This is a genomic window from Streptomyces sp. NPDC001822 (assembly GCF_042892135.1).
GTDB lineage: Bacteria > Actinomycetota > Actinomycetes > Streptomycetales > Streptomycetaceae > Streptomyces.
The window spans coordinates 283948-340613 of sequence record NZ_JBIATW010000003.1; the positions used below are offsets into that span (position 1 = coordinate 283948).

The window sequence follows — 56666 nt, forward strand, 5'->3', positions numbered from 1 at the left end:
GGCAGTACCGGCTTGCTGCTGCTCGTCTTCGGTGCCGCGTCGCTGGCGAGCATCTGGATCGTCGGCGCGCAGATCAACCGCAGGCTGCGTGGGCTCACCGTCGGCGGTGCCCTGCTGGTGGCGCTCGCCGCCGCCCTCCTGGCCCTGCTCTCGGACACCACCGCGCTCGTCTACGTCGCCGCGGTGCTGTGGGGTCTGGGCTGGGGCGGCGTGCCCACGTTGCTCCAGACCGCCGCCGGTGACGCGGGGGGCGAGTCCGCCGACTCGGCACAGGCGATGCTCGTCACGCTCTGGAACGTCGCCATGGCAGGGGGCGGCATCGTGGGTGGCGTCCTGCTCGACGTGGTCGGCAGCACCTCCTTCCCCTGGACGGTCCTCCTGCTCCTGCTCCCGGTGCTGGCGGTCGTCCTGTACGCCCGCAGGGCGGGCTTCCCGTCGCGGCGGCCGGTTACGGGGACCGAGGTCGTGGACCCGGTGGCCTGAGGTGCCCCACGCGTGACGGAGACCGCCGCGGATGACCACCCGTCACCCGGCGGTCCCCGTCCCCGCGCCACCGCTCGCCTCCGGGCGGGCGGACGGCTCGGTACCGTGGCGTACGTGGTCATGTTCATGATTTGTTAATATTCCTCCTGAGATGTCCGCGCGGTTGCTCCGGTACAGGTGGAGCCGGGTCCTCCTCCTGCCGATCCCGACCGGGCGGGTCCCGTCGAGGGCCGTTTGCGCAGGTCATCCCGTGAACGTGCAAAGTAGACGGGCTGCCCGGGCAAACGGCGTCCAGGGCGGTACTTTCACCTCGTACGTATGTGCCATGCATCCGCTCGGATGCCGGCGGTGACGGGTGTCGAGGGGGAGTGGCGTCAGATGTCGTCAGGTGGGGTACGCGCGGGGGTGCCGGGCGATGGCGCACGCATGCAGACCTTCGTCGACGAGGTCTTCGGCGTCTTCAAGCGGCCCGAGCAGCGCCGTTGGGCTCAGGTGTACCTCTGGGCGCTGATCCACGTGTCCGGAAAGAAGACGCCGCGTCGCGTCGCGCTGGCGAACCCTCTGCCCCCTGCCGCGGCACGGGGTCTGCACCGCTTCATCAACGCCAGTCCGTGGAACTGGGTCCCGGTTCGCCGGCGGCTCGCCGGGCTGGTGGCCGCGCGCACCGCCCCGCGCGCCTGGACCGTCGCCGAACTCATCATCCCCAAACGCGGTGAGCACTCGGCGGGCGTGCACCTGCGCACCGACGCGGCGACCGGACGCACCGTCAACTGCCAGCGCGCACTGGGGCTCTTCCTCTCCTCCGGTGCGGAGAGCTACCCGGTCGACTGGGGCCTGGTGCTCGGGGGAGTGTGGGACTCGGACCGGGAGCGCAGGCGTCGTGCGCGCATCCCCGGTGCGGAGGCCGGGCACACCGCCGCCGACCACGTCCTCCGGTACGCCGCCGAAGTGGCGGCGCAGCCCCACCTCCCGCGTCTTCCCTGGGTGCTCGACCTCACCCGGTGCGACGACGTCGCCGGAGTCCTCGCAGGTCTGGCCCGGTTGCGGGCCGACGTCGTGTGCGAGGTCGCCCCGGACCAACAGGTGCTCACGGGAGGCCACCCGGCCGTCGTGACCACGGTCGGCGCCCTCATGCGGGGGCCGCGATCCCGCCAGACGCACGTGCTTCTCCGGCAGGACCCCGACGGCGGCATCAGGGCAGTCCCGGTCCACACGCATACCGGGACGGTGGAGCTGTCGCGCCCCGGCGGCGACGACGCGGGCGTGCGCCCCTACCGCACCGTGGAGCGGCCCGATCCCGACGGCCGGCAGTCCGCGCGGTACTGGCTCACGACACTCGCCGACCACCGGGCGGAGGAGATCCTCCAGCTCGCCCGCGGCCACGCCGCGGCGCTCTCGGCGGTGAGCGTGCTCGGCCGGCGGTTCGGGGTCCTCGACTTCGAGGGCCGCTCCTTCCCCGGCTGGCACCACCACATGACGATGGCCTCGGCTGCCTACGTCTACCAACTCCTGTTCGGCGACCGCGTCGAACCCGCACCACCACCACCACCACCGGTCCCCCTTCCTGCCGAGGCGCTGACCGGTGCCCGGAACTGACGTGAGGCCGAGGAGTGAGGACGGGGCAGTGAGACAAGTACTCGTCGTGGAGCAGAACACCGAAGCCGCCGCCGCCAGGGTGAGCGACCTCCGGCGGCAGGGATTCACCGCTCGCAGCGTCGGCACGGGGCGGTGGGCCCTGCGGGAGCACACCGAGGCAGATCTGGTGCTCTTCTCCCTGGAACTCCCGGATATCGACGGCCTGGAACTCTGCCGGTCCCTGCGGAAAAGCGGCGACACGGCCCTGATGGCCGTCACCGACGCCGACGACGAACTCGGCCGGGTCCTCGCACTGAATGCCGGTGCCGACGACTGTGTCGTGAAAACCTGGGGATTCAGAGAGGTCGGGGCCCGCATAGAAGCGGTACTGCGTCGTGCGCAGCCCCGGCAGATGCTTCCGGCCGCTATTTCCCTGCGCCACCTCCACATCGATCCACGCCTTCGGGACGTACGTCTTCACGACCGGCTGGTCGGCGTCACGTCGAAGGAATTCGAATTGCTCTACACCCTGGCCGCCACCCCGGAAACGGTCGTGACGCGAAAGGAACTGATGGCCCGGGTCTGGGGCAGCGACTGGGGACACACCAGCCGCACCATTGACACGCATGTCAGCAGCCTGAGGGCCAAGCTCGGCAACAGCGGCTGGATCATCACGGTCCGCGGAGTCGGCTACCGCATGGGGTACGCCTGGCGCATGCCCGAGTCGTCGGCCGGCTGAGCGCATCCCGGGCGGGGCTCCGGAAGAGAGGAGGGGACGACGCGCCCCCGTGCCCCGCCCGAGAGACACGCCCACCGTGGCCGCAGGCCGCCCCCGGACCGGCCGCCCAGCGGCGCCCGCACCCCGTCACACGGGAGCGCGCTCCAGCCGTCGCAGCAGCGGGTGGCGCGCCCCACCGGTGACTCCCGCCATCCGTCGGGCCCACCACGCCGACGCCAGGTTCGACGTCAGCAGCGTGCGGCGCGGCTCCCGCCGGGCCAGTTCCGCGAGGGCGGCGAGCGTGCCCATGCCCGTACCCGTGAACAGGAGAGCGGTGTCGGGGGGCAGCTCCCGCTCCCGTATGCGCCGCAGGATCGTCGTGGTCGTCACCGCGTACGGATCGTAGAGCGGGCCGCCGTCCGCGTCCGTGCCCGCGTCCACCGGTACGAGCACCACGCCGTCGACCGTCAGGCCGGCCTGCTCCCAGAACGCGTGGGAGGCGTCCGTGAGCCACGGCTGGTACGGAGAGACGAGAGTCAGGCGGGACACCCCCAGCGCCGCGCAGGCCGCGAGGATCGCCTGCGTGGAGGACCGCACGGGGGAGCCCGCGTGTGCGGACAGTTCGTCGCAGAAGGCCCGGTCGCCGTCCGGGCCCAGCAGATAGTGCGACGCGCTGCACGCCACCACCGTCGCGTCCAGGCGCAGGGCCCCGAAACTGCCGAGCAGCTCCGGCAGCACCTCGTTGTACGTCTCCAGCATCGCTCTGAGCCCGGCACCCGGAGTCACCGGGAACCGGGAGGTGTACACGTTCATCGCGTCGCCGAGCAAGTGGTGGAACTCGGGTTCCGCCGTGGGATTCTCCGGGGGAACGACGACCCCCAGCCGGGGCAGTGGGAAAAGGTCCATGTCCGCACCGTAGGGCGCGGGTCGCGGAGACTATTCCCGTTCGGCCGACAATTTGCGCCCCCGCACACCCGTCTGGCATTCCCTTTCCTTCTTGACATTCCTTGACACTCCATCACAGAAATCTGACCCGGCGGCCGTTGCTCTTTCGGGGCGGGGGGGCGAAGGATGTTGATCGGCGGTCAGCGCCGCTGGAGCACCCCGGATTCCGGCCCCACAGACCTTTCGGGAACGCAGGCCCTTTCGGGAACGCGGACCCTTTCGGAAACAAGGAGAGAACGAGATGGCAGCAGCACAAGGCCCCGGGACACCGGAGGGGCTGCCCCGCATATCCGACGCGACACTGCGCGACTCCGCACACATGGCAGGAGTGGAGTTCGGCCCCGAGGACGCCGCCGCCATCGCGGACCTGCTGGTGGCCACGGGCGTCGAGCTGGTCGAGGTGGGCATGGTCTCCGGCCCCGGCTCCAAGGACGCCGACCTGGTCCTCGCCACCCACGAGGCCGTCGGTCCCGAGCGCAGCATGACCCTCCTCGTCGTACGCGACCGCCGACAGGTCGCGCGAGCCCTCGACGAGGCCGAGCGCCTGGGCGTGCGCCACATCATGTACTCCATCCCCACCTCCGAGCAGCACGCGCGGCTGAAGCTCGACTCGGACAGCCCCAAGTTCCTCCAGGCACTGGCCCGTTCGGCGATATCCCAGGCCAAGGAGCGCGGCTTCCACGTCACGTTCAGCGGTGAGGACGGCGCCCGCACCCCCAAGGAGCGGCTGGTCCCCTACGTCGAGGCGGGTTTCGCGGCGGGGGCCGACCGGTTCAGGCTCGCGGAGACCGTCGCGTTCCTCTCTCCCTGGCGGATGCAGGAGGTGATCGAGGACATCGTCGCCATCGACGGTTCCGAGATCGAGATCCACTCGCACAACATGCTGGGCATGGCCGTCGCCAACTCCCTCGCCGCCGTGCGCGCCGGCGCCCGGTGGATCTCGGCGACCGTCGGCGGGATCGGTGAGCGAGGTGGCAACGCCCCGCTGGCCGAGCTGCTCACCTCGCTCCGCGTCATCCACGGTGACACCCGCTTCGACCTGACCCACCTCACCGAACTGTCGAGGATCGCCCTGAGGGGCGCGGGTCTCGGAGACGCCTTCCAGTCCGGACCGACCACCCCGCACGCCTTCGCGTACGAGCTCCCCGGCCAGTTGAGCCATCCGGAGGCGTACGAGACGCTGCCGGCCGAGCTCGTCGGCAACAGCCGGGAGCTGCGGGTCCGCGGCCGCCTGACGACGCCTCTGGTCGCCTGGGCCCTCGCCGGCTCGGACCTGCGGGTCGACGTCGAGGCCTTCACCGCCTGGCTGATGGAACGTCAGGAGGAGGAGGGCCGCCCGCTGCTGGACCGGGACGCGATCCGCAAGGCCGCCATCGACTTCCGTCCCGCGCACGCCTGAAGCCCGGAACCACGATCCCCGCACACCCAAACGGAGTTGAACCATGTCCACCGCCACCCTGACCGGCGTATGCCCCGAGTGCGAGACCGACCTGACCGTGCCCCCGGTCACCGAGGGCGAGACCCTCTCGTGCCCCGAGTGCATCCTGACCCTCCGCGTCGAGGCCGTCGAGGACGGCCGGCTGACGCTGGAGATGGTCGAGGTGCAACTCCGCGACTGGGGGCAGTGACATGGGCCGACTCCGCGCCGTCGCCCTCGTCGCCGACCGGGTCGCCTGGGAGGAACGCCTCCTGATCGAGGCGGCCCCGGCCTTCGGCCTCCGTATCGACTGGATCAACGACGAGTCCCTCTCCCTCGGCCACCCCGACGCCCCGTCCGTCAAGGGGTACGACACCCTGCTGATCCGCAGCCGCAGCTACACCCGCGGCGGGCTCATCGCCACGCTGGCCGAGGCGGCCGGCATCCCCACGCTGAACACCGCCCGGGCCATCCACGCCTGCGAGAACAAGGCCGCTCTGCGCGCCCTCCTGCACTCCGCCGGTGTGCCGGTGCCCGACCACCGGCTCGTGCTGTCCCGCAAGGACTTCGACAAGGCGCTCGCCGACCTGCCACTGCCCCTCGTCCTCAAGCCCGTCTTCGGCGGCATGGGCAAGCGGGTCACACTGATCCGGCACGCCGACACCGCGCACTCCGTGTACGACTACATCGAGGACCTGGCCCACGCCTTCGAGCAGGCCAGCGTCGTGGAGCCTTACCTGGGCGGCAGCTCGGTGCGGTGCCTCGTCGTCGGCCGCGAGCTGATCGGGGCTGCGGAGTTCGAGAGCGGCGGGAGCGACTGGCGCAACAACGCCGCGCTCGGCAACACGAACCGCCCGGTCGCCCACGACCCCGACGTACTCAAGATCGTCGACGCCGTGGTGGACGTGCTCGGGCCCGGGATCTACGGCATCGACCTCTTCGGCACCCCCGACGGCTACGTCGTCAACGAGGTCAACCACGCCCCCGGCTTCCGGGCCGTGGCCACCGCCACCGGAGCCGACATCCCCTCGGCCATCGGCCGCCACGTGCAGGAGCTGCTCGTATGATCCGCGCAGGAATCGTCGGTGCCTCCGGGCTCGCCGGCGGCGAACTCATCCGGCTCATCACCCAGCACCCCGGCCTGGAGCTGACGTTCCTGGGCGGCTCGTCCAGCATCGGCAGGCGCCCCTCCGAGCTCCACCCCGGCCTGCGCATCCATCAGAACCTGACCGTGCGACCGGTCACCGAGCACGTCGCGGACGAGGTCGACGTCCTCTTCCTGGCCACTCCCGCGGCGGTCTCGGCCGAACTGGCCTCGCTGTTCGCCGACCGGATTCCGGCCGTCGTCGACCTCAGCGGCGCCTTCCGCATCCGTACCCCGCACCTGCACGACCGCTGGTACCCCAAGGTCGAGCGGCGCACCGACCTGGCGGACCGCTTCGTCTACGGCGTGCCCGAACTGGTCGGCGACCAGCTCAGGGACGCCTCGCTCATCTCGCTGCCCGGCTGCTACGCCACCGCGATCACCCTGGGCCTTGCCCCGCTCACGCTCGGCCTCGGGCTCGAACTGAAGACGGTGGTGGTGGACGGCAAGAGCGGGTCCAGCGGCGGCGGGCTCCAGTTGCGCACCTCCGACCTGCACCCGTTCAGATCCGGTGCCATCGCCCCGTACTCCCCGACCGGGCACCGGCACGCCGCCGAGGTCGCCGACTTCCTGGAGCGGAGCAAGCCCGGAACGGTCGGCAACCTGTCGATGTCTGCGTACGGCGTCTCCCACGTGCGCGGGCTGCTGACCTCCTCGTACGTCTTCACCGACGAGAAGGTGGACCAGCGCGAGCTGTCACGGGCCTATCTGCGCTTCTACAAGGGGCACCCGTTCGTGCGGGTGCGACGGCACGACGAGACGCTCGTCCCGGTGCCCGACCCGCAGGTCGTGCTCGGCTCCAACTTCGCCGACGTGACGGTCCTGCACGACGAGGAGGGTGGCCGGATCGTCGTGCTCGCCGCGCTCGACAACCTCGTCAAGGGCGCCGCCGGCCAGGCCGTGCAAGCCGTGAACCTGCGGTTCGGCCTGCCTGAGGAGACCGGACTGACGCAGCAGCCGGTGATGCCGGCATGAGCGCACAGCACCCCGCGCCCACGGTGGTGAAGCTCGGCGGGAGCTGCCTGGACGAGCTCGACGGCGACTGGTGGGACGACCTCGCCCGCCACGCCAGGGACCGCTCCCTGGTGCTGGTCCACGGCTGGTCCAAGCCGCTCAGGAGACTCAGCGCCCGGTACGGCGAACCGTCGGCGATCCTCCGCGACCGCTACGGCAACCAGAGCCGGTGGACGACCCCCGAGGTCATCGACGACATCAAGGCCGTCAGCGCCGAACTGGCCGAGGTGGTCCTGGGGCGGCTGGAGGCCCGCGGCGTCACCACCGAGCGGCTGCTCGGCAGCGACGGCCTCGTGAGCGCCGGCGAGGGCGAGCGCTGGTGGTGGCGGGAGAAGCGACTCGTCGAACTGGACAACCTCGTCGGCCCGATCACCGGGGTGGACGTCTCACCCCTGAAGCACATCCGGCCCGGCCACGCCTGCCTCCTCACCCCGCTGGCGCGGAACGCGGCCGGCCAGGAGGTCAACACCGACGCCGACCGGGCCGCGGCCGCGATCGCCGGAGCCACCGGCGCGACCGACCTCGTCCTCGTCACCGACGTCGCCCACCTCCTGATCGACGGGGAGCCGGTCCGCCGGATCGGCCGCCGGGAAGCGGCCGCCTTCCGCGACATGGGCGCGAAGGGCGGCATGCGCAAGAAGCTGCGGGCCGCGGGGGAGGCCCTGGACCAGGGCGTGGAACGGGTCGTCATCGGCAGCGCAGCGGTCACGGAACTGCTGGCCGGACGCACCGGCACGGTCATCACCGACGCGCAGGCACCCACCCACACCTCAGGAGCGAGCGCATGACGCGACCCCGCGTACTGGTCGTCAACAACGGAACGCTGTCCCTCCGGCAGCTCCAGTCCCGCTTCGAGGCGCTGGGGTCACGGACCGAGGCGACCGACGCCCGGTCGGTGCCCGCACGGGTGGACGGCCGCTACCAGGCGATCGTGCTGAGCGGCACGAAGGTACGCGCCTACGACCGCGAGTACTACAAGCCGCTCATCGACCTCGTCACCCGTGCGGACGTCCCGGTGTTCGGCATTTGCGGCGGTCTGCAGATCCTCGGTGTCGCCGCCGGCGGACACCTCGAAGAGGGGCCGCAGCGGGTCGGCGGATACGAGGCACAGGTCGACACGGAGGAGCCGCTCTTCACCTATGTGAAGCCGACGGTCACCGTCTTCCACCGGCACACCCTCTACCTCCGCGAGGCCCCGGCCGGCTACCGCACCATCGGCCGCTCCGCACACGCGCCGGTCGAGTTCCTCCGCTCCGACGACGGCCGGATCTTCGGCTCGCAGGCCCATCTGGAGTTCCGCAAGGACGGCCTGGAGATCCTGCGGGGCTTCGCCCAGCTCTACCGGTGATCCGAACCCCCGCCACCCGACCCCGTACACACCAGACGCAAGGAATCAGCCATGAGCGCTCCGGAAGAGCGGCAGGACCCCGCACTGACCGTCCACCTCAACGGCAGTCGCGGTGACATCAAGGGCTGGGTGGTCGTCGACACGCTCGTCGACGGCCTGGCCATGGGCGGCACCCGGATGACCGCCGGGGTGACCGAGGAGGAGGTCGCGGGCCTCGCCCGCGACATGACCGAGAAGTTCACCCTGGCGGGGCTGCGCATCGGCGGCGCCAAGGCCGGGATCGTCTCCGACGGCACGGACCGCGAGGAGACCTTCCGCACCTTCGGCCGCACGGTGAAGCCACTCCTCCACGGCGGCATCCACCTCGGCATCGACATGGGCGTCACCCCCGCCGACCGCGCCGTCTTCTTCGCCGAGGCCGGCTACGACCCCCGCTACCGCCTCGGCGCCCCCGACATGCCGATCGACTGGCGTACGTACTACGAGCCCCTCATCGACGCCACCGGTCATGGAGTCGGGGTCGCCGCGATCACCGCCCTGGAAGCGAGCGGGCGCACCGGACCGGCCCGGGTCGTGGTGCAGGGCTTCGGCGCCGTGGGCCGGGCCGTGGCGCGGTTCCTGGAGGACCGGGGGCACGTCGTCGTGGCCGTCGCCGACGTCCAGGGCACCATCAGCGCGGAGCGGCTGCCGGTGGCCGGACTGGTGGCCGTCACGGACGAGTACGGGCGGATCGACCGCAGCCGCCTGCCTGGTGACGTCACACTCTCCGCCGAGCCGGACGCCTGGCTGGACGTCGACGCGGACCTCCTGGTCCTCGCGGCGCAGAAGCACGCGCTCACCGCCGAGAACACCCACCGCCTGAGGGCCGGACTGGTCGTCGAAGGCGCCAACCTCGCCTCCAGCGCGGTGGCGAAGGAGAAGATCGCCGCTTCGGGGGCCTCCCTGGTTCCCGGCGTGATCGCCAACATCGGTGGCGCCGCCTCGGCGGCCCTGGCCGTCACCCGGGTCGTCCCCTTCGACCTGCCCGCCCGCGCACGCAAGGAATGGGTCTTCGACTGGGTCGGTGACCGGGTGCGGCACAACACCCGGGACCTGCTGGAGATCGCGGCCGCCCGGGCGGGGAACCCGCTGCCCGAACTGCTCGCGGCCCGCCGGAAGGACCGCTGATGAGCACGGCGGCCACCCGGGTGGACACCGCTGCCGGGACGGCACCCGCGGCGCTGACCGACCCCGAACAGCGCGCCGCCGCGTACCGCCGGCACGGCTGGTGGCGGGACGAGACCTTCCTCGACGACCTGCGCAGGCAGGCCCGTCTGCACCCGCGCCGCCTGGCCGTCGCGGGACGGCGCGTCACCGAGTCCCGCACCGACACCCTCGACTACGCCGAACTGGCCCGACTGACGGACCGGTTCGCACTGGCCCTGCTCGACCTCGGCGTACGGCCGGGCGACTTCGTCGCCGTACAGCTCCCCAACCGGTGGCAGATGGTGCCGCTGATCTTCGCCTCCATCCGCGTCGGTGCCGTCGTCATCCCCGTCTCGCCCGTCTGCACGGAAGCGGAACTGCGCCACCGCCTCGGCCTCACCGGAGCGCGGGTGTGCGTCACGCTCCCGGAGTGGTCGGGGACACCGCTGGCCGAAATCGTCACGCGGCTCAAGGACGAACTGCCCTCCCTGGAACACGTGCCGGTGGTGGACGGCCCAGCCCCCGAAGGCGCGCTGTCCTTCCACCGGCACTTCGTGGCCGAGGCGCGGGAGGAACGGGAAGGAGCCGCCGCCCGTCTGGACGGGTTGGCGCTCGGAGCGGACGACCCGTTCGTGGTGCTGTTCACCTCCGGCACCACCGGCCCCTCCAAGGGCGTCCTCCACAGCCAGAACACGGTCCACTCCGCGATATGCGGGTACGCCGACGCCTTCGGGGGCGGCGACCACTGGGTGACGGCCGTCTCGACGCCTCTCGTCCACCACTCGGGGTTCGCGCAGGGCGTCCTCGCCGGCGTCATGCTGGGCGGCACCACCACCTTCCAGGACGAACGCCGCAACGAGGCACTGCTCGACCTGGTCGAGCGGTACGGCGCCACCCTCCTGTACGGCCCGCCCGCCACCCTCGCCGATGTGACGGCGTCACAGCGGGCCCAGCGCCGCGACACGAGCACGCTGCGGCATGTGGTGATCGGCTCGGCACCGGTCCTCCAGGAGCTGGCCGACGCGGTCCACGAGACGCTGGGCTCCCGCGCCCACTCGCTCTGGGGCATGTCCGAGAACGGACCGGTGACCACCACCCGGCCCGAGGACCCCGCGGGATGGGCGGCGCGGAGCAACGGCACCCCCATCGACGCCATGGAGACGCGCATCGAGCCGTTCGGGGCGAACGGCACTCCGGAAGCGACGGGCCCGGTGGGACGGCTCAAGGTGCGCGGTGCGTCCCTCGCGCTCGGCTACCACAGGCGCCCGGAGGCGTTCGCGGCCGAACTCGGGCCGGACGGCTGGTTCGACACCGGCGACCTCGCCCGTGACGACGGCCGGGGCGGCGTCCGCATCATCGGCCGGGCGCGGGACGCGATCGTGCGGGACGGGCAGGTGGCGCCGATGACCGAACTGGAGGCGGTGATCGGCAGTCACCCGCGGGCGGTCGAGGCGGCTCTGGTCGGCCTGGAGGTGCCGGCGGGCCGTGCGGAGGCGGGAGGGCCCGGGAACGAGATCGTCGCCGTCGTGGTCGGACGCGGCGGGCGGGGCCCGACGCTCGACGAGGTCCGGGCCCGGGTCACCGGGGCGGGCCACGACGCCCGGTTCCTGCCCGATCGCCTGGAACTGGTCGGGGCCCTGCCGAAGACGCTGACCGGCAAGGTGCGCAAGGCGGAGCTGCGTGAGCGGTACGCCGAGACGACACCCGTTCCCTGAGCCACGTCCGCCCCGTGTCCGCCGCCCACCCCGATGGCTGGAGCTGTCATGCCCGAACCCGCACCGGTCTCCATGTCGGCGACGCTCGCCGCCGACGAGGCCCTGGCCCGACGGCGCCGGGCCGGAGAACGCGTCCTGCCGATGGCCAGTGGGGAGATAGGCCTGCCCGTCCTTCCCGCGCTCCGGGAACGGCTCGCGGCGGCAGCCGCCGAGAACGCCTACGGCTCCGTCGCGGGAAGCCACGCCCTGCGCACCGCCGTCGCCGGGTACTGGGAGCGGCGCGGCCTCGGCATCGACCCGGGACTGGTCGTGGCCGGCCCGGGCAGCAAGGCGCTGCTGTTCGCGCTGCTCCTCGCCATCGGCGGCGACGTGATCGTGCCCGTCCCCAGCTGGGTCAGCTACGCGGCCCAGGCGCGCCTCGTCGGGGCCCGGCCCCTGCCCGTGCCGATCCTGCCGGGGCAGGGCGGGGTGCCCGACCCGGAGAGGCTGCGCGAGGCCGTCGCCGGTGCGCGCGCCGCCGGACGCGACCCGCGGGCCGTGGTCGTCACCGTGCCGGACAACCCGACCGGCACGGTCGCCCCGGCCGCCACCGTGCGACGGCTGGCCGAGGCGGCCCGGGAGCTCGACCTCGTCGTCGTCTCCGACGAGATCTACCGCGATCTCGTGTACGACACGTCCGCACCGGTCTCCTCCCCGGCCCTCTACGCGCCCGAGCGCACCGTCGTCACCACCGGTCTCACCAAGAGCCTGGCCCTGGGCGGCTGGCGCACAGGCGTGGCCCGGCTGCCCGACAGCGATGCCGGGCGGACCCTGCACACCCGGCTCGTCGCCGTCGCGAGCCAGATCTGGTCCAGTCCGCCGGCGCCGGTGCAGACGGCGGCCGCGTACGCCTTCGGAGAGCCACCCGAGGTCACCGAGCACATCGCGGCGAGCCGCCGGCTGCACGAGAAGGTCGTACGCGCGGTCGCCGCCCGCTTCACCGCCGCGGGCGCGGAGCCGTTCCCCGTCGCCGCGGCCTGCTACCTCTACCCGGACTTCGAGCCCCTGCGCGAACCCCTCGCCCGGAAGCACGGGGTACACGACGGAGACGCCCTCGCCCTGCTGCTGTCCGAGCGGCACGGAGTCGGTGTGCTGCCCGCGAGTGCCTTCGGGGAGCCGGGACGGCCGTTGCGCTTCCGCGCGGCGACCAGCCGCCTCTACGGCGACACCGACGAGCGCCGCACGGCCGCGCTGGCGTCGGACGACCCCGTCGCACTGCCCTGGATACGGCAGGCGGTCGACCGGATCGGTGAGGTCCTGGCCGACCTCACGGGCGCGGAGGCCCGCGCCCTCGTACCCCATTCCTGAACCCGCAACTCACCTACGCGACCGAGGAGTCAGACATGTCCCACCCCCGCCAACCCGTCCTCTTCGAGGCTCTGTACGACGGCGTACGCCATGTCGGCTTCGGCCGCCCCGAAGAGGGCGCCCCGCAGACGCTGCACCGGGTGGAGGACGGACAGGTGGCCGCCGCCTTCATCGCCACGGACGGCTCGGAGGCGGCTCTGCGGGACGCCCTGACCGAAGGCGCGGCGACGACCGTCGTCGTCACCGCCGGGGACCCTGAGCTGCGACTCCTGCCCCCATTGCTTCCGGCTGCCACGGGCGCTGCCCTGCTGAGCGGCTTCATGGGTACGCACAAGAAGAAGTGGGGAGGTGAAACCGCCCCCGAGGGAGCCGAGTTCACCCCGCCCAAGTGGTTCTTCAAGGGATTCGGCGACTGGGTGCGGCTGCCCGGGGAGGTGCTGAACGTCCCCGCGCGGCCGGTGGCCCTCATCGAGGAGCCCGAGGTCGCCCTCGTCTACGTCAACGACGCCGACGGCACACCCCACTACGCCGGCTACACCTTCGGCAACGACCTGTGCGACATCGGTCTGCACCGTCAGGACCCGGGCTACAACCCGTACTGCAAACTGTGCGACACCGCGCTCACCCCCTGGCTCTTCCTCGGCCCCCCGCCGCGCACGGTGACCGGCAGGGTCACCATCGTCAGGGACGGCGCGACCGCCTGGGAGGGGCCCTTCGACTGCGGTGACGACGCGCTCTACCACCGGGTGCGGGACATGGCGGACCACCTGTTCACCTATCCGGCGGTGCGCAGGCCCGGCCTGGTCAACTACATCCTCCTGGGCGCCGACGAGGCCAGCTTCCACGACGGGTTCCGGATCGCCGACGGCGACCGCATCGCCATCGACGTGAAGAGCCACGGGGTCACCTTCGAGAACCAGGTGCGGTACGTCTCCCCGCCCCCTGCCACCACCCCGGCGGCAGCACCGGCACCCGTCGCCACGGAAGCACCGGAGCATGTCGCAACGGCATGAACACCTCGTGAAACGAGCCCGGTTGCACTGTGCAGACACCGACCGGCGCGTGCACGCTCGGAGAACCACCGGACCGCCGGGCCACCGGACCACCAACCACCGGATCACCGAACCGCCCCACCGGGCCGCCCCACTCCGCCCGAACGCCCCGAAGCCCGACTTCGCAGGAGGAGACCGCACCGTGCCCGCCAACCGTAGGAAACAGGTGCACCTCGCGGCGCAGCTGCCCGGCATCCACAACGTCACCGTCTGGTCGGACCCGCGCTCCGGGAGCCAGATATCCCCCGACTCCTTCATCCGGCTCGCGCAGACGGTAGAACGCGGCAAGTTCGACTTCTTCTTCCTCGCCGAAGGGCTGCGGCTGCGCGAGCACAAGGGGCAGGTCTACGACCTGGACATCGCGGGACGCCCGGAGAACCTGACCGTGCTGAGCGCCCTGGCCGCCGTCACGACACACCTGGGCCTCGCCGCGACGGTCAACGCCACCTTCAACGAACCCTACGAGGTGGCCCGCAGGTTCGCGACCCTGGACCGGCTCAGCGGCGGGCGGGCGGCCTGGAACGTGGTCACCAGTTACGACGCCTTCACCGGCGAGAACTTCCGCCGGGGAGGTTTCCTGCCGGAGGCCGACCGTTACACCAGGGCCGCCGAATTCCTCAGTACGGCACGGGAACTGTGGGACAGCTGGGCCGAGGGTGATCTGCGGGCCGACGCGGCGACGGGGGAGTTCGTGCGGGCCGGGGCCGGCCGCTTCGCCCACAGCGGCCGGCACTTCGACATAGCGGGCCGGTTCACCACTCCGCCCGGCCCGCAGGGTCACCCGGTGATCATCCAGTCCGGCGAGTCCGACGCCGGCCGCGAGTTCGCCGCGTCCGACGCCGAGGTCATCTTCAGCAAGCACAACCGCATCGACGTGGCGCGCGCCTTCTACCGGGACGTCAAGCAGCGCCTCGCCCGCTACGGCCGCAGTCCCGACGACCTGCTGATCCTCCCCACCGCCAACGCGGTCGTCGCGGACACCGACGAGGAGGCCGCGGCCTACGCCAGGGAGATCAGCCGCGAACTGGTCAGCCCGCAGACCGCGATCGCCCACCTGGAAGCGGTCTGGGGCTGCGACCTGTCGGCCTACGACCCGGACGGGCCGTTGCCGGAGACCGAGCCCGAGGACGAGGCCCACCTCCTGAAGGGGCACTCCGTGTTCCGCAAGGGACGGGCGGAGACCGCGCGGAAGTGGCGCAAGCTCGCCGAGGAGCGGAATCTGTCGATCCGGGAACTGGTCATCGAAGTGGGCGGCCGCCAGACGTTCGTCGGAAGCCCGCACACGGTGGCCGACGCCATCGATCACTTCGTCCAGACCGAGGGCGCCGACGGATTCGTCCTCGTCCCCCATCTGACCCCCGGCGGCCTCGACGACTTCGTGGACCGGGTGGTGCCGCTGCTCCAGGAGAAGGGCGTTCACCGCGACGACTACACCGGCACGACACTCCGCGGCCACCTGGGCCTGTCCGACGTGCCCCGCCCGACCGGGTGGGGCGGCCCGGGCGTGCGAGACGAGCGTCGCGACGAGAAGGAGATCCCCGCATGACCGGCACCCCCGGACCGAATGGCACCCCCGGCACCGCACTGCACCTCGCCGTCGCGCTCGACGGCGCCGGCTGGCACCCCGCGGCCTGGCGCGAGAAGGATGCCCGGCCGGGTGAACTGCTCACGGCCGATTACTGGGCGGCCCTGGTGGCGGAAGCGGAACGGGGCCTGCTCGACTTCGTCACCTTCGAGGACGCCCTCGGTCTCCAGTCCGCCGACTTCCACCGGCCCGACGACCGTACGGACCAGGTCAGGGGCAGCCTGGACGCGGTGCTGCTCGCAGCCCACATCGCCCCGCTCACCACCCGCATCGGTCTGGTCCCGACGACGAACGTGACCCACACCGAACCGTTCCACCTGGCCATCGGACTCGCCACGCTCGACCACGCCGGCAGGGGCCGCGCCGGCTGGCGCCCCCAGATATCGTCGCGCGCCGCCGACGCCGCCCACTTCGGCCGGCGCACCACGCCGTTGCTCACCGAGGAGGACGTGACCGACCCGGAGCTCATCGCCAAGCGGCTGCGCGAACTCTTCGCGGAGGGCGCGGAGGTGGTGGAGGCCGTACGTCGACTCTGGGACAGCTGGGACGACGACGCGGAGATCCGGGACGCGTCGACCGGACGCTTCATCGACCGTGACAAGGTCCATCACGTCGACTTCCACGGCACCGGCTTCAGCGTCAAGGGCCCGTCGATCACCCCGCGTTCCCCCCAAGGGCAGCCGCCGGTAGTGAGCCTCGCCCACGCGTCCACGCCCTACGAATTCGCGGCCCTCGGCTCCGACGTCGTCCACATCACGCCGCACGACCGGGCGGGAACACTCGCGATCGTCGCCCAGGTCGCCGAGGCGGTCGAGCGCACCGGCAGGGACGTCGAGGCCAGGCCGTTGCGGATCTTCGCAGACCTCCTCGTCCTCCTGGACGACGAGCCGGGCGCCGCCGCCGAGCGCCTGGCCCGCCTGGACGAGGTGGCCGGCGCCGAACTCACCTCGGACGCGCAGGTCTTCGCCGGAACGCCTGCGGAGCTGGCCGATCTGCTGATCGACCGCCGCTCCGCCGGCCTGGACGGGTTCCGCCTGAGGCCGGGCGCCCTGCCGCACGATCTGACGGCGATCACCCGAGGTCTGGTACCTGAGCTGCAGCGCCGGGGGGTGTTCCGCACGGAGTACGAATCCACCACCCTGCGCGGCCACTTGGGCCTGTCGCGCCCTGCCGGCCGCTACGAGACGGCGGACTGACGAGTCCCGCCGGCCTCTCGCCCGGGGCGCCTGCTCGTCGGGTCCGGGTCCGTGGAACGCACGCCCGGGCCAAGCGGCACCGCCGTGGAATCCGGGCCGCTACGAGCGGCACCGCCGGGCACAGCCCGCGGCGCCGCTCGTAGCGGTCACGGTCACCCGGTGGTCAGCCGCACTTGAGCATGCCGGCCTTCTGCTTCGCGGCGAGAACGCGATGGACGCTCTTGTCCACCTTGGCGCGGAAGGCCGCGTCCGTGCCCATCCGGGTCTGGACGGCCTTGGCCATGGCCGGCACCGTGTTCGGCTCGACGGTCAGTACCTGGTCGCCGCCGGCGGCCAGGAACTTCACGGCACGGTCGGCCGGCGGCACGGACTTGACCGCCACCGCGTTGCCGAGATCGTCCGAGATCACGACTCCCGTGAAGCCGAGTGACTTGCGCAGCATCTCCTGAATCACCGTCGGGGAGAACACCGCCCTGTGCTTCGGGTCGATCTTGCTGTACGTGGCCAGCGAGATCATGACGAACGGGGCGTTCGCCTTGATCCCCGCCCGGAACGGGGCGATGCTCGCGCTGGTCCTGGTGGTCACCGAGTCCACGACCTTCGCCGTGGTGTCGGTGTTGCCGCGGACGTACCCCAGTCCAGGGAAGTGCTTGAGCGTGGCCAGCACGCCGGCCTGAGCGAAGCCCTCGGCGAAGGCGGTGCTGTGGGGGGCGACGGTCGCGGCGGTGTGACCGTACTCCCGGTTGTACCGGCCGATCGGAGCGTTGTTCTTGCCCAGGCTCGACGGCACCACGTCGGCGACGGGCGCGAGGTTCAGGTTCACGCCGGCGGCCTTGAGCTGCTTCGCCCACGTGGCGGCCGAACTCCGGAGCTTCGTGGTGGACCAGGTTCCCTGGGTGAGGCCGCTCGGTATGGTCGAGAACCCCGGGCCGGACAGCACCTGGACCTGACCGCCCTCCTGGTCGGTGGAGACCAGCAGGCCCACCCGATGCCCGGCCACGGTGTCCGCCTTCGCCTGGAGACTGTCGGCGAGCGACTTGGTCGCCTTCGTGCCGGACGCGCTCCGGCCCGCCAGGAACACCGACCCGACGTGGTACTTGCGCAGCACCTCGATCCGCTTCTGGTCCGGCTTCGAGGCGTTCACGCCGCCCATGAAGAGCTGCCCGACACGTTGAGGCCCGGTCATCCCGGCGAAGACCGTGTCGACGCACGAAGCGGCCCGTGGCGCCCGGTGTGCCGACGCGGAATCCGCCGGCACGGCGTGGGAGGTGGCGGCTACGCCCAGGCCCGCTGCCACCAGCGAGAACGTCAGCAGGGGGACGGGCCAGACGGCCTGCTTGCCCTTCGAACCACGAGACGATGCCGGACGCACAGCCATACGGAACCCCTTCCGGTACCGACCCCGGGCCGGGCACTGCTTGCTCGGCCGTCGATGACGGTCACCTCCCCATTTAACCCGCATCCCCCGGAAGCCGCTCGCCCCGCATGGGGCAGCGGGCATTCCCGCTGGTGGGGACCCCGTTCGGCCGCCCTCGCGGCCCGGCCGCCGCCCGGTGAGGCGCACCGTGTCCCCGCCTGCGGAGCCGCAGGGCTCGCCTTCGTGGAAATCACCTGTTCAGGCGCCCGAGAAGCGAACGCTCCCCGACGTGGCCGTTTTCGGGGTGTGACGGGACTCACGGTTGCACGGACGGTCACGGCCCTGCCGAGCCGAACAGATGGCAAATCGGGCAACGTCTTCGCAAACGCAGGGTAGTAGATGCGTCTTCAACAGTTTGTGACGCATCGTTAGGGAGGGATAGGTCTAGACCGCTTGCCCGTGAAGAACCCAAGTGGTTAACGTCACCCCGCCTTCACTCCAAGCCTGGAGGGAGGCGCAGCGATCACTCAGGGGGAGAATCATGCGTTCTGTTCGTTTCCAGCTGGTGCGTGCGTGTGTGGCTGTGACGGCGATGGCCGCCATCGGTGTTTCCGCGCCCGCCGCCACCGCGGCCGAGGCCGCCCCGACCGTCTCGGCCGAGGCGGGCGCGCCCGCCCGTGCCTTCGCCGCCGCCAATGAGGCATCCGTCCTCGCGTCGGCGACCGTCTGCGGTGACGGTTACGAGTTCGTGGACGCCAAGGCGCTCCCGAACGCCGACAAGCGCTACGGCACGCTGTTCTTCTACATGAAGGGCAACAGCGCCTGCGCGATCCTCGACAACAACACTCCCGGCGGCGCCAACTTCATGGACCTGCGGATGTACCCCGGAGACACCCCGAGCGCGGGCGGGCACGACAGCGGGAACTTCTCCTCGTACGCGGGTCCCGTGCGCAGCAGCACCCAGGCCGCGGGCGGCCGGTGCGTCACCATCACCGCGCTCATGAAGAACGAGGCCGGCACCTCGAACCTCATCAACTGGAAGGGTGGTTACGTCTTCGCGGTGGACACGCCCTCCTCTCCTTGCGCCTGATCATCACGTCAGCGCGCGATTGCCACCCGCCTGTCCCGCCGTGTGACATGAGCTGACGGCATGCCTCTTCGCGTGCGAGCCGCAGTCCTGTCGGGCGCGTGGGCGAAGAGGTTCCGCGGCCGGACGCCGTGGGTCAAGCCCGACGCAGCGTCGCCGGCCGCGGGTCGGTAGGCCCCTTCCGGGCGCCGTCCACGTGGTGGGAGTCCTGCGGACGGTCCTCGATGTCGAACCGGCAGAACACCCAGTCCATGCGTCCCTTCGGTGACTTCATCAAGGAACGACGTCTGATGGAGGACGACGACTACTGGGTCGGCCTCGACGGATTCACTCCGCCGGCACTGTAGGCCCGCGGTGAGAAGTGCTCCCCGATCCGATCGGGGAGCACTTCTCACATCCAGACGAGTCGCCCGGCGGACACCGAGCAGACCGGATGGTCGCCGGCGGCGATCGTCTTCAGCGTGTGCGCCACGGAGTCGAAGAAGTCGGCCAGTGACTCGTGTTCGCCCGTGGAGGTGATCTCACCCACGCGCCAACTGCCGACCCGTCCGTCTCGTACGTCGACGGAGTTCCCCGACCGACGGTGCGCTCGCGCTCTTCCCGTCGCCGGGATCAGAAGAGTGTCTTCTCCGCCTCGGGTGTGAAGGGAAGGAAGCCGTCGACCCGGCTGTCCAGGACCTTGCGCGCCCACTCGTGGTCGACCAGGAGTGCCCGGCCGACTGCCACGAGGTCGAACTCGTCCCGCTCCAGCCCTTCGACCAGCGCGTCCAGCGTGTCGGTCCCCGCGCCGCCCTGCAGGAAGTCGGCGTTGAGGCCGACCGAACCGACCGTGATGGCCGACCGCCCGGTGAGCTTCTTCGCCCAGGCCGCGAGGTTCAGGTGAGAACCCTCGAACGCCGGTTCCCAGTACCGTCGTGTGGAGGCGTGGAAAGCCGTGACTCCGGCATCCACCAAGGGAGCGAGCACCGCCTGCAACTGGTCGGGGGTGTCGGCGAGGCGGGCATCGAAGTCACTGGCCTTCCACTGGGAGAAGCGGAAGATGACCGGGAAGTCCTCGGCGACTCCCTCGCGTATCGCCTGCACGACTTCGGCGGCGAACCGCGTCCGCTGGACGGCGTCGCCTCCGTACTTGTCCGTGCGCCGGTTGGTGAGGGACCAGAGGAACTGATCGATGAGGTATCCGTGCGCGCCGTGGATCTCGATCCCGTCGAAACCGATCCGCTCGGCGTCCCGGGCGGCCTGGGCGTAGGCGCCGATGACGTCGTCGATGTCCGTGCTCGTCATGGCACGACCGCCGCGCTCCACGCCGGTGAGGGTGAGGCCGGACGGTCCGATCGGAGGCGAGTCGGGAAAGGGGGACTGACCCGGTTCCCGCACCATGCCGATGTGCCAGAGCTGCGGGACGATGCGCCCGCCCGCGGCGTGCACGGCATCGACCACCCCGGTCCAGCCCGCGAGTTGCTCCTCTCCGAAGAGGTGGGGAACAGCGTCGTCGTCACCGGCCGACGGGTGGTCGATGTATGTCCCCTCCGTGATGATCAGTCCCACTCCAGCCGCTGCGCGGCGGGCGTAGTAGGCGGCTACGTCGGCGCCCGGGACCCCGCCGGGCGAGAACGAGCGGGTCATAGGGGACATGACGATCCGGTTCGGGACGGTCACTCCCCCCAGGGTGAACGGACGGGACAGAACCCGTGCTGCGGGAAGCGTCACTGGGGTACTCCTCTGAAGTCGATCGGTGATACGCGGGCTGAATCGCGGACGGTGTCCAGGACACTCGCGCAGGGGCCGCGGGGATCCGGCGGAGCCGCCTCGCACACCGGCGGCCGTGCCGGCCGCCGGTGGCGTCATCTCCCTCGCGTCTCCGCGCGCACGTCACAGCCTGGTGGTTCTGCTTGTCGCCCGGCCGGGTGCCGCTCCGACCACCCCGGCTCCGGGGGGCCATGGCGGTTGGGCGTCGAGGCGGTGGGGTGCCACGGCCTCGACGGACGAGCGGCATCCGGGGTTCAGCGGGTGTCTCCCCGGGCGTCGCGCACTCGCACACCCGCCCTGAAGACCGCCTCGACGTCGAGCAGAGCCGCGGTGTCCTCGGCCGGATTTCCGCGCACCACGAGCAGGTCCGCATCGGCCCCGGCCGCGATGCTGCCCTTCCGGCCCTCCACGCGGCACAACCGCGCGGCCAGACTCGTCACGGACTTCAGCGCTTCGAGGGGCGTGACGTCCAGGCGGGTCAGAGCGGCGACGCCGTGCGGGAGGACGTCGTGCGGCTTGAACGGCGCGATGCCCGCGTCCGAACCGATGACGACCCTGGCCCCACGACGGTAGAGCTTCCGGTTCGTGACACTCATCTTGCCCACGACCGCGGCCATGGCCTTGGGCGGGGTGACGGCCACACGGGGGTCCACGCCGAGCGACAGACTGACGAACGTGTCGCTCGCCGCCACGGCGTCGACGATCTCCTCGACCGGGTCCACACCGTCCGCGCTCAGGAAGGTGACGTGCTCCAGACTGTCGACGCCGGCTTCGAGAGCGTCCTTGATCGCTTGCCCGCCATGGGCGTGGGCGGCCACCGGCAGGCCGAGGCGGTGTGCCTCGTCGACCACCGCCCGCAGGTCCTCCAGGGTGTACTGCGAAGCGTGCGGCGGTACGGAGTCGGGGGTCATGGTGCCGCCGCTGGCCATGATCTTGATGACGGCGCAGCCGCGGGCGTGCCGTTCGCGTACGGCCGCCCGAAGGGCATCGGCGCCCTCGGTCTCGCCGCCGAGGAAGTGGCAGTGTCCGCCGTGCGTGGTCAGCGGCGGACCCGCGGCCAGGATCTCCGGGCCCGACTCCGGTTGGACGGCGTACTCCTGGACCAGATCCAGGGAGAGGTAGTTCCGGTCGCCGAGGTCGCGGACGGTGGTCACCCCGGCCTGCAGCGCGGTCCACGCCGTCGTCCGCATCTGCTTCAGCAGGTCCTCGTCGCCGATCTCGGTCACCGAGGTCACGGGGTCTGCTCCGGCGTCGAACGCCAGGTGGATGTGACTGTCGATCAGACCAGGCAGCAGACATGCCTCCTGGCCGAGGTCGATGACCTCACTGCCGTCGGCCGGTACCTCTCCGGAACGGTCGACCCGCACGATGCGGTCACCTCGGACATGCACGGTCGTGGGTCCCGACATCGTGAATCCGTCGAACATCATGCCCGCGTGCAGAGCAAAGGAATGCAATGTAGTTCTCACTGTTCGCTATGTGTCTCGGTGCTGTGGCCGGCCGACGCACGCCGTGTGCCGTCCAGGGGACGAACGGCGCACCGGGGCCTGTGCGGCGGCGCAGGGCGCATCGTGCGGGCGCGTTTCCCCGGGTGGCCGCCGATGCCGTGTTACGCCGTGTCGGCGATGTCCTGCACGTGGCCGAGGGGTCTCGTGACCGGCACGCTCGCTTCCGCGACGTCGAATTCACTCCTTGGACGGGTCGCGCAGCGGAACACCGATCCGTAGGATGAATACGTCCGGAGCGCCGCTCCGGATAAAACCCTAACGGAGCGGTGCTCCGCTAGTCAATGGAGTGCCGCTCCGCTTCATGTGAGGTGTCTTTTGCCGTCGCTCATGCGCGCCGACGCGCTCAGGAACCGCGCTCTGCTCCTGGCCGCCGCAGGTGAGGTCATCGCCGAACGAGGCACCGACGCGTCCCTGCGGGACATCGCACGCCGCGCGGGTGTGGGCATCGGCACGCTGTACCGCCACTTCGCGGATCGCGAAAGGCTTCTCGAAGCGCTGCTCGACGCCAACTTCGACGCGCTGCGCAAGCGCGCCGACAGCCTGCTCGCGGCGCCGGATCCCGAGGCGGCTCTCCTGGCGTGGCTGAGAGAGCTGGCGGCGGGTTCGGCCACGTATCGGGGGCTGCCGGAGTCGATCATGGAAGCCCTGGCCGACGAGCAGTCGGGGCTGCACGATGCCTGCGAACAGACGAAGTCGGCCGGCGGCCGACTCCTTGAGCGTGCGCGCGAGGCGGGCCGCATCCGCCCGGGCCTGACGATCCACGCGGCCATATCGGTCGCTCTCGGCCTCTCCTGGGCGGCTCAGCACTCATGCGATCTCGCGGGTCAGGTGGACCACCTGCTCTCCGCGGCGATCGGGGTGAACGATGCGAATCGCTGACGCCCGCCGCTGGCACGTCGTCCGGCCGACGCCCGGAAACGGGCCGCAGTCCGATGCACGGCTGACGCGGCCGCTGTGTGCGAGGAATGCCCAGGCGCCTCGGACGGCACCGGGCCCGAAGCGTCGGGCCCTGAGGAGTTGATCTGTATCCGCCGTATGCGCCGTATCCGACAGGGCACATCAAGGGGGCGGCAGGCGGCGTGCGCGAACTCGTCTTCGAGCCCGACGCGTTCGCCCCGGGCCCTGGGTGTCCGCTTCGCCCCGCCCCGGCGGGGGCAGGGACTCGGGGTGGTGCCCATAGGGCCGGGCTGTCAGCTCGCTCTTCCTGCTGGTGACGCGGGTCGTTGCCGGACGGCCGCTCCTGGGTGCGGTGCTCTGCGCGCGCCCGCGTCAACGCGCTTTGCCGTGCGGCGGCGGACGCTCGTCCGCCGCCGCACGGCGGTCAGTTCCTGTGGCTCGTCGACGACGACGTGCCCGGGGATGTCGCTACGCGGCGGACCGGTTGGCCCAGGCCTGCTTCAGCGCCTTCGTGTAGGCATCGGCCGACTGGACGCCGCCGACACTGTAGCGCCGGTCGAGCACGACGAACGGTACGCCCTGGGCGCCGACCTCCACGGCCTCCCGCTCATCGCTCCGGACCTCGTCGGCAAAGGCCTTCGGGTCGTCGAGGACCGCCACGACCTCGGCCTCGTCCAGTCCCGCCGCGACGGCCACGTCGATCTGGGTCTGCCGGTCGTAGACGGAGCGCTCCTCGCCGAAGTTCGCCCGGAACACGAGGTCCGCCAGCTCGTCCTGCAGGCCGCGGGTCTTCGCGAAGTGGATCAGGCGGTGGAGGTCGAAGGTGTTGCCGAATCGGCGACCGCCGACGATGAAGTCGAGGCCCAGCCCCCTCGCCAGATCGGCGGCCTGCTCCTCGCGGGCCACCTGCTGAGCGTTGGTGCGCCCGTACTGCTTGGCGACCACGTCGACGTATGACGAGTTGCCGTTCTTCGCGTCGGGGTTGAGTTCGAACGACCGCTGCACGACCTCAACCTCGTCACGGTGCTCGAAGGCGGCGAGTCCCTTGGCGAAGGCGGCGCGGCCCGAGTAGCACCACGGGCAGGCGATGTCCGTCCAGATTTCGACGCGCATGACTGGTATCTCCCTGCTTGCGATACCGCGGGCCCGAGACACGCGCCGCGCGGTGCTGGGGGCGCCCCGTGAATCCCGCATTGCGGTGACGCCCGTACACAGTCGCCCGGCCGGGCGACCCTCCTCATAGTAGACGACCGGACGTCTACGATTCTTCCCGCCTGATGGCCATCACGCCTGATGGCCATCACGCCGGGTGGAGGGCAGGCCGGGCGGGAGCGGCACCCGGCCAGGAAGTGCATCAGTCGCCGGTTCGATCCCGTGGGCCGTCTCCGTCGCTCTCCCGTCCGTGCGGCCCGTCACTGTCCGCGAGGGTGTTGCGGGGCCGCCTCCGGGCCTGAGCATTCCTGCCGCTCCCGCCGGTCGACTCTCTCGTTGATTCGCTCGCTGATCTTCTCGGCGATGACGCCCAGGGTGTCCAGTTCGGCGGGGTCGAGAACGTCGTAGACGAGGTCGCGTACCAGGGCGACGTGCCCCGGCGCGGCCTCGACGAGATGGGCGTGGCCCGCTTCGGTCAGGATCGCCTGGGTGTAGCGGCCGTTGGTGGGGTCGGGCTCCCGGCGGATGAGCCCCCGTCGCTCCAGCCTGCCGGCCATGTGGGAGAGGCGGGACAGCTCGGAGTTGACGAGGACGGCCAGGTCGCTCATGCGCATGCGCCGGTCCGGCTGGTCGGACAGGCCGGCGAGGACGTAGTACTCCACGTAACGCAGCCCCGCGTCCTGTTGCAGCTGCGCCTCCAGAGCCGCCGGCAGCTTGTGCAGCATGAGGCCGAATTGCAGCCACGTCGCCAGCTCTGCGGGCGTCAGCCAGCGCGGCGGATCGTTCGGATCCGGATGATCTTCGGGCATGCGCCGAGTCTACCGACGTGAACGTTCAAGTGGCGCACTTGAACGTTCACGTGAGTCGGTCTAGTGTCTCACTTGACGGTTCAAGTGAGGGCGATGCCGGGGCTGAAGGTCACCGGTGCGCGTCCATGCACGTGATCTGTTCCCCGCTCGGCATGGGCAGGCGCAAGGGCATCCTGCGGCCCGTGGAATGCGGGTGCTCCCGCGTTCACGCGGCGCCGGTCCGGATCCTCGATCCCGATTTCGAGTCGGATGCATCCCGTGACGGGGTGCCGTCAGGCGCACGACATCACCACCACGACGAACGGCGGGTCGGGACATGTGGCTCAGCGCCGCGTCACGGCCCGCCACGCATCCGCCGGCCCGGCGTCACGTGGCCGGCCCACCAAGGAGGAGAACCATGAACGACCTCAAGATCGCCGTCATCCTCGGCAGCACCCGCCCCGGCCGTAACGGCAAGGCGGTCGCGGACTGGGTGGTGGACCGGGCCGGCGCCCGCGCCGGTGTCGACTACCAGCTGGTCGACCTCGCCGACTACCCGCTGCCCCACCTGGACGAGGCCGTCCCGCCGGCCATGGGCCAGTACCAGGGTGAGCACACCAAGACCTGGGCGGCCAGGATCGCGGAGTTCGACGGGTACGTCTTCGTGACCCCCGAGTACAACCACTCCACCTCCGGCGTACTCAAGAACGCCATCGACTACCTGTACGGCGAGTGGAACAACAAGTCCGCCGCCTTCGTCTCCTACGGCTCCCTCGGTGGCGCGCGGGCCATCGAGCACCTGCGAACCGTGGCCAGCGAACTGCAACTCGCGCACGTGCGACAGCAGTTGTCCTTCTCCCTGTTCACCGACTTCGAGAACTTCTCGGTCTTCAAGCCGGCCGAGCAGCACGACGCCGCCGCGACCACGCTGTTCGACCAGCTGGAGTCGTGGGCCCGCGCCCTCAGGACAGTCCGGGTCTGACACCCCCGCCCGCCGAAAGACGGGCATCGCGCGAACGTCCATCACTCCCGGGCGCGGCCCCGGAACCGAGTGCATCCCGGTTCCGGGGCCGCGCCCGGGCCGCCTCGACCGTTACGGCCATGCGACCGGGCCTGGCTCCCCCCCCGTCCTCATGCGCGACCCGTGCTCAGCGGCGTCGGGTTCGCAGGCCGTGCTCAGCATCCCCAGGAAGGACCCACCGTGTCCGTGTCAGACCTCGACGCCCTCGATCACTCCGCTCCCCGCTCTTCCGGTACCCACGAGCGAGGTGTTCCGCTGCCCGCCGCCCACGACGCCGGGCTGCTGCTTATACGCCTGGCCCTCGGCGTGACGATGGCGAGCCACGGGACTCAGAAACTCTTCGGCTGGTTCTCGGGAGGAGGGGTGGACGGAACGGCGCAGTTCTTCTCCTCCGTGGGTTATCCCTCCGGCAAGGCGATGGCCGTGATCGCGGGGCTGAGCGAAGTGCTCGGAGGGCTCGGCCTGGCCCTGGGGCTGCTGACGCCGCTCGCCGGAGCGGCGATCGTCGGAGTCATGGTGAACGCCGTGGCCGTCAAGTGGGGTGGTGGCTTCTTCGCCCCCACCGGCGTGGAGTACGAACTCACCCTCGCCGCGGGAGCGGCGGCCCTGGCGATAAGCGGGCCGGGGCGATGGGCACTTGACGCCCGCCTGCCCGGTCTGCGGAAGCACCGTTCGCGGTACGGCTTTGCGGCGGTGACCCTCGGCATCCTCGTCGCTGCGGTGGTGCTGCTGTTCCGGGCCTGATCAGCTCCGTTCCGCGGCGCGGGCGGACGGTCATCGACCTGAGTGTGCGGGGCGCCGAACCCTCCAGGGCGGCCCGCACCGCCGAACCAGCGACCTTCCAGCGTCACCGGCCGCGATCACCGCCATGAGCAGACGAGTCGCCCGCCGAGGGCCGGCCGCCCCCGCCGACCGGCCGGCCTCACCGCTCCGGCTTCAGCTCAGGCAGCGGGAATCCCAGAGCCAGAGCGGCGTCGGCGGGAGTAGGTTGCTGCCAGTGCCTGGCCACCGCTTCGTGTGTTGCCAGAGAACGCAGTTCGGCGCGGTCAAGGTAGAGCGTGCCATCAAGGTGGTCGGTCTCGTGCTGAACGATTCGTGCGGGCCAGCCCGAGAACTCCTCGTCGAAGCTCCGTCCGGTCTCGTCCTCCCCGCGCAGCCGCACGTGCTCATGCCGGGCGACGACGGCCTGCCAACCGGGGATGCTCAGACATCCTTCGAAGAACGCGGCCCGGCGCTCGCCGACGGGTTCGTACAGCGGGTTCACCAGCACCCGGAAGGGAAGCGGCACTCGGCCACGGATCTCGCGTACCTCCACGGGCATCTCCGGGCGTGTCCCGCGCAGCTCAGGCGGCAAATCGACCGGATCCTCGACCACGGCAAGCCGCAGCGGGATGCCGACCTGCGGCGCCGCCAGACCCACTCCGGGCGCGGCACGCATGGATTCCTTCATCGCCTCGACGAGGCGACCGAACCGCTCGGCACCGAGCTGTCCCTCGTAGGGCGTGGTCGGCTGCCGCAAGACCGGGTCCCCGGCACGGACGACAGGCAACGGCCGGGTGGTGGAGAGGAGTTCATCAACGAGATCGACAAGTTTTCCGGTTTCCATCGCTCCAGCATCTCAAAGACCCGAGGCGGAGATGCCCTCGGGCGCAGCCGGGGCGTCTCGTTTCTGAAGCTGCGTCATACCGAGTTTAGGGAGGGCTGCGAACCGGCGGGCCGGGCGATCACCCTCACAGGTGTTTCCGGGACGGAAGTGTGTGGCCTGCGAACGGGACGAGCGACGGGCGACGCGGAGTAACTCTCTTACACAGAGAGGGAGTGCGGGTTCGGCTACCAGTGCCCCCGCTTCCAGCTTGTTGTGACGTGTCCGGAAGGCGGTCCGCCCCGCGGCCTGGCCTGTCGGCCTGACCGCGGGGCGGTGATCGCTATGTGCGGATCAGAGCATCCCTGTCGCTCACCGGACGATGCCCGCGGCTCTCACCACGGTCTGCGTGACGGTGTTGCCGCGACTGTCCCCGGCGTGCACGCGCAACGTGACGTACCGCGCGGACTTGGGCGCGGCCAGCGTCGTACTCACCTTTCCGTTGCCCCGGCCGCTGATGCGTGCCGTCGTCCAGGTGGCGCCGTCGTCGTAGGAGACCTCCACCTTCCGCGTGTGCAGCGCCGCGCGCGGGCCACCCTGCAGGTGCACGGGCTTCACGACCAGTGCCGCGTTCCGGTCAGCCCTGCCGTCCAGGTCGGTGGGAAGGGCGTAGTCCACCTGGATCAGCGGGAGTTGCTCGGCCTCATCGGCATTGCGGGGTGTGGAGGAGACGAACGACCACTCGGTGCGGGTACTGGTCGAATAGGGGAACTCCGCAGTTCCGTTCCGGGTGCCCGTGTACACCAGACGGTAGGTGCCCTTGGCGGGCGGGACGGTGATCCACACCCCGTTCTCGCTCGTGCCGAGCAGGGAGGCGCCGCGGTACAGCTCGGTCTTCCCTCCCACGGTCTCGTCACTCCCGAAGGAGGAGAAGTTGGCGTGATCACTGCCGGAGTCGCCCCAGCCCGGGATGACGACATCGATGAGGTCGCCGGTACGGGTGGGCCGCTGGATCGTGCTGTTGAGGCGCGGCCGGATGACCGCCCCGAACCAGTGCACGTCGGTGGTGCGGCCGGCCGGGTAGCGCACCTGGTCGGAGGCGCTGAACGCCACCGGGAAGAGCAGTGCCTCCTCGGACCAGTTGAACGCGTCATCGGTCGTGACGTAGTCGGTGCGGTGCGTGCCCGCCGTGCTCAGCCGGGTGGTGGCGAAGTTGTACGCCGTCCACGGGTGGATGTCGTAGCGGTTCTCGTACACCTCGCGCCCGTTGGGGTTGCGGAAGTCCGCATCGACGCGGGCGAGCTGCCGCTCCGTCGGAGCGTAGGTGAGATCCGCGGGGATACGCCCCTTCCAGGTGCGGACCAGGTCGTACAGGTAGTCGGTGTCGGGATGGGACACGGCGCGCAGGGACACGCTGCCCGAGGGGCTCGCGTCGACACGGGCCATCAGCTTCTCGCCCTGGGTGCGGGACAGGCCCACGACCTGGATGCTCGATTTGATGATGGGCTCGCGCAGACGTCCGTCGAGGTCGTTCACGAACAGGAGCAGCTTCACGCCGGCGGTCTGCGCGGCTCTGATCTGGTCGTCCGCGGTGTCGTCGTCGCTGGAGTCCCAGGGCACGACGGCGGCCTTGCCCCTGGCGTCGACGCCCTTGTAGTCCGCTGCCATGCCGGCGCCGGGGTGGATCAGGGCGAAGCCGTGGTCGCCGTCCGGGAGACTTGCGGATCCGGGCAGGACCCACAGGTCGTCGAACTCCTGGGATCCGGCGGTCACCGACAGCAACGGCTGCTGGTCGCGCCAGCGGACGGTCAGGTACTGGGTGCCGTCGGTACCCGGTGCGGTGGGTGCCGTCCAGATGCTGTCGTAGCCGTCGCCGAGCCGGACGCTGTCGGTCAGCGAGCTGTTGTCTTCGAACTGACGGTGGAGGTCGAGGCGCCGGAAGAGGTTCTCCGTCTTCCTCGGCGTCCTGGCGGATATCTCACGCAGCTTCGTACCGTCGAAGACGAGGTCGGTGTCGTCGGTGATGTCCACCTGCGGGAGGACCATACGGGCATAGCCGGCCGAGGCCTCGCCGTGCGTGCCTTCGACGCGGAAGTCGGCGTAGACGGTGTACCGGCCGGCCGGCAGCAGCTGGTCGGAGACACCCCCGCTGTAGATGTAGGTGCCCGCGTAGTCGTCGCCCTTGCGGTAGAAGGTGAGGGCGCCGTACGTGGCTTCACCGGAGCGCCCGGTGATCTTCGCGTTGACGTGGGTGAGCCGCTGGCGGGTGCTGACGCCGAGCAGGGTACGGGTGCGAACCTTGCCGTCCACGGACGCGGTGAGCCGACCGGTCCAGCGCTGCAGTTCGCCCGCCTTGGCGCGGTCGGTGCGGACGGTCACGGCAGCGGTGCCGTGGGCGGGAACCTCCTGTCGGTCCTGGGACAGGGCGAAGACGCCTGCCGGGACACCGGGTGCGTCCACGGCCAGGTCCACGGTGACGGCCCGGTCCGACGTGTTGGTCCAGGTGACCGTGGACTCGACGACGGCCTGGCCCTCGCCCGGCGTGTTGATCCCGGCGTCCGCCGTCCCGGTCGCGGTGAGGGTTCCCACCGCTGCGACGGCGTCGACGCGGCCGTTGCCGCCGTCGTCGATGCTGTTGCCGGGCGTCGGATGAACCGTGCTGATCAGCGCGTCCTTGACACGGGCGCCGCTCCAGTCCGGGTGGGCTGCGGCCACCAGGGCCGCCACTCCGGCCACGTGCGGCGTGGCCATCGAGGTGCCGCTGAGCGTGAGGTAGGAGCCGGAGCCAGAAGGGGCGTACTGCGATCTGGCGGCGAGGATCCCGACGCCGGGGGCGGTTATCTCGGGCTTGAGGGCGTCGTCGCCGTAGCGCGGGCCGCGGCTGGAGAAGTCCGCGACGGCGTCGGCGGAGTCCACCGCGCCGACGGTCAGTGCCGAGTCCGCGGTGCCCGGCGACCTGACGGTCTGGGCCTCGGGTCCGCTGTTGCCGGCCGCGATCGTGAACAGCGCACCGGTCTCCTCGCTGAGCGCGTTCACCGAACGGGCGAGGAGGGTCTCACCGTCGGCGCTCTCGTTGCTGCCGAGGCTCATGCTGACGACTCGGGCGTGCACGTCCCGCGCGGCCCATTCCATGCCGGCGACGATCCAGGAGTCGTAGCCCGATCCCGCGTTGTTGAGGACCTTGCCCACGTGCAGGTCCACGCCGGGCGCTACGCCCTTCTCCTTGCCGTCGGAGGCGGCGCCGCTGCCCGCGATGGTGGAGGCGACGTGTGTGCCGTGTCCGTTGCGGTCGGTGACGTCCTCCCCGGGCACGAAGCTGTCGCTGTCCTCCACGGCACCCTTCAGATCGGGGTGGCCGGGGTCGTAACCGGTGTCCAGGACTGCCACGTCGACGCCGTCACCGGTGTTGCCGCCGGACCAGACGTCGGGCGCGCCGATCTGGGCGACCGAGTCGCTCAGCACCGCCTCCGCCTTGCCGTCGAGCCACACCTTGGAGATGCCGCCCTTGAAGGACGCGCCGGCGTCCCGGGCCGAGCTCGCGGATGCGGATGTGGAGCCGGATCCGGTGAGGGCGGCCCACAGGGAGCCACCGTCCTCCCGGTCCGCGGCCAGCGCGACACCGTTGAGGCTGGTGAGCGGGAGCGTGACGGCGCCCGGGATCGCGTCACCACGGCGGCGCAGGGTTGCCGCCCCCGCGTCCTTGCCGCCGTAGGTCACGATGAGGGGCAGGTGATCGAGACGGGCGTCGTCGTAACCGTCGGCGATGAGCCGGGTGACGTTGAACAGCCGCCGGTCCAGGGAGCCGGCCGCCAGGTAGGGGGCGGCGGAGTCCGGATAGACGTAGGTGTCGCCGCCCACGGTCATCACCCGGGCGCCCGTGGGCTGACCATCGGGACCCTCCACGGCTACGGTGCCGGGGCCGCCGTTCGCGGCGGGAGTGACGGTGACCTCGTCTCCGGTGAGAAGGGTCACGACCGCGGCGGCAGGCCGGCCGGTTGAAGTTCGGGCAACGACGTCGGACTGCGCGGAGTTGGCCGCGCCGAGAGCCGGGGAGGTGTGAGCCGATGCGGGCACGAGCGGGGTCGCCGCTGTGACCAGGACGGCGGCCGCGAGCACGAGCAGGCGGTTCCGTCTTCCAGCAGGTTGGTGTGTCAACGGGAATCCTGACTTGAATGGTCTTACAGGCCGACGGGAATGTATGTCCTTGAGGTCGATCTTGGGAACCCCTTGGCAGTGGACGTAACACACCGTCAATTCCCAGGTGACACACGCTATTTGCCGTTCGATATTTCGATCGTCGGTAGCGGTGCCGGCACGGTTCCCGCTGACTCCGGTACTGCCCCGAACCGTGGGTGCGTCGTGGGGCAGAGGGTGGGTGTGACCGGGGAGTGGGCCGCGACCCGTCTCGACGTCACACACACCATTGCCGCAAACTGTCGTGCCGCCCGAGTTATCAGACAGCCTGTCGGAATGGAACGCCCTTTTGAGTCGCACGGACGGCTTACTCGGACAGGCCGTCCCAGAGTGAGCATTCGTGTGCGGGATACGGGTCTACTGGGTGGATCCCGCCCGGTCCCTGAGCCAGCGACTGCACCGACGGCGCGTGAGGTGACGAAGCCCGGAGGGCGGGCCAGAACGGGGCGCCGGGGGTGTTCGGGTTGCCGGTGCGCGCGAAGTCCGTCCAGTAGTCGATCATCTGGTCCGACAGGGCGCGCTGGCCGTCGTTCCGTGGTCCTCCGGTGGGGAACGAGGTGAACAGGAACGGCATCTCGAAGCCGTGCGCCGCACCGTAGGGGAAGCCCGGGTTCGCCGGCAGGCCGGCGAGGACAGGAGCGTCGGGATCGTTGAACTCGTAGCCGAAGAGGGGCAGTCCGGGGGCGCGCGCGCTGATGGCCCGACCGGCTGCCAGCGTGGTGCACGCGAAGGACCGATCGGTCAGCACCGCCGCCCACGCCAGCGCGGGAGAGGGATGACGTGCCGCCGGATACCGCGCCTCGACGGCCGGTGCCGCCGCCCCGAAGGCCTCCGCCAGCCGGGCTCGGTAGTCGCCCTCGGTGCGAATCGGGGACGTGGCGAGCGACAGGCCGACGAACATCCGCATCTCGTCGTGGTTGTTGCCCAGGACGACCGGCACGCGGTGGAAGCGCCCCGCCACCAACGCCCGGGCCGGTGCCACGGGCAGCAGCCCGTTGCCGAACGCAGGCCGGTTGAAGGACTGCATCAGCTGCGCGGTGGCGAGCCGGTCCGTGCTCTGCCCGCGCAGGCACGTCAGAACCTCGTTCTCGCCGCCCTCGGTGCAGCCCAATTGCCGGGCGGCTTCCGCACCGGCCGTCTGGACCTCGGCCTGTGAGGCGAACGGCTCGTACGCCGGTGTCCCGGGACCGAGCGCGCCGCGCGGAAAGGACGTGAGGCAGGAACCGCTCTGGAGAACGGCTCGCTGGAAGAGTCCGGCGGCCGTCGGCGACGTGAGGTGGGCACAGACACTGAGGGCGCCGGCGGACTCACCGAACAGCGTGACACGGTTCGGATCACCGCCGAAGCGGGCGGCGTTCGCTCGCACCCACCGCAGAGCGGCCTGCTGGTCCGCCAGGCCGAACGGCGGGGCGGCGCCCAACCCGGAGTGGCCGAAGTAGCCGAAGATCCCCAACCGGTAGTTGACCGTGACGACGATGGCGTCTCCCTGGACCGCCAGCCCTTCAGCGCTGTAGTCACTGCCCGAACCGCCCAGGAACGCACCGCCGTGCATCCACACCAGTACGGGCCGCTTCCCCGCGGCCGAGTCCGCCGCCGGCACCGCGACGTTGAGGTAGAGACAGTCCTCCGAGCCGATGACCGCGCCCGCACCTGGTGCCGGCATCTGCACACAGCGTTGAGCCGGCCTCGTGGCCTCCCGGACACCCTGCCACGCGGCGGCGGGCACAGGGGCACGCCAGCGGAGCGGTCCGGTCGGCGGTGCGGCATAGGGAATGCCGTCGAACGAGGTGTACGAGTCGTGGGACACGCCGCGTACCAGACCCTGCTCTGTCCGTACGACCGTACGGTCGTGTCTCTCCGAGCCAGGAGACCCGAAGCCCGCGCCGGCCGCGGGTACGGCGGAGGCCCACAGCAGGGCCATTCCGCACAGCAAGCGGATGAGCGCCACGTGGAGTCCGGCTCTTACGTACGGACGTGGTGCTGTCGTGGTCGAGGGCATACGTACCACCGTTCGTTGATCGGCGACGGGACGGGACGACGGGGCGGGAGGGCGGTGGCACGTGGCAGCACGCGACCGCGCTGGGCCGGGGGACGAGAACCTTGCTTCGGGAACAGGCCGGACCGACCCGCCGGCGATCAATACGCTAGAACCTCCCGCGCACTGGAGGTTCAAGGGACTGTGACGCAGGACACGTGGAGCATCGGTGAACTCGCGGCCGCAACGGGCCTTCCAGTCAAGACGATCCGCTATTACTCCGACAGCGGTCTACTGCCGGTGGCCGCTCGTAGCGCCGGTGGTCACCGCCGCTACGGCCCCGAGGCGTGGGAGCGAATCCGGCTCATCAGACGCCTGCGGGCACTGGACACCCCCATCGCGACGATCACGCAGGTAGTCACGGGGGAGTGCACGCTCGGCGAACTGATGGCGACCGAGCTCGAAGCAGTGCAGGAACGACTGACCGGACTGAGGTGGCGCGAAGCCACACTCAAGTCACTGAACGACTGTCCGAGCGAGGAACGGCTCCGGCGTCTGGAGATACTCTCCCGCGTGCAGCGGCTTTCGGAGGCGCACCGCACGCTCACCGATCACTGGTACCGCGCACTGTCCGAGGCCATGCCCAAGTCCCGGCTCGACATCATGGTCGCCATGCTGGCACCCGCCCCGCCGCATGACCCCGTCCCCGCCACTGCCCTGGCCTACGCCGAACTGCACCTGCTCATTTCCACACCCGGTTTCACCCGCTGGACCCAGGATCACGACGAGGAGATGAGGGACGGTCCGGCCTTCTACGCGGAGATCGACGAAGCCGCCGCGCTGACGGCCGCCGCTCTGGCCCAGGGCCTGCCGCCGGGCGCCGGCGACGCGGTGGACGCCTTCGTGTCCGCCCACGCGCGAGCCCGGCGGGAGTCGGACACCGCCGCCTTCCGAGTACACCTGCACGGGCTGGTCTCCCGGTCATCCGCCTTCGACCCCCGACTGGAGAGGTATTGGGCCCTGGTCGGCACCACCACGGCCGGGCGCGTACTGAACATGACGGAGGCGCATCGATGGCTCACCGACGGACTGTCGATGTCGATCGCCGCAGCGAACATCTAGCCAGTCCCGGACTTCGCGGGCCGTTGATTCGGATCTGCTCCTTGTACTTCCGGCGAGCTTCGTGCCAGGCCGGTGAACGCACGTGTATCACAACGGAGTTGCGCGGCGATGGAGGTCGTCATGAGGGCAGGAACACTGCTTGGCGGGTCATCATCCCGGGTGCCTTCGCATGCCATGATCGACGGCGTACGGAGCCCTGCCGACTGGAAGGACATCATGCCCGCCTACGCCATAGCGCACCTGCAAGAGACCACCCCGGTCCCCGAGATCCTTGAGTACATCGAGCGCATCACCGCCACCTTCGAGCCGCACGGCGGCCGATTCCTGGTGCACGCCGCACAGCACGAGGTGAAAGAGGGCAGCTGGCCCGGGCACGTCGTGCTGATCGGCTTCCCTGGGATCGCCGAGGCACGGGCCTGGTGGGACTCACCCGCATACCAGGAGATCGCACCACTGCGCTCGCGGCACATCGAGGGCGACATCATCCTGGTCGAAGGCGTCCCCGAGAACTACGACCCAACTGCCACCGTCAAGGCGATGCGGGAGACCCTACCTGCCGAATGACCCCAGGTCCGGGCCCCCAGCGCCACGGCGCCGGGCCCGCACAGGTCGAAGGCGGTGCTGGGGTCTGGTGGCGGTCTCGCCTGACCTGCCGCTCGATCAGGCTGAACACCAGTGACTGATCGTTTCAATATGAGCTGGTGGGGCGCTTGGCATCGGGATGAGCTGTAGGTGAGCCGTCATGAATGGTCACCGACCGGTGGATGACCGTCCCAGCGCGGTCTGCGCGTCGACTGCCGCGAGGACAGTGTCAGCCAGTTCCCCGGCGGACTGTCCGCCACCGGCGTCGATGCGAGCCAGGCCCAGCCTGTCGATGGCATCGATCATCAGTGCCTGGTAGCGCTCCGTGCGGGCCAGGAACTTGTCCATCAGGACCCGTTCCTCGTCTGCGTCCCGCCGATCAGAACCACTCGTACATCACGCACACCGACGACCCTACTGATCCTTCTGGGACATCCGCGTCCGCAGGTGACCCACGTGAGAAGATCTAGGACTGATCGCTGCCGAAGGCGTGTTCTTTGAGGAACGCGCCCGCGTGAGCCGCTGCTTCCTCTGCGGTCGCGTACGGTGCTACGCAGGTGGCCGTGTCGGACGCTCCATCAGCGCCTCGACCAGTCCAGCTCCAACCTCCGGACGGCGCCTGCACCAGCTCCGCGGTCCCTCCGAACAGCGCCAGCGTGTTCTTGCCCGCTGTCAGCGGTGCTGGGCGGGTGACGGCATCGGGCCACTTCTTGCGGGCACCCTGCCGGGTGATGCCCCAGACCGCTCCCAACTGCTCATAGCTCGCGCCGTAGGAGCCGGCGGTGGCCGCCGCCCGCTCCGTGAGCTGCCTGACCTCGCGATCCAGCACCTTCCACGCGGCCAGGACGGACAGCGCCACCTCGACCGGATTTGCCTCCCACATACGGGCGGTGGGCAAACCGGTCTCCCGGGAGCGGATGGCCGAGGCCAGGGGGTTCAAGGCTTCGTACAGTGCAGTGTCGAGCTCCGCCTGCTCTTCTGGGGTGATCTCGAAGGCCGTCATGCGGACAACTATAGTTTACAGAAGGGGTCGCGTAAACTAAAGTTTCCATGCTGCGGCGGTCTCGCCACTTCGAAGCGGCACTCGGGGCCTCTGGTCCGGGTCTACGCCAGACCGGCCCATGCTGCTGAGCGGGGCGCGAACTTGCGCGACGGGCGTCGTCTCCTACACCCCCGTAGTGCAGCCCAGCGGGTGCACAGGGCCCGCCGCGGTGAGCCCTGCACACCTCCACGTCATACCTCCTTCTCTTCCCCGGCAAATGCGCGGTCCGTGAAGCCCCGCAGGCGGATCAGGAGGGCACGGCAGGTGCGCTGGAACTCCAGATCGCGGGACACCCCCCATCCCCACGAGCCTCCGTCGCGCTGCGGCTGCGCCATCGCAGCTTCGATGAGGGGCAGTGCGGGGCGTGCCGCCTGTCCCATCCGGCTGAGACAGGCGGCGACATCGCCCGCGGTGGAAGCGTTGTCCTTCCAGGCGGCCAGCAATGCCGGCACGACCATGTCGGCCGCGCTCGCACCGACTATCTCCCACAGGGCTGACGCGACGCGGACGAGGGTCCACGAGTCGTTCAGCACGGCCGAACCGTTCTGCTCATTCCTTGCGTTCTGCTCGACCTGCTGATTCAGGATCCGTCGCAGCAACGGCACTACAGCCGCGGCCGGAGGTCCGATCCTGCCGGCGAGGCTGATCGCGTCTCCGTTCCGGCTGTCGCCCAGGAGGCGCTCCAGCAGCGGCAGGACGTTCTCGGGGCGGCGTTCGAGTTCCCAGACCGCACCCGCCGCGGCGGTGCGCAGGGTGGCATTCTCGGTGTCGGTGAGGGGGCGGACGACGTCCAGGGCGGATGCGGCGCGCGTGCCGAACGACGCGAGCGCCTTCAAGACAGCCTCCGCGGTGCGCCACTGCTTGTGCCGGACGGAAGCCTCAACCGCTTCGGTGAGTGCGGGCACGGCCGCCGGATCACCGAGCTTCGCCAGGGCGGAAGCGAGAGTCGTCGGGCTCACATCGGGCCACTCCCGAGAGTGGTCGACGTCGGCGAGGCGGCGGGCCAGTCTGGGCGTGAGTTCTGCGGCGCACTGCGGCAGGTGCCCAAGCGCGTTCAGAGCGCGCCATGCATCGGTGTCGGTGTCCAGCGCGGTCAGCAGACTGGGCAGGGCCCGTTCGTCTCCGAGACCGGCCAACGCCACGACGGCCTGCTGGTGGGCACGGCGCAAGGCTCGGTGCGGACTAGCCCAGGCGCCAGGCCGGTGCGTGGTGCGGTGGGCGGTGACGTATGCGGCGAGGGCTTCCCGGGCCGGCTCGGCGAGGGTGGCCAGTGATCCGAGCGCCCCGGCCGCGGCCGCAGCGGTGTAGGAGTCGCGCGGCAGCAGGCAGTCACCCAAGAGCCGCACCAGACCGGTGTGATCACCCCGCAAGGACGTGATCAGACTGCGTGCCATGCCAATGGCGTCATACCGGGTGCCCGGGTCCGGGCTGCCCAGCTGCTCGATGAGCAGAGCCGTTCGGCCCTCGGCGCGCGTGCCCAGAGCCGTGTGGAAGGTCAGCAGCAAAGGAGTGGTGGCGGCGTGGACGCGTCCGTCGCGTTCGAGGTCGGCGAAGGCTGCCGCGATGTGCCCGGGGACGTTCGGATCGGGTTCGGGCTCGGTCTCGCACGCACACGGACGGGACGGATCCCGTTCCTCCTCCTCCGGCCGGGGTGCGGGTGTGACTCGGCGGAGCAGTTCGATCGCGGTCGGCACCGTCTGGCCGTCGATGGAGTCGGGAGCGCAGCGGGCCCGATGGACGAGGGCCGCCAGACGGGTATCCGGATCGATCGTGCCGCTGTCGGCCAGCGCGTCCAACCACGCCCGCGCCGACGGGGCAGCCGCAGGCAGACGGAGTGCCAGGTCAGCCATCGTCCGCACCACCAGCAGACGTTCTGCGGTCCCGCCTTCTTCCACGAGGCGGCTCCGCAGAAGCTCCACCGCGCGTTCGGCGTCGTCCAGAAAGAGCCCCAGACCCTCGATGGACGCCCTGCGCACCAGCAGGTCGGGGTCACAGGTGTAGGCGACGAAGGCGTCGGCCTGCTCGCGCATCAGGCTCGCGGTGTCGGGATAGATGGTGGACTCTTCACCATCGTCGCCGCAGATGACGGCATAGAATTCTTCGGCCCCGATCACTTGCCGTTCGATGCTCAGCAACAGCGCGACGACTTCCCCGCGATCGGGAGTCGCAGGGTCGTCCGCCATCGCGAACAGGAACGGCAGACTGGCCACCGTGCTCGAGTACACACTCCCCTGGTGGAGGGCCGCGCCGTAGAAATTCCCGAATGCTTCCTTCCTCTTGTCGGGGTCGAGCGAGACCATGCCGCGCAGCCAGCCCGGCACATCGTCAGCGACCCCGTAGGCGTGCCCCAAGGACGCCCAGTCGATGTTCTCCAAGTCGTTGATCATGACGGAGACTATGCCGGGCGGCACTGACACCTCCGACAGAACAGACCACGGCGCCCCCTCCGTAGTAGGTGCGGAGTGCCTCCGGCGCGCCGGGCGGAGCATCGAGGTCCTCTTTCGCCGCAACGTCAGATTCCTTGACGGCTTTGGAGTGAGCGAACCGTCGCGTAGAGCAGTCCATGGACGAGTGGCAGTGCGTCAGCCAAGGTGACGCACCAAGGACTGAACTGAGGGCTTGGTCCGTGACTGGTCCGGATCTTGTCGTGAGCTGGGTGAGAGCGGAGGCAGAGAAGGCCTGGGAGGCGAACGGGCCGTTCTCAGAAGGAGGTGCGGATGTCGCTGCGAGGGTCACCAGCGACCAGCCGGTCCTTGTAGAGCCCGCCCTGCGCCAGACGGCGCCATGGTCGGGCGTGCCGCAGGGACACGCCGATGTCCGGGTCGGCCGAGTCCAGGTCGATGTCCGCGACCGCCAGAGCGGGCGCTCCGTCGGGGGGGCATTGTGCCAGCCATCGGCCGCCGGGCGCCACGATCCCGGACGGCACCGTGGCGCTGAACTGTGCCGGCACGGCGTAGCCCACCCAGTAGCAGTACAGCGTTCCGTAGGCCTGGGCGACGCGCGCCCTCGGAGCGTCGTCGACCATCACGGAGAGAAGAACGCAGTCGACGCCCAGACGCTCGTACTCAGCGAAGAGCGGTGGGAAGTTCGCCTCCACGCACAGCGCGCAGCCGATCCGGAAACCGTCCACCTCGAAAACCAACGGCTCGCGCCCCGGGGTGTACAGGTAGGAGACCTCGGTATGCGACAGGTACCGCTTGTCGTACCTGGCGACCAGCTCGCCACGGTCGGAGACGACGAAGAGGCTGTTGTGGGGCCTGTGCGGCGGTGTGAGCGGGTGAAGCGACCCGAACGCCGTCCACAGCCGCAGTTCCCCAGCCAGCGCAGCGATCGATCGGGCCTCCTCGCGCACGACGTCCCAGGCCGCCCGGCTCCAGTCAGCGGGGACCGGGTTGCCGTCCGCGCCAGCCGCCATTACGTGCTTGCTCGGATAGGCGATCGCTCCCTCGGGAAACTGAACCAACCGTGCACCCGCCTTGGAGGCCTCGGTCATCAGGGTCCGGATTTCCTGCCCGGCGGCCCGTAGTGCTCCTTGATCAGTAGGGTCCTCCGGCACCGTGCTTTGCGCGACCGCCAGCCGCAATGTCCTCATCCCACGGGGACGTTCCTCGGGTGCAGACGTGGTGGGCATCCTTCTCCGATCGGTGAGCCCTTGCTCGTGGTCGGCCGGGGAGTCAGACCCTCAGCTGGGCCGGATCGCCCTGTGTGGGACCAGGGGTGAGGCGGGTGAAGTACTCAGTCGCCATGATCTTGCTCCTGATCTCCTCTGACATGCGGGCGAGGATCCCGGGCAGCGGTCGTTCGCGGGCGACCTCCCCACGGTGCGCGAGGATCGCGCGCCACTTCTGCGCCAGGTACGAGGAGGCTCTCGTCGTCGGGATGGGCGAACACGCCAAGCAGGGAAGGCCAAGTGGAGGACACCGACTTCACGGAGATCAGCTCGTCGGAGTCAGGCATGCTGACCCCCTGCGATCGAGACGCTCAGCGCGTCGGCCGGGAACCGGCCCGGCCACTGGAAGACAAGCCGTGCGTTCGGCTTGTCGAGCACATCGCCGGGCGGCAACTGGTCGTCGGACGTTGCGGCCGGGTGGACGGTCATCGGCGGGTACCCGCTCGCGCGCACCTCGCGGTCCCAGAGGCGTACGCACTCGGCGAAGCGCTCCGCCACCTCTTCGGCTGCTGGGCCGTAGGCGTGGATGAAAAACTCCGTGATGGCGTCAGCCGGCACCGGGGCGTCCTTGACCTTCCGGTAGGTCAAGTAGGCGAGCGAGCCGTTCGTCAGGATCGCGGCCGCGTCCGGCTGCTCCACGAGCGTCGACCCCTGCGGTGCGGTCAGGCGGCAGAACCCCGGGAGGGTGGTCGCGGCATAGACCTGCAATGTCTCGAAGTTGAACATTCCCCGGACGACGAGGCCGGTGGAGCGCTCGTACCGAGGCCGGCGCAGCGCCTCGTCGAGACCGGCGGTGTCACCGGGAGTCCCGTCCTCCCACCGCACCGTGACGTCGCCATGGGCCAGCTGGACGGCCGGGGCGGTACGAGCGGCGGCGCCGCGGTCCCGTACGAACCCGCAGTACGTCCAGTGCTCGCAATGCAGCACGTCGCCGCGCCGGACCAGGGTGAGGGAGCGGGTGTAGCCGGCCATTTCCAGTGGCACGACCAGCCGCGCCCCTTCGGCGAGTTGCTCTCGCCATGCGGGTGAAATGTCGGACGCGTTGTGCGTGATCATGATCCCGTCGAAGCCGTCGGCCGGGACGTGGCCGGGCGCGCCCAGTCCGCCGTCGCCGAGGACGGCGGTGACCCGGCCGCTGCCGGCTTCCGCGCACAGCCGTTGTGTTCGCTGCACCACGTACCGGTCGACATCGACAGTCACCACCCGGCCGCGCTCTCCGAGGACGTGCGCCAGGAGCTCCGCGTTGTATCCGCCGGATCCGACCTCGAGGACGGTTCCCCCGGCCTTCGGCTTGAGTTGCTCGGCCATGTCGGCCTGGAGCCAGGCCGCGCTGACTGAGCTGGTCGCCCGGCCGCGCTCGTCCCGGCGGGTTACGACGGCCAGGTCGCCGTCGTACGCGGTCTTCAGGGCCGTCTCCGGCGTGAACCGGTGCCGGGGCACCGTGCGCAGTGCCTCTTGGACCGCTGCGGAGGGCGCCCAGCCGCCCGCGATGACGGAATCTGCCATGCGGTGGCGCAGCCGGACGGCTTCGGCCGGCTCTCCGGGCACCGGCATCAGTTCGGAGGTGGTCGGGTAGGCGTTGACCGGCGGCAGGCCGGGGATGACACCGGGCCAGACGGCATCCAGTGCGTTCGCGGCCGGGGTGAACACCGGGCCGAGACATCCGAGACCGTGGGGGTCGTGCCATTCCCAGCGGATGAACTTATGTGGCTCCGCGGTGGTGAGGGTCCCGGTGAAGCCGGCGATCCGGATCACGGCGGTCACCCGCGGGACGCCCTGGGCTGCGTCGGTGAGGATGGACACCACGCCGGCGCCGGTGGCGTGCAGGCCGGTCTCCTCGGCGAGCTCGCGCACGCCGGCCACGTCCAGCGGCTCCGCACCTTCGATCTTCCCGCCCGGAGCTTCCCACATACCGCGTCTGGACCAGCCGAGCAGGACACGCCCGTGCTCGTCGGTCACAACAGCCAGCGCCCCGGCAACGGCGTAGCCGGTGGCCGGTACGGACCGCTCCACGGCGACCGTGTCCGCACACGGACCGCGCAGAACCAGCGCCGCCAAGTCGCCGACGGCGATGCGCTGCACGCTCGTCCATCCGCAGGTGAGGGCGCTGATCTCATCTTCGTCCAGTGCGATGCGCCGCTTCTCGGCCGGGGTGTGCGCGGCCAGCGGGGTAATGACCAGCATGGTGCCGCCCTCGCGCAGTCGGCGCCCGAGCGCGTGCAGGACACGGGTGCGGTCGTTCAGGAAGGCCACCGAGAGGCGGAACACCACCAGGTCGTACAGGTCATTGCCCAGCGGGGCCGGGTCGTCGCGTTCGATGTCCAGGCACAGCCACCGTACCTCCGCGTCAGGGTGGTCCGTGCGGGCCTGCTCCAGGGCGTCCTCGGCGAAGTCGGCTCCGTCGACGGTGTACCCGAGCGAGGCAAGGTGCGCGGACATCTCGCCCGTCCCACACCCCACGTCGAGCGCGCGGCCGCCCTCGGGCGCCGGCGCGTGCTCGACGAGCAGGCCCTTCTCCTCGTCCCCGAGCCGCCGGAGGCCGCGCCCCTCGGTGCAGCGCTCGGACCAGTCATTCCGGGTCATTCCCACAGATCGCTCCTCGTTCGTGAAAGGCGGGTTTGTCGGTGTCAGGGCAGTCCGACAGGTCCGTACAGGGCAGCCGAGGGGGATCTCGGGGCGGGGCCTGAGCAGGCTGACCACGCCCGCCCGGTACATCGGGACCGGAGAGTGCAGTACGACGGGATGCGAGAAAGAGCGGTCATGGCACCTGCCGGGGTACGGCGGCGAGCGGAGGCAGCGTCCAGGACAGGGCCTTCTGGCCCGCGCCGGAGGAGACGTGCTGGCCCCCGGAGCTGTCGCGGAGGTCGACCCGGTACCGCTCGGGCCGTCCGGCGTGCTCCCAGCGCGTGTGGAGATCCTCGAGTTCGGCCCACACATCACGCGGCCCGTGGACTCGAACGGTGCCGTCGTCCGGGCCGGCCACGGCCCAGGAGCCGTCATCGGGCGCGACGATGGTCATCGTCTCCGCCTGGAAGTCCCGGACCAGACCGGGTGCGAGGTAGGCGGCGGCGAGCCAGAATCCGTACGCCTCATCCGGCGGAGGCGTGAGCCGCGTGGACCGTGCCGTGCCGGGGTTGTCCTTGATGCGGGCGCGGTGGTCCAGGGCATTGAGCCACCGGTAGCCCAACAAGGGGCGGTACCCGCGCGGCCTGCCCCGCAGGACCGCCTCGACCGTGCCGGCCGCGGTGCGGGTGACAAGGAGTTGTCCCGGCCAGCTCGGCGTACGGGTCACGAGCGTCGTGAGCAGCCGGCCGCCCGGCGAGAGCTGCTCCACCCATGGCACCGGGATACACGGCACGCCGATGCCTGAGTGGACTCGGTCGTACGGCGCCTTCGCCTCGTACCCTTCGAGCGCGTCACCCTCGATCACCTCCGCACCGACATCGAGACGGTCCAGGTTCCGCTGGGCGAAGGCCGCCATGGGTCCGTCCCGCTCCACGCCGGTAGCGAGTCCGGGACCGGTGACGGCGGCGGCGAGTGCAAGGGAGACGCCGGGGCCCGGCCCGAGCTCGAGATACCGCTGTCCGGAACCGAGTTCCGCGGCTTGGAGGGCTTCGATCGTGGCAGGGGTGTAGGTGGACATGGACGTCATGTGTCCGCCGGTGACCGGCCCGCGGGGGAGAGCGTCGAGGAGTTCGCCGTCGCGCTGGAGCAGGACCGACTCGTCGCTGTGGATCAGCTCGAGCCACTTCTGACGGTCGTCGGGGTGGGAGCCGTCGAGGAGGCGCCAGTCGATCGGGTCCCTACCCGGTCCGCTGATCCGGACGTACGCGTGCGGGAGCAGGATCTCGCGCGGCAAGCGAAGCAGCGCGTCGCGCAGCAGCGAGTCGGTCAGGACACCATCAGCTGTGAGCCGGTCAACCATGTCGGCGCGCCGACGACTCGTCACCATGTGGAGGTCATGTGCCATCGCGGTGTCCTTCACGGGAGTGGGTGCAGGGGCAGGCATGGTGGCCAGGCCGCGGACCGGTGAGGCCCGCAGCGGTGCTGCCGGCGCGAGGTGGAGCAAGTTCCAGGCGAACAGCGCGGCACGCACGGCTGCCGGGGTCGAGGGCGCGTAGTCCCGCCACCTCGCCGAGAGCCTTGATGTCGGGGCCGGTCGCCGGGATTGCCCAGTCCCGTTGGTCCAGTTCGAACGGCTGAGGTGTTCTGGTGAGCCGGTGGGCGCCGCAGGTGTTCCGGATTTCGGCAGTGTCCTTCTCGGTGGTCACCGAGTCCTCCATGGCAAGGGGATGGCTGGGGGGCAGGGGTCAGGGGTGCAGGGAGTAGCAGCGGAGCACGTCAAGGTCGGCGGTGTGGACGGTCGACCAGCCGGAGGTGAGAGCCTCGGCCTCGGCCGGGCTGATCCCGAGACCTCGGCGGGGATCGGTGTCCTCGCGGCGTCCGGCGATCTCGGTGACCACCCAGAACGTCCCGCCGGGAACAAGAAGATGGCGGACGCGGTTGAGGAAGTCCGCTTTGTCCTCCATCCACCGGTAGACCAGGCGGCAGGTGATGACCGCGTACGCGGGCTCCGGAAGTGCCGTGAGGTCGCTGCCGGTGATGTCGGCGCACCGCCACGACGGACCGGGGGCGGGGCCTTCGTCCTGGGCGGCGGCGAGCGCGACGGCGCTGGGGGAGATGTCGATGCCGGTGGTGCGGTATCCGAGCTCGTGGTGAAGGTGGCGGGCAAGGGCGCCGTCGCCGCAGCCGATGTCGAGGGCCGGGCGTCCGCAGCCGGGGCCGAGGAATGTGTCCATCAGCCGGTATTCAGGGCCGTCGAGTTGCCGGTAGCGGCGGCCGCCTGCCCAGAACGGTTCCCAGTACGCGGCGGTCGAGGTAGTCATGAGGCTCCTTCACGGGCGGGTGGCACGGCGGTACGCGCGGGCGGGACGGGCATGTACCGCAGGGCGCGGACAGGGGAGACGAGCAGGAGGATCACGGGGACGATCTGGAGGACCGCCCCGACGGTGAGGGTTCCGCGGACGCCGAGAGGGAGGACCAGGGCGCCGGCAGCCGCGGTGGCCAGGGGCCGGGCTCCGGCGGTCACCGTGGTGCTCGCGGCCTGCATGCGGCCCTGGAAGCAGGGCTCGCACAGGATCTGCCTCAGGGACCTCTGGCTCGTCCCGGAGGCTGTCGCCCAGAACAACCATGAAGGCGGCGCCGAGCACCCGCTCACCGTCCGCCGCGTGGAAGTGGAGCAGTTGGCAGAAACGCAGGCGGTCGGGGCTGATGTGTATGCCGACTTCCTCGGCGAGCTCGCGTACCGCTCCGTCGTCGAGGAACTCGCCATGCTCAAGGCGCCCTCCGACGACCGTGAGCATCCCGGGGGAGTGCCACGACGCCGCCTGGTGCCGGACGGTCAGGACTGGGCCGTCGGCGGGACGCTGGAGCAGGACCATGACGTTCCCGATGCTCCGGTGGACGGCGCTCACGGGGTCGGCCCTCCCTCATGAGCCGGTCCAGGGTCCGCCGGCCCCGGGTAGTGAGCTCGGCGTCGCAGTTGTCCGGCCCCCCGGCCAGGCAGTTGACCGCGTCCAGCCCGGTCAGGCAGCGCAGCGAGTGGCGTTCGGCGTCCGACAGCTGCCGACCGTAGGACCGGAGGAACGCCTTCTCGCGGACCGGATTGTCGGTCCGCCGGGTGGTCGCGATGATGACGAAGTCCTGGACACGTGCCGTCGGCCGAGACCGTTCGAATGGGGTTGCCTCCGGTTCGTCCGCGCTCGGCTGTGCTGCTGTGTTGCCCGAGGTCAAGTCGATCCCCCTGTCCGGTCGTCACGGCTGGTTCGCGAGGCTCAACGACGCAGCCCTCGATATCGAACACACGTTTTTCGGTCGGACCTGAAGTCCCGGGATAGAGCGTTCGAGGAACCGTGGAAACTGCACCGACCCGGCTCCTGCAACGGCACTGCCGCCACACGAGGTTGGCCGAATCGCCGAGGTTCCCAGGCGCCGTACGCCCCCGGGCTCGCTGGTGCGAGTGGGGCCAGTCGGGGAGTTGTGGAGTGCGGGGCTTCCGGTACGCCACGACCCTCGTGGAGCTGACTGTGCACGTGCTCGGTGGCGCCATCGAGCGACACATCCCGGAGGAACCTTCCTTGGGCCGAGCGGAGGACGACGACCCGTGGCGATCACTGATGGCGACATCGCGGAGTTGCTCACCGCCGGCCGGCCAGGCCCGCGAAGGACGAGCCGGACCACCACCACCTGGATTTCGGCTATGTCTTCGCGAGGGCTGACACCGAGGTCGGGTGTATCCAGGAGTCCGAGGCGGCCGGTGCTGCCTGGTACCCGCTGGATCTGGCGGAGCGCGTCGTGGGGCCAGCCCCGCATCGCGCGGGCAGTCACCGCATCGACCGGTATCAGGTAAGCCTTCCACCACTGGCAGCTCTCGTGGTCGGCTGAGGGGCGGGGACATGTCGCGGTGGCGTGTTGTGGGCCGGGTGAAGCGGCGTGTGCTCTTGTGCGCCCCTTCGGAATACCGCCTCTGCGGCTGGTGCGGAGATAGCTTGGTTGCCGAATATCCCAAGTGGCGGGCCGGGCCCGCCGGACTGCAAGGAGTGCTGGCTTGCTGAAGCGTGCGGGGTTGTCGGTGGCTGCGGCTGCAGTGCTCGCAGGGGCTGTGGTGCCGGTTGGTCTGGCGAGTGAGGCGTTCGCCGCTGGTGCCATGGCGGGCGTGTGCAACTCGTCGGTTGACGGTACGTACTGCGGCTACTACTCGGGGTCGGCGTACACCGATCGTGGTGATGCGGGGGCCAAGGTGAAGGAGATCCAGGCGCTGCTGATCCAGCATCACGGCTACTCGGTGGGACCGACGGGTGTGGACGGATACTTCGGGGCGGGGACGGAGTCGGCGGTGAAACGACTCCAGAGGGGCCACGGGTTGAAGGCCGACGGCATCGTGGGTGCGAAGACGTGGGACCGGCTGCGTGGGGAGCCGTTGGATTGATGAGGGCGATCCTCTCCGGCTTGGCCCCCGATGCTGACGGCCGTGTGTGCGACGGCGGCCCTGACGCCAGAGTCCTCGTGGCGGTCCTCAGCTCCGGGTGTCACACGGTGCGAGGAGACTGGCGAGCTCAGCGATCGCCCCCGGGGACGGCTTGACCTAGCGTCGGACGGGGTGAGTCAGCGGAACCTGTCGGCCCATGACAATGCGCCGCCGGTACGGTCAGTCCGTGTGCACCTACGCTTTCGTCCACTACAAGTTGCACTACGCGTGCGTGTCGTGCCGGATCAGCTTCAAAAGGCATCCCAGCGAAGCCGGACACACATGCCCGCGCTGCACCGGGCTGCTGCTGTGTGCCGGCCACGACTTCGCGGCACCCCGACGTCGCAATCGGAAGGCATGGTCGGTCGTCGCCGTGGTCCTGAACGCCGGGCTGCGCTACGAGGGCTTCGCGCCATGCGGTTGCGGGCGGGAGCCGAAGTTCCGCCCTCGAACCCGTGCCCAGCTGCGCGCCCGCCGCATGGTCGCCGCTCGCACCGGCGCCCCGCTCGCCGAGCTGCTAGGCCAGGCCGACCCGCTGGAGACACGCTGAACCCGGAAGGGTTCACGCAGCTTCCTTGGCCCGGCTCCTCGACGCACGAGCAGTTGCCGACTCAGTCGGTGTCGGTCGCAGCGAGCACGGCCAGGCGTCGTCGACCTGGGGAGACTGCGGCCAGACCGATGTCCCAGGCCACCTGCTCAAACCATTTGGTGTCGGCGCCGAAGCCGTGCCAGACGCAGTCCCGCACGTGCGCCTCGACCTCGGCAGCGCTGGCTCCCTCTGGGCTTTTGGCCAGAGCGGCCAGGGACTGCCAGGCCGCCAGACGGCCGTAGGCACCGTAGGAGCCCGAGCTGTACGCCCCTCCCGTTGACGCTGCGGCGAAGAGCACTCGCCATGCCTGGGCCGGCGGAAGGACGGCAACTGACAGCGGGATCTTCTTCCCCGCCCCGTGCAGACACTCCAGCCCCAGCGCCAGGAGCACGGCCGGGACGGAGTCGGCGTCCAGGTTTTCAGCGAGGTCGAAGGTGCGCGCCTCGATGCGTCCGTTGGACTCCTTGGCGCAGTTCGCTACGGCCGTCCCCATCGCGGTGGCGGTGGCCGGGGTCGTCGTCTCCTCCGCCGTCGGCACACGCGCGTCGGCGTTCACCGCCAGTTCGCGGCTCTCCGACGGTCCGTACGGCATCGCGTGACTACCGCCGCGGACGCTGTAGCTCGGCAGATCCGCGTCCTCCTCCATACCGGATGGCATCAGGGGCAGCCAGCCCAGCGGGTGATGACTCCAATGCGGCGACATCGCCCAATCCGCGATACCCGGCACCTCCCCGACGACCACACCTCTGAGAACCAGCTCATGGACCAGACAGGCCCGAAGCTCCTCCGAAGCCCGGCCGGCGAACGCCGCCACCAGGTCCGCCGGCTCATGGCTGGAAGCCAGCAACGAGGCCGTGTAGCGATCCAGCTTCCTGCCGGAGACCTCAGCCAAGGAGACCAGCCGCAACGCCTGGGTGACATTGTCGGGGCCAGCGGTGGTGGCCAACAGCCGAAGCAGATGGTCGAAGACACTTCGGTACTGCCATATCTGCCCCCCGGTGCCGTATGTCCTGGCGAGAGCGATGCCGAGGTCAGCAGCAAAGGCAGCATCCCCTTGCGCGACCCGGCCATCGGCCATCGCCCACACGCCGGTGACATCCGCCAGCTCCGGCAACTCCGTCACGATGTTCTGTATCTGATCGGCCACGCCCAGAGCCTAGGCATCCGGCCGCCCCTTCACATCTCATAAAAACCCTCTCCAGGAGCAAGCGCGGAACAGCTGCCGGGGCGGCCGGGCTCCCGATCGGGTCTCAGAACCGCACTCACCCAAGTGATGACGAACTCACGTTCCGGAAATGGCTTGTGAGAGGACTTCGGGCGGGACGACGGCCCCCAGGACACCCCCGGAAGCGACGCCGACGACGTCGATGATCAACGGGCCCTTCGGCGGCGAAGCCCTGGCCACCGCCATCCTCGACCGACTCCTCCACCACTGCGAGTCGTTCCGATCAACGGCCTCGGCTACCGGCTCAAGAACCGCCTCACCGCCATCGAAGGAGACGTCGGCGTCGCCTGACGGACTGCCGCACCATCAAGGACCAGATGGTGAACTCCTGCCCCGGGCCTGCCTGTCCAGGTACTCGATCAACCTGGTTTCGCTCCGCTTAATACGCTCCTGTTGATCGTCGGGCAGCGATGCCAGCGCATCGACGAGAACTCGCTTACGGGGAACATGAACCATCGCGCCGGAGTAGATCCTGCAGCCGGAACACCACGCGAACCCGATGCACCGCTCAAACATGGAAGACTCAGGCGGATGGAAGCGGTAGTGGTACGAGCGGGCAGGCGTCCCGCAGGCCGCACAGATCCGCCGATCCCCCTCGGGTACCGTCTCCCAGGCCGCGACCTTGCGCCATCGCCACCGTTCGCCGGGCGCTCTTCACATCGTCATGCGAAGCATTCTTCCTCATGATGAGCCGCCATGGCATCACGTCCCGGCCCCTGCGCTCAGGTCTGCACGTTCACTCGTCATTACCATTGCACTTCAACTCGTACGCCGACAGGCGATCCTGCGGTGCTTCACCCAGAACGCATCCCACCCCGCCTACGCGGCGATGCCGGAGGCCGGCCGTGCGCAGAAGATCATCTCCGTGGCCCGTGTTCGTGCTGTGCCTGCCGATTCTCAGCGACCAGCCGCTGCTGCGAAGCCGGTCAGGTGTAGCCCGTGCTCGCGGCCCTGTTCAAGGCTGTACGAGGCTCTGCTGGGCGGGCAGCCTCACGCCTCTTCCGCGGGAATGGCAGGCCGCACCGCGTAGCGGCTGCGCATCGCGTCGCTGGCTGCGGGGCCCGCGGCGAAGACGTAGGCGGTGCTGTCGTCGAGTCGGCGGCCGGTGTTGGCGTCGACGACGACGGGCTCGACTTCCTCGCCGCTGTGGGCGTCGACGAGGATCATGCTGCGCTCCGCCGCTGTGAGCCGGGCATTGCCCCACGCGGCCAGGGCGACGATCACCGGGCGCAGCGAGCGTCCGAGTTCGGTGAGTACGTACTCGTGCCGGACGGGACTGGTCTGGTAGGGCCTGCGCTCCAGCAGGCCGTCTGCGACCAAGGTCTTCAGCCGGGTGGTGAGCATGCTGGAGGAGATGCCCAGGTTCTCCTGGAAGTGGTCGAAGCGGGTGTAGCCGTCGAAGGCGTCGTGGAGGATGAGCAGTGTCCACCACTCGCCGACGTGTTCCACCGTCGTGGACAGTGGGCACTCCCGGTCCTCCAGCCTGATCCGGCTTGCCATGGCGACCATCCCCTCAGTTACTGCTAAAGTCGAAGTTAGTAGGTTCTATTTTAGCAGTAGGGGCGGGAGTGGTGCCTTGAACGCCCGCACCATGGAACGGAGCACACCGTGACCACATCCACCAGCGAATCCCTTGAAGGCCGACGCGCTCTGGTCACCGGCGGCACCAAGGGCACCGGAGCCGCGATCGCCCGACGGCTCGCCGAGGCCGGCGCGACCGTGCTGGTCACCGCCCGCAGCCGCCCCGACCGCGTCGAGGAGGGGATGTTCATCACCGCTGACCTGTCCACCATCCAGGGCGCCGCCCATGTCGCCTCTGAGGTAGAAGCCCGCGTGGGAGGCATCGACATCCTGGTCAACACCCTCGGTGGATCGGAGGCGCCGGCAGGAGGATTCGCCGCGCTCGACGAGGACGACTGGGCCAGGGAACTGAACACGAACCTGCTGGCCGCCGTCCGTCTGGACCGGGCACTTCTGCCACACATGATCGCTACGGGCAAGGGCGCGGTCGTACACGTCACCTCGATCCAGCGCCGCATGCCGCTGTGGAACGGCACCCTGGCCTACGCCGCCGCCAAGGCCGCCCTGACCACGTACAGCAAGGGCCTGGCCAACCAGGTCGCCCCGCACGGCGTCCGCGTCAACACCGTCTCGCCCGGCTTCGTGCAGACCTCGGCCGCCGACAACCTCGTCGCCCGGATCGCCCACGACGCCGGCATCGGCCAGGAAGCGGCGCTGGGCCGGCTCATGGACTCTCTGGGCGGCATCCCGCTCGGCCGACCCAACCGGCCCGAGGAGGTCGCCGAGCTCGTGGCCTTCCTCGTTTCCGACCGCGCCTCGGCCATCGTCGGCGCCGAACACGTCATCGACGGCGGCACCACCCCCACCGTCTGAATCCGCCACCACCATCAGGAGCGTCATGCACGACAACCAGCCCCGGACCATCAACCCGGACGACCTGCCCGAGGTGATCGCCCGCTACCTCGCGGCGCACCGCGCCCACGACACCGCCACTGCGGTCACGACGTTCACCGACGACGCCACGGTGATCGACGACGGCAACACCTACCAGGGCAGCGCCGCAATCGAGCGGTGGCTGGACCGGGCCGCCGGCGAATTCACCTACACCATCGACCTGACGAATGCTCAGGAGGTAGACACAGCACACTACATAGCCACACACCATCTCGAAGGAAACTTCCCCGGCGGCACCGTCGATCTCCTCTATCGGTTCACACTGCGCGACGACCTCATCGAACACCTCTCCATCGAACCCTGAGGCCGCTCCCACGCGCCTGCCCAGCCACCCGACAGGAGCCGGCCCTGAGCGCTGATTCTCGGATCATGTTCGGAGTCGGATGACGAGTGCTGCGAGCGTGACGGTTCCGCGGTGGATGCAGGCACGTTTCTCGTAGTGCGCGGCTATGGCACGGATGCTTGTTGAGGCCGTTGACGGTGCGGTCGACGGTGTTGCGTTTCCCCGCACTTCGCCTCATGGCCTGGAGGTACGCCGGGAAGGGCGCCTGACGGGTCGAAGCCCCGGGTCAGGCGCCCTTTCGCAGGTGTCTAGAAGAAGCCCAGCTTCTTCGGCGAGTAGCTCACCAGCAGGTTCTTCGTCTGCTGGTAGTGCTCCAGCATCATCTTGTGGTTCTCCCTGCCGATCCCCGACTGCTTGTATCCGCCGAACGCCGCGTGGGCCGGGTAGGCGTGGTAGCAGTTGGTCCAGACCCTGCCCGCCTTGATGGCCCGGCCCGCCCGGTAGGCGGTGTTGGTGTCGCGGGTCCAGACGCCTGCCCCGAGTCCGTACAGGGTGTCGTTGGCGGTCGTGATCGCGTCGTCGAAGTCCGAGAAGGACGTCACGGCGACCACCGGTCCGAAGATCTCCTCCTGGAAGACTCGCATCCGGTTGTCGCCCTCGAAGATCGTCGGCTGGACGTAGAAGCCGCCCTCCAGCTCGCCCCCGTGCTCGACGAGCTGACCGCCTGTCAGAATCTTCGCCCCCTCCTGCTGTCCGATCTCCAGGTACGAGAGGATCTTCCGCAGCTGCTCGTCGGACGCCTGCGCACCGATCATCGTGCCGGTGTCCAGCGGGTGGCCCGGGACGATCTGCTCGGTGCGGGCGATGGCCGCCTCCAGGAACTCGCTGTAGTGCCCGCGCTGGATCAGCGCCCGGGACGGGCACGTGCACACTTCGCCCTGGTTGAGGGCGAACATGGTGAATCCTTCGAGGGCCTTGTCGCGGAAGTCGTCGTCCAGCGCCCACACGTCGTCGAAGAAGAGGTTCGGCGACTTCCCGCCCAGTTCGAGCGTGACGGGCTTGAGGTTCTCCGAGGCGTACTGCATGATCAGCCGCCCCGTCGTGGTCTCGCCGGTGAAGGCGATCTTCGCGACCCGGGGACTCGACGCGAGGGGCTTGCCCGCCTCCGTGCCGAATCCGTTGACGATGTTCACGACGCCGGGCGGAAGCAGATCCGCGACCAGGCTCATCCAGACGTGAATCGAGGCCGGGGTCTGTTCGGCCGGCTTGAGGACCACCGCGTTGCCCGCGGCCAGCGCCGGCGCGAGCTTCCAGGTGGCCATCAGGATGGGGAAGTTCCACGGAATGATCTGACCGACCACACCCAGCGGCTCGTGGAAGTGGTACGCGACGGTGTCGTCGTCGATCTCACTCAGCGAACCCTCCTGGGCGCGCAGCGCACCGGCGAAGTACCGGAAGTGGTCGATCGCCAGCGGAATGTCCGCCGCGAGGGTCTCGCGCACCGGCTTGCCGTTCTCCCAGCTCTCGGCGACCGCCAGTTCCTCCAGGTTCTCCTCCATGCGGTCCGCGATCCGGTGCAGGACGGTGGCCCGGTCGCCCGCGGAGACCGCTCCCCAGGCCGGGGCCGCTGCATGGGCCGCGTCCAGTGCGCGCTCGACGTCCTCCGCGGTCCCGCGCGCGATCTCGGTGAACGGACGGCCGTTGACGGGGCTCGGGTTCTCGAAGTACCGGCCACCTGCCGGAGGGACGTAGGCCCCGCCGATCCAGTGGTCGTAGCGGGACTCGTACGAGACGATGGCACCCTCGGTGCCCGGCGCAGCGTAACGGGTCATCTCTGTGGCCTCCCGGATCCGGTGCCGCCCGCCGTTGGACAGCCCTCGGCCCGAGGCTAGGCAGCGGCACGTTGCAACGCCGTTGCACGGAGCGCCGGTGAGCGGTGCCTGCGGGGCGGGCCCTACGCGCGCTGCTCCGCGTCGAGTCCCCGGGCCCTCGCCAGCAGGGCCGCGCGCCGCTCCGGAGGAGCCGCCGCGGCGAGAGCCCGCCACACCGGGAGATCCTCGGTGCCCCACGGGCTGTACGCCCAGTCGGCGAGCAGGCCGGGGTCGCCCCGGGCGATCAGCGCCGCCCGCAGCTGGTCCGCGATCCTGCGGCGCAGCCGGACGACGGCGGGCGCCTGCGAACGCGGCAGCAAGGGGCCTGCGTACGCACCGAGGGCCGCCGCCACCGCACCGGAGTCCAGCCTGCGGGCGACCGTGTCGAAGTCCGCGTCCACGGGCGCGCGCAACCGGTACGGGCGTGAGCCCAGCGACTCGGGTCCCAGAAGCCGGCGGAGCCGGGCGAGTTCGGCCCGCAACGTCACCGGGGGCACGGACTCGGCCTCGTACAGCTCGATCAGCAGTTCGTCGCCACCGAGCCCCTCGGGGTGAAGGGCGAGCGTGACCAGGATCTCGCTGTGGCGTCGGCTGAGCCGGATCCTGCGCCCGCCCAGCACGAGGAGGGCCTCGTCCCTGCCGAGCGCGGAGAGCCGCACCGCGGCCCGGGCGGGTTCCGGTGCGACGAGCGCGAGGTGGGACTCGGCGGCCCGGGCCACGGCGTGGACGAACGCCAGACTGTGCGGGTGCGCGAGCCCGTTGCCTCCGGTGATGTCGACGGCGCCGAGCACCCGGCCGGTGTGCGGGTCGTGCAGCGGGGCCGCCGCGCACGTCCACTGCTGGACCGGCCGCAGGAAGTGCTCGGCGGCGAACACCTGGACCGGGCGGTCGACCGCGAGGGCTGTGCCGGGCGCGTTCGTGCCGGCCTCCGACTCGGCCCAGCGGGCGCCCTCCACGAAGTTCATCCGCTCCGCCCGCCGGCGTGCCCTGGCGTGCCCCTCCACCCACAGCAGCCGGCCGTGCGCGTCGCAGACCGCGAGGAGATGCTCTCCGTCCATCGCGTAGGCACCCATGAGTTCCCGGATCATCGGCATGACGCGTGCCAGCGGATGGGCGTCCCGGTACGGCCCGAGTTCGTCCGCGGGCAGTTCGACCAGGGCCGCACCGTCCGGGCTCACCCGTGCTCGGGCCGATCGTCGCCAGGACTGGCCGACCACGGACCGAACCGGTGTCTCCAGCCTGCCGCCAGAGGTGAACACCTCATGTGCGCGGCGCAGTTCACCGAGCCGGGCGCCGGGGTCGGCGTCCGCGGGCAGTGCCACCCAGGGGTCCGTCAACTCACCCTCCCGTCCCTGCCGGCGTGGCTCCCATCGTCGGGCCAGGGGGCGTCGGCGACAAGCACCGGGCACGGGGGAATCGCCGTCGGCGCACCCATGCGGCCCGTGCCCGCCGCGGGTGCGATCCCGCATCGGTCGGCAGCCGGACCGCTGGGTTTCTGAGACCCGGCGGGCCAGGCGGGCCAGGGCGATGCAGGACCGCGTGCGGGGTGTCAGTCCTTCGAACTCGTCACGGGCCGGGTGCAGCCGACCTCCGGCGGTTTGGCCAGCTGCGTACGGGTGAACAGGACGTCCCCGACGAAGAGGTCGTAGAGCAGCACCCCGACGACTCCGCCGACCAGGGGCGCGACGAGAGGAATCCAGAAGTAGTCGCTGAAGGCGCCCTGCAGGGTGCCGGGCAGGGCGAGTTCCTGCCAGCCCAGCGCCCAGGCGAACAGGCGAGGGCCCAGGTCGCGCGCCGGGTTGATCGCGTATCCGGCGTTCGCGCCGTACGACAGGCCGATGGCGGTGACCGCCAGGCCGATCAGGACCGGTCCCAGTGAGACCCTCACCGCGGGGTTGCGTAGGTCGATGATCGCCATCACGAACATGAGCATGAAGGCGGTGCCGACGACCTGATCGACGAACGGGCCCCAGATGCCTCCGTCGAAGTACGCCGCGGGGAAGGTGCCGAAGATGGAGAAGGTGGCGAGGGTGTGGCCGTTCGTCTTGGGCCCCTTCATCGCCAGGTCCAGCGCGTTGATCGCGTCGTGGTAGACCGCGTACACCAGCGCGGCACCGGCGAAGGCGCCGACCACCTGGGCGGCGATGTAAGGGACGACCTTCGGCCAGGGGAAGCGGCGGCGTACCGCGAAGGCGAGGGTGACCGCCGGGTTGAGGTGCGCACCGCTGACGCCTCCGGCGACGTAGACGCCGAACGTCACGGCCAGGCCCCAGCCGAGTGAGGGCACGATCCAGTCGCCCGCCGCCAGGAAGCTCGTCGTGGGTCCCGCGGTACGTCCCGAGCCGGGCAGAGCCGCGACCACCATGGCCGCCACTCCGCAGCCGAAGGAGATCAGGACGAACATGCCGAGGAATTCCGCGAGGCACTCGCCGAGCAGCCCTCCTCGACGTTTCAGCCGTGAGGGCTTGATCAATGGGGGGATTTCAACAGCCATCATGACTCCTAGGGGACTGACTGACCCGGCCGGCCGGGTCACCGGCGGGTGCTCACCTCAGCGCGTCGTGCCGGCTCGACGCGCACGCACGGGGTGCCGGCACGACGCGCACGCTGCGCGGCGGAGCGGACGTCATGAGGTAACGGGGCGCCGACGTGCCGGGGCACCCTCCGCGACCCGGGCGACGACGTCGGGAGGTCCGGGCGGGCCGACGACGCCCGCCCGGGAGGAGGGTTACTGTCCTTCGCCGAC

Annotated in this window: 50 protein-coding genes and 1 pseudogene (2 of these 51 only partly in view); 26 read left to right on the forward strand and 25 right to left on the reverse strand. The window is 70.3% G+C overall.

Features of this window, described 5'->3' with window-relative positions; genetic code table 11:
* The 3 genes from ACFYY2_RS09295 to ACFYY2_RS09305 form a co-directional block, all read left to right on the forward strand.
* Positions 1–483, forward strand: the final stretch of a protein-coding gene (locus ACFYY2_RS09295) for an MFS transporter (protein WP_388739263.1). The gene continues 777 nt to the left of window position 1, outside the view; only the last 483 of its 1260 coding nucleotides appear in the window; its start codon lies off the left edge, out of view; the stop codon is at positions 481–483.
* A 426-nt stretch (positions 484–909) separates the two neighbouring features.
* Positions 910–2079 (forward strand): transposase, encoded by a 1170-nt coding sequence (locus ACFYY2_RS09300; protein WP_388739266.1) that lies wholly within the window; start codon positions 910–912, stop codon positions 2077–2079.
* A gap of 28 nt (positions 2080–2107) precedes the next feature.
* Positions 2108–2797: a response regulator transcription factor gene (locus ACFYY2_RS09305; RefSeq protein WP_388739269.1), complete on the forward strand. Its 690-nt coding sequence runs from the start codon at positions 2108–2110 to the stop codon at positions 2795–2797.
* Between the two features lie 126 nt (positions 2798–2923).
* Here the strand turns inward: ACFYY2_RS09305 and ACFYY2_RS09310 are convergent, their stop codons facing one another.
* The gene (locus tag ACFYY2_RS09310) at positions 2924–3682 is read right to left on the reverse strand and encodes an arylmalonate decarboxylase (protein WP_388739272.1); all 759 of its coding nucleotides are present in this window, start codon (positions 3680–3682) and stop codon (positions 2924–2926) included.
* A gap of 280 nt (positions 3683–3962) precedes the next feature.
* On the opposite strand from ACFYY2_RS09310, the gene ACFYY2_RS09315 reads away from it, so the two are divergent.
* The 12 genes from ACFYY2_RS09315 to ACFYY2_RS09370 all read left to right on the forward strand — a co-directional run bounded on the left by ACFYY2_RS09315 (position 3963) and on the right by ACFYY2_RS09370 (position 16724).
* Positions 3963–5120, forward strand: coding sequence for an isopropylmalate synthase (locus ACFYY2_RS09315; RefSeq protein WP_388739274.1), 1158 nt, complete (start codon positions 3963–3965; stop codon positions 5118–5120).
* A gap of 43 nt (positions 5121–5163) precedes the next feature.
* A complete protein-coding gene (locus ACFYY2_RS09320; RefSeq protein ID WP_388739277.1) occupies positions 5164–5349 on the forward strand; it encodes a lysine biosynthesis protein LysW in 186 nt (61 codons plus the stop codon).
* 1 nt (position 5350) lies between these two features.
* A complete protein-coding gene (locus ACFYY2_RS09325) occupies positions 5351–6205 on the forward strand; it encodes a RimK family alpha-L-glutamate ligase (RefSeq protein ID WP_388739279.1) in 855 nt (284 codons plus the stop codon).
* Positions 6202–7257 (forward strand): N-acetyl-gamma-glutamyl-phosphate reductase, encoded by a 1056-nt coding sequence (gene argC / locus ACFYY2_RS09330; RefSeq protein ID WP_388739281.1) that lies wholly within the window; start codon positions 6202–6204, stop codon positions 7255–7257. Before ACFYY2_RS09325 ends, argC begins: the two co-directional genes overlap by 4 nt.
* A complete protein-coding gene (locus ACFYY2_RS09335) occupies positions 7254–8084 on the forward strand; it encodes an acetylglutamate kinase (RefSeq protein ID WP_388739283.1) in 831 nt (276 codons plus the stop codon). Before argC ends, ACFYY2_RS09335 begins: the two co-directional genes overlap by 4 nt.
* A complete protein-coding gene (locus ACFYY2_RS09340) occupies positions 8081–8644 on the forward strand; it encodes a type 1 glutamine amidotransferase (protein ID WP_388739286.1) in 564 nt (187 codons plus the stop codon). The genes ACFYY2_RS09335 and ACFYY2_RS09340 overlap by 4 nt, the downstream gene beginning before the upstream one ends.
* Before the next feature lie 51 nt (positions 8645–8695).
* On the forward strand, positions 8696–9811 hold the full coding sequence (locus tag ACFYY2_RS09345) for a Glu/Leu/Phe/Val dehydrogenase dimerization domain-containing protein (protein ID WP_388739289.1): 1116 nt from the start codon (positions 8696–8698) through the stop codon (positions 9809–9811).
* Positions 9811–11544, forward strand: coding sequence for an AMP-binding protein (locus ACFYY2_RS09350; protein ID WP_388739292.1), 1734 nt, complete (start codon positions 9811–9813; stop codon positions 11542–11544). Before ACFYY2_RS09345 ends, ACFYY2_RS09350 begins: the two co-directional genes overlap by 1 nt.
* Before the next feature lie 48 nt (positions 11545–11592).
* Entirely contained in the window at positions 11593–12891 is a 1299-nt protein-coding gene (locus ACFYY2_RS09355; RefSeq protein ID WP_388739294.1) for a pyridoxal phosphate-dependent aminotransferase, read from the forward strand.
* A gap of 35 nt (positions 12892–12926) precedes the next feature.
* The gene (locus tag ACFYY2_RS09360; protein WP_388739297.1) at positions 12927–13904 is read left to right on the forward strand and encodes a fumarylacetoacetate (FAA) hydrolase; all 978 of its coding nucleotides are present in this window, start codon (positions 12927–12929) and stop codon (positions 13902–13904) included.
* Between the two features lie 181 nt (positions 13905–14085).
* Complete coding sequence (locus tag ACFYY2_RS09365; RefSeq protein WP_388739299.1) at positions 14086–15489, forward strand: NtaA/DmoA family FMN-dependent monooxygenase; 1404 nt, start codon at positions 14086–14088, stop codon at positions 15487–15489.
* Positions 15486–16724: an LLM class flavin-dependent oxidoreductase gene (locus tag ACFYY2_RS09370; protein WP_388739303.1), complete on the forward strand. Its 1239-nt coding sequence runs from the start codon at positions 15486–15488 to the stop codon at positions 16722–16724. Before ACFYY2_RS09365 ends, ACFYY2_RS09370 begins: the two co-directional genes overlap by 4 nt.
* A gap of 163 nt (positions 16725–16887) precedes the next feature.
* Here ACFYY2_RS09370 and ACFYY2_RS09375 read toward each other — a convergent pair whose 3' ends face one another.
* Positions 16888–18102: a glycoside hydrolase family 3 N-terminal domain-containing protein gene (locus ACFYY2_RS09375; protein ID WP_388739305.1), complete on the reverse strand. Its 1215-nt coding sequence runs from the start codon at positions 18100–18102 to the stop codon at positions 16888–16890.
* A gap of 520 nt (positions 18103–18622) precedes the next feature.
* Between ACFYY2_RS09375 and ACFYY2_RS09380 the strand changes: the two genes are divergently transcribed.
* Entirely contained in the window at positions 18623–19171 is a 549-nt protein-coding gene (locus ACFYY2_RS09380; RefSeq protein WP_388739308.1) for a hypothetical protein, read from the forward strand.
* Positions 19172–19392: 221 nt separating this feature from the next.
* On the forward strand, positions 19393–19515 hold the full coding sequence (locus ACFYY2_RS09385; protein ID WP_388739310.1) for a hypothetical protein: 123 nt from the start codon (positions 19393–19395) through the stop codon (positions 19513–19515).
* Positions 19516–19559: 44 nt separating this feature from the next.
* Here the strand turns inward: ACFYY2_RS09385 and ACFYY2_RS09390 are convergent, their stop codons facing one another.
* The 3 genes from ACFYY2_RS09390 to ACFYY2_RS09400 form a co-directional block, all read right to left on the reverse strand.
* Positions 19560–19697: a hypothetical protein gene (locus ACFYY2_RS09390; protein WP_388739312.1), complete on the reverse strand. Its 138-nt coding sequence runs from the start codon at positions 19695–19697 to the stop codon at positions 19560–19562.
* An 83-nt stretch (positions 19698–19780) separates the two neighbouring features.
* On the reverse strand, positions 19781–20908 hold the full coding sequence (locus ACFYY2_RS09395) for an NADH:flavin oxidoreductase (RefSeq protein WP_388740035.1): 1128 nt from the start codon (positions 20906–20908) through the stop codon (positions 19781–19783).
* 263 nt (positions 20909–21171) lie between these two features.
* Positions 21172–22326: an amidohydrolase family protein gene (locus ACFYY2_RS09400; RefSeq protein WP_388739314.1), complete on the reverse strand. Its 1155-nt coding sequence runs from the start codon at positions 22324–22326 to the stop codon at positions 21172–21174.
* A gap of 426 nt (positions 22327–22752) precedes the next feature.
* On the opposite strand from ACFYY2_RS09400, the gene ACFYY2_RS09405 reads away from it, so the two are divergent.
* Positions 22753–23304, forward strand: coding sequence for a TetR/AcrR family transcriptional regulator (locus ACFYY2_RS09405; RefSeq protein ID WP_388739317.1), 552 nt, complete (start codon positions 22753–22755; stop codon positions 23302–23304).
* A 486-nt stretch (positions 23305–23790) separates the two neighbouring features.
* On the opposite strand, the gene ACFYY2_RS09410 is transcribed toward ACFYY2_RS09405, so the two are convergent.
* Both ACFYY2_RS09410 and ACFYY2_RS09415 read right to left on the reverse strand, forming a co-directional pair.
* Positions 23791–24435: a DsbA family oxidoreductase gene (locus ACFYY2_RS09410; RefSeq protein WP_388739319.1), complete on the reverse strand. Its 645-nt coding sequence runs from the start codon at positions 24433–24435 to the stop codon at positions 23791–23793.
* Between the two features lie 299 nt (positions 24436–24734).
* Positions 24735–25283, reverse strand: coding sequence for a MarR family winged helix-turn-helix transcriptional regulator (locus ACFYY2_RS09415; protein WP_388739322.1), 549 nt, complete (start codon positions 25281–25283; stop codon positions 24735–24737).
* A 397-nt stretch (positions 25284–25680) separates the two neighbouring features.
* On the opposite strand from ACFYY2_RS09415, the gene ACFYY2_RS09420 reads away from it, so the two are divergent.
* Both ACFYY2_RS09420 and ACFYY2_RS09425 read left to right on the forward strand, forming a co-directional pair.
* On the forward strand, positions 25681–26244 hold the full coding sequence (locus ACFYY2_RS09420) for an NADPH-dependent FMN reductase (protein WP_388739324.1): 564 nt from the start codon (positions 25681–25683) through the stop codon (positions 26242–26244).
* Between the two features lie 219 nt (positions 26245–26463).
* On the forward strand, positions 26464–27027 hold the full coding sequence (locus ACFYY2_RS09425; protein WP_388739326.1) for a DoxX family protein: 564 nt from the start codon (positions 26464–26466) through the stop codon (positions 27025–27027).
* Between the two features lie 178 nt (positions 27028–27205).
* On the opposite strand, the gene ACFYY2_RS09430 is transcribed toward ACFYY2_RS09425, so the two are convergent.
* The 3 genes from ACFYY2_RS09430 to ACFYY2_RS09440 all read right to left on the reverse strand — a co-directional run bounded on the left by ACFYY2_RS09430 (position 27206) and on the right by ACFYY2_RS09440 (position 34058).
* Entirely contained in the window at positions 27206–27889 is a 684-nt protein-coding gene (locus ACFYY2_RS09430; RefSeq protein ID WP_388739329.1) for a peptide deformylase, read from the reverse strand.
* Between the two features lie 348 nt (positions 27890–28237).
* A complete protein-coding gene (locus ACFYY2_RS09435) occupies positions 28238–32020 on the reverse strand; it encodes a S8 family serine peptidase (protein WP_388739332.1) in 3783 nt (1260 codons plus the stop codon).
* A gap of 346 nt (positions 32021–32366) precedes the next feature.
* Complete coding sequence (locus ACFYY2_RS09440; RefSeq protein ID WP_388739334.1) at positions 32367–34058, reverse strand: carboxylesterase/lipase family protein; 1692 nt, start codon at positions 34056–34058, stop codon at positions 32367–32369.
* 180 nt (positions 34059–34238) lie between these two features.
* Here ACFYY2_RS09440 and ACFYY2_RS09445 point away from each other — a divergent pair, with 180 nt between their 5' ends.
* Positions 34239–35156 (forward strand): MerR family transcriptional regulator, encoded by a 918-nt coding sequence (locus ACFYY2_RS09445; RefSeq protein ID WP_388739337.1) that lies wholly within the window; start codon positions 34239–34241, stop codon positions 35154–35156.
* A gap of 216 nt (positions 35157–35372) precedes the next feature.
* Entirely contained in the window at positions 35373–35720 is a 348-nt protein-coding gene (locus ACFYY2_RS09450) for a DUF1330 domain-containing protein (RefSeq protein ID WP_388740037.1), read from the forward strand.
* Positions 35721–35906: 186 nt separating this feature from the next.
* Here ACFYY2_RS09450 and ACFYY2_RS09455 read toward each other — a convergent pair whose 3' ends face one another.
* The 9 genes and pseudogenes from ACFYY2_RS09455 to ACFYY2_RS09495 all read right to left on the reverse strand — a co-directional run.
* On the reverse strand, positions 35907–36086 hold the full coding sequence (locus ACFYY2_RS09455) for a hypothetical protein (protein WP_388739340.1): 180 nt from the start codon (positions 36084–36086) through the stop codon (positions 35907–35909).
* 118 nt (positions 36087–36204) lie between these two features.
* Entirely contained in the window at positions 36205–36741 is a 537-nt protein-coding gene (locus tag ACFYY2_RS09460; RefSeq protein ID WP_388739343.1) for a hypothetical protein, read from the reverse strand.
* 230 nt (positions 36742–36971) lie between these two features.
* Positions 36972–39167, reverse strand: coding sequence for a HEAT repeat domain-containing protein (locus ACFYY2_RS09465; RefSeq protein WP_388739346.1), 2196 nt, complete (start codon positions 39165–39167; stop codon positions 36972–36974).
* 314 nt (positions 39168–39481) lie between these two features.
* A complete protein-coding gene (locus ACFYY2_RS09470; protein ID WP_388740040.1) occupies positions 39482–40336 on the reverse strand; it encodes a carbon-nitrogen hydrolase family protein in 855 nt (284 codons plus the stop codon).
* 393 nt (positions 40337–40729) lie between these two features.
* Positions 40730–43033 carry a methyltransferase, FxLD system gene (gene fxlM, locus ACFYY2_RS09475; protein WP_388739349.1) on the reverse strand — a complete coding sequence of 768 codons (2304 nt, stop codon included), beginning with the start codon at positions 43031–43033 and terminating at the stop codon, positions 40730–40732.
* 175 nt (positions 43034–43208) lie between these two features.
* Complete coding sequence (locus tag ACFYY2_RS09480; RefSeq protein ID WP_388739352.1) at positions 43209–44420, reverse strand: methyltransferase; 1212 nt, start codon at positions 44418–44420, stop codon at positions 43209–43211.
* 340 nt (positions 44421–44760) lie between these two features.
* Complete coding sequence (locus ACFYY2_RS09485) at positions 44761–45336, reverse strand: class I SAM-dependent methyltransferase (protein ID WP_388739355.1); 576 nt, start codon at positions 45334–45336, stop codon at positions 44761–44763.
* Positions 45333–45560, reverse strand: a complete 228-nt coding sequence (locus tag ACFYY2_RS09490) for a hypothetical protein (protein WP_388740072.1) — start codon at positions 45558–45560, stop codon at positions 45333–45335. The genes ACFYY2_RS09485 and ACFYY2_RS09490 overlap by 4 nt, the downstream gene beginning before the upstream one ends.
* A 97-nt stretch (positions 45561–45657) precedes the next feature.
* Positions 45658–45891 (reverse strand): annotated as a pseudogene (locus ACFYY2_RS09495) (NUDIX hydrolase); the annotation flags it as partial.
* 1166 nt (positions 45892–47057) lie between these two features.
* Here ACFYY2_RS09495 and ACFYY2_RS09500 point away from each other — a divergent pair.
* A complete protein-coding gene (locus tag ACFYY2_RS09500; RefSeq protein ID WP_388739359.1) occupies positions 47058–47438 on the forward strand; it encodes a peptidoglycan-binding protein in 381 nt (126 codons plus the stop codon).
* A 226-nt stretch (positions 47439–47664) separates the two neighbouring features.
* On the forward strand, positions 47665–48027 hold the full coding sequence (locus ACFYY2_RS09505; RefSeq protein ID WP_388739363.1) for a hypothetical protein: 363 nt from the start codon (positions 47665–47667) through the stop codon (positions 48025–48027).
* Positions 48028–48088: 61 nt separating this feature from the next.
* Here ACFYY2_RS09505 and ACFYY2_RS09510 read toward each other — a convergent pair whose 3' ends face one another.
* On the reverse strand, positions 48089–49213 hold the full coding sequence (locus ACFYY2_RS09510) for a DUF6183 family protein (protein WP_388739366.1): 1125 nt from the start codon (positions 49211–49213) through the stop codon (positions 48089–48091).
* Between the two features lie 1068 nt (positions 49214–50281).
* Positions 50282–50791, reverse strand: a complete 510-nt coding sequence (locus tag ACFYY2_RS09515) for a winged helix-turn-helix transcriptional regulator (RefSeq protein WP_388739369.1) — start codon at positions 50789–50791, stop codon at positions 50282–50284.
* A 108-nt stretch (positions 50792–50899) separates the two neighbouring features.
* On the opposite strand from ACFYY2_RS09515, the gene ACFYY2_RS09520 reads away from it, so the two are divergent.
* Both ACFYY2_RS09520 and ACFYY2_RS09525 read left to right on the forward strand, forming a co-directional pair.
* Positions 50900–51685 carry an SDR family oxidoreductase gene (locus tag ACFYY2_RS09520; protein ID WP_388739371.1) on the forward strand — a complete coding sequence of 262 codons (786 nt, stop codon included), beginning with the start codon at positions 50900–50902 and terminating at the stop codon, positions 51683–51685.
* 25 nt (positions 51686–51710) lie between these two features.
* A complete protein-coding gene (locus ACFYY2_RS09525) occupies positions 51711–52070 on the forward strand; it encodes a nuclear transport factor 2 family protein (protein WP_388739374.1) in 360 nt (119 codons plus the stop codon).
* 287 nt (positions 52071–52357) lie between these two features.
* Here the strand turns inward: ACFYY2_RS09525 and ACFYY2_RS09530 are convergent, their stop codons facing one another.
* From ACFYY2_RS09530 to ACFYY2_RS09545, 4 genes are all read right to left on the reverse strand, one after another.
* Positions 52358–53881 carry an aldehyde dehydrogenase family protein gene (locus ACFYY2_RS09530; protein ID WP_388739377.1) on the reverse strand — a complete coding sequence of 508 codons (1524 nt, stop codon included), beginning with the start codon at positions 53879–53881 and terminating at the stop codon, positions 52358–52360.
* 122 nt (positions 53882–54003) lie between these two features.
* Positions 54004–55257, reverse strand: a complete 1254-nt coding sequence (locus tag ACFYY2_RS09535; RefSeq protein ID WP_388739380.1) for a GAF domain-containing protein — start codon at positions 55255–55257, stop codon at positions 54004–54006.
* Positions 55258–55469: 212 nt separating this feature from the next.
* The gene (locus ACFYY2_RS09540; RefSeq protein WP_388740043.1) at positions 55470–56414 is read right to left on the reverse strand and encodes an MIP/aquaporin family protein; all 945 of its coding nucleotides are present in this window, start codon (positions 56412–56414) and stop codon (positions 55470–55472) included.
* Between the two features lie 234 nt (positions 56415–56648).
* Positions 56649–56666, reverse strand: the 3' portion of a protein-coding gene (locus tag ACFYY2_RS09545) for an enoyl-CoA hydratase/isomerase family protein (RefSeq protein WP_388740048.1). It continues 831 nt past the right edge of the window; 18 of the gene's 849 nt are visible here — the last part of the coding sequence; its start codon lies off the right edge, out of view; the stop codon is at positions 56649–56651.

Excerpts from the sequence above, each read along its gene's own strand:
- argC (WP_388739281.1), top strand. The coding sequence starts at position 6,202 with ATGATCCGCGCAGGAATCGTCGGTGCCTCCGGGCTCGCCGGCGGCGAA.
- ACFYY2_RS09310 (WP_388739272.1), bottom strand. The coding sequence starts at position 3,682 with ATGGACCTTTTCCCACTGCCCCGGCTGGGGGTCGTCGTTCCCCCGGAG.
- ACFYY2_RS09320 (WP_388739277.1), top strand. The coding sequence starts at position 5,164 with ATGTCCACCGCCACCCTGACCGGCGTATGCCCCGAGTGCGAGACCGAC.
- ACFYY2_RS09415 (WP_388739322.1), bottom strand. The coding sequence starts at position 25,283 with ATGCCCGAAGATCATCCGGATCCGAACGATCCGCCGCGCTGGCTGACG.
- ACFYY2_RS09410 (WP_388739319.1), bottom strand. The coding sequence starts at position 24,435 with ATGCGCGTCGAAATCTGGACGGACATCGCCTGCCCGTGGTGCTACTCG.
- ACFYY2_RS09490 (WP_388740072.1), bottom strand. The coding sequence starts at position 45,560 with ATGCAGGCCGCGAGCACCACGGTGACCGCCGGAGCCCGGCCCCTGGCC.
- ACFYY2_RS09385 (WP_388739310.1), top strand. The coding sequence starts at position 19,393 with ATGTCGAACCGGCAGAACACCCAGTCCATGCGTCCCTTCGGTGACTTC.
- ACFYY2_RS09300 (WP_388739266.1), top strand. The coding sequence starts at position 910 with ATGCAGACCTTCGTCGACGAGGTCTTCGGCGTCTTCAAGCGGCCCGAG.
- ACFYY2_RS09450 (WP_388740037.1), top strand. The coding sequence starts at position 35,373 with ATGCCCGCCTACGCCATAGCGCACCTGCAAGAGACCACCCCGGTCCCC.
- ACFYY2_RS09540 (WP_388740043.1), bottom strand. The coding sequence starts at position 56,414 with ATGGCTGTTGAAATCCCCCCATTGATCAAGCCCTCACGGCTGAAACGT.
- ACFYY2_RS09345 (WP_388739289.1), top strand. The coding sequence starts at position 8,696 with ATGAGCGCTCCGGAAGAGCGGCAGGACCCCGCACTGACCGTCCACCTC.
- ACFYY2_RS09420 (WP_388739324.1), top strand. The coding sequence starts at position 25,681 with ATGAACGACCTCAAGATCGCCGTCATCCTCGGCAGCACCCGCCCCGGC.
- ACFYY2_RS09525 (WP_388739374.1), top strand. The coding sequence starts at position 51,711 with ATGCACGACAACCAGCCCCGGACCATCAACCCGGACGACCTGCCCGAG.
- ACFYY2_RS09355 (WP_388739294.1), top strand. The coding sequence starts at position 11,593 with ATGCCCGAACCCGCACCGGTCTCCATGTCGGCGACGCTCGCCGCCGAC.
- ACFYY2_RS09440 (WP_388739334.1), bottom strand. The coding sequence starts at position 34,058 with ATGCCCTCGACCACGACAGCACCACGTCCGTACGTAAGAGCCGGACTC.
- ACFYY2_RS09360 (WP_388739297.1), top strand. The coding sequence starts at position 12,927 with ATGTCCCACCCCCGCCAACCCGTCCTCTTCGAGGCTCTGTACGACGGC.
- ACFYY2_RS09460 (WP_388739343.1), bottom strand. The coding sequence starts at position 36,741 with ATGACGGCCTTCGAGATCACCCCAGAAGAGCAGGCGGAGCTCGACACT.
- ACFYY2_RS09400 (WP_388739314.1), bottom strand. The coding sequence starts at position 22,326 with ATGTCGGGACCCACGACCGTGCATGTCCGAGGTGACCGCATCGTGCGG.
- ACFYY2_RS09340 (WP_388739286.1), top strand. The coding sequence starts at position 8,081 with ATGACGCGACCCCGCGTACTGGTCGTCAACAACGGAACGCTGTCCCTC.
- ACFYY2_RS09405 (WP_388739317.1), top strand. The coding sequence starts at position 22,753 with ATGCGCGCCGACGCGCTCAGGAACCGCGCTCTGCTCCTGGCCGCCGCA.
- ACFYY2_RS09315 (WP_388739274.1), top strand. The coding sequence starts at position 3,963 with ATGGCAGCAGCACAAGGCCCCGGGACACCGGAGGGGCTGCCCCGCATA.
- fxlM (WP_388739349.1), bottom strand. The coding sequence starts at position 43,033 with ATGACCCGGAATGACTGGTCCGAGCGCTGCACCGAGGGGCGCGGCCTC.
- ACFYY2_RS09375 (WP_388739305.1), bottom strand. The coding sequence starts at position 18,102 with ATGGCTGTGCGTCCGGCATCGTCTCGTGGTTCGAAGGGCAAGCAGGCC.
- ACFYY2_RS09370 (WP_388739303.1), top strand. The coding sequence starts at position 15,486 with ATGACCGGCACCCCCGGACCGAATGGCACCCCCGGCACCGCACTGCAC.
- ACFYY2_RS09325 (WP_388739279.1), top strand. The coding sequence starts at position 5,351 with ATGGGCCGACTCCGCGCCGTCGCCCTCGTCGCCGACCGGGTCGCCTGG.
- ACFYY2_RS09350 (WP_388739292.1), top strand. The coding sequence starts at position 9,811 with ATGAGCACGGCGGCCACCCGGGTGGACACCGCTGCCGGGACGGCACCC.
- ACFYY2_RS09480 (WP_388739352.1), bottom strand. The coding sequence starts at position 44,420 with ATGGCACATGACCTCCACATGGTGACGAGTCGTCGGCGCGCCGACATG.
- ACFYY2_RS09530 (WP_388739377.1), bottom strand. The coding sequence starts at position 53,881 with ATGACCCGTTACGCTGCGCCGGGCACCGAGGGTGCCATCGTCTCGTAC.
- ACFYY2_RS09455 (WP_388739340.1), bottom strand. The coding sequence starts at position 36,086 with ATGGACAAGTTCCTGGCCCGCACGGAGCGCTACCAGGCACTGATGATC.
- ACFYY2_RS09430 (WP_388739329.1), bottom strand. The coding sequence starts at position 27,889 with ATGGAAACCGGAAAACTTGTCGATCTCGTTGATGAACTCCTCTCCACC.
- ACFYY2_RS09485 (WP_388739355.1), bottom strand. The coding sequence starts at position 45,336 with ATGACTACCTCGACCGCCGCGTACTGGGAACCGTTCTGGGCAGGCGGC.
- ACFYY2_RS09335 (WP_388739283.1), top strand. The coding sequence starts at position 7,254 with ATGAGCGCACAGCACCCCGCGCCCACGGTGGTGAAGCTCGGCGGGAGC.
- ACFYY2_RS09465 (WP_388739346.1), bottom strand. The coding sequence starts at position 39,167 with ATGATCAACGACTTGGAGAACATCGACTGGGCGTCCTTGGGGCACGCC.
- ACFYY2_RS09515 (WP_388739369.1), bottom strand. The coding sequence starts at position 50,791 with ATGGCAAGCCGGATCAGGCTGGAGGACCGGGAGTGCCCACTGTCCACG.
- ACFYY2_RS09380 (WP_388739308.1), top strand. The coding sequence starts at position 18,623 with ATGCGTTCTGTTCGTTTCCAGCTGGTGCGTGCGTGTGTGGCTGTGACG.